Source organism: Planotetraspora silvatica (genome assembly GCF_016863315.1).
GTDB lineage: Bacteria > Actinomycetota > Actinomycetes > Streptosporangiales > Streptosporangiaceae > Planotetraspora > Planotetraspora silvatica.
Genome location: NZ_BOOQ01000031.1, coordinates 1 through 56,368 on the forward strand (window position 1 = coordinate 1; position 56,368 = coordinate 56,368).

Genomic DNA, 56,368 nt, shown 5'->3' on the forward strand with positions numbered 1-56,368 from the left:
CCCCTGGACCTGATTGGTTGTCGGAGGGATGCTCATGACGGCCAGCATGAAGGGTTGACGCAGCGTCAAGGTCAAGTCCGCGGGGCAGATTCGATTCGTCCACTCACTTGGCGAGGAGCTCGCGCAGCTTGGCCACAGAGTCGTCGAACGGGTCGTCCATCAGGGACTGGCAGACCAGGATGATCTGTCCGGGTGCGCTGCTGATCGGCAGGGTCTCGTAGGTGAGCTTCAGGTCGCCCACTTCGGAGTGGCGGAGGAAGGCCAGCCCGCGACTGTTGGTCCGGACATCGTGGCGCGCCCACATGCGGCGGAATTCATCAATGCCGGAAAGCTCCTCGATCAACTCGAGGAGGAAGGGGTCGTCGCAGTGCGGTCCCGCGGTGGCGCGGAGGTGGGCGACCCACTCGCCGACCGCGCTGTCCCAGTTCTGGTAGAAATCAGGCTCGTAGAAGGCGTGCCGCAGCAGGTTGTCGGCGTATTCGGGATTGCCGTAGGCGCAGATGGTGGCGCCCAGCCGGTTCTTGAAGATCACGTCCAGCCGGCGGTTCAGCACCAACGCCGGGTAGCTCCAGCTCTGTACGAGCTCCACCACGGCCGGGTTGATCTGGTCGGCGCGGTCGGCGGGTACGACCCTGCGCCTCCGCGGACGTACGAGATCGTGAAGGTGTTCGGTGGCCTCGGGGCCGAGCTGGAAGACCCGCGCCAGCGCCTCCAGCACCTGCTCCGACGGATGGCGCTCTCTGCCCTGCTCGAGCCGCATGTAGTAGTCGATGCTGATGCCGGCCAGCTCCGCCACCTCACTGCGGCGCAGTCCCGGCGTCCGGCGGCCTCCGATATGGGGCAACCCGACCTGGTCCGGGGTGGTGGCTTGGCGCCGAGCGCGCAGAAATTCCCCCAGAGCGCTCATCAAGACAGATTAAGTAGTAATAGGTCAAACCAACACAAAGCATTCCACAATTCGCCGCCTGGGCCCGGGACGAGACCGGCTGCGCTTTTCCGACCAGGACTGGCAGCGGTTCCTCTGGCAGATCTCGCCGATGAACGCCGGGCTCACCATCCAGGCCACCACCCGTCTGTCCACCCTGCCCCTCGGCCCGTGGGCGGGCCTCGGCGTGCTCGGCGGGTGGGCGGCGGCGGCACTCCTGGGCGGCGGGCTGCTCCTGCGACGGCGCGACGCCTGAACGTCAGGAGCAGAAGTCCGAGATGGTGCGGGTGAGGACGTCGGTGACCTGGTGCAGCGAGGCGATGTAAGCCCATTCGGTCGCGGAGTGCGCTCCCCCGCCGTCGACGCCGAAGAGCAGGCAGGGGATTCCGGCGCGGTCCAGGAGGGCGCAGTCGGTCCAGAAGGGTTCGGCGCGGATCACGGGCGGACGCCCGAGGACCGCCTCGGCATGACGGGTCAGCGTGCGCACGATCGGCGCCTGGGGATCGGCTTCGAACGGCTCCCGGTGCAGATCACGGTGGAGCCGGTAGTGGAAGCCGGGGACGCCGGCGGTCAGGCCGCCGAGGATCGCGGTGAGCTCCGCCTCCACGGTGTCGGCGCTCTCCCCCGGCACCGTGCGGCGCTCGATGGTGATCCGGCACGACGCGGGATACGTGGAGGCCTCCTCGCCTCCGCGGATGACGGAGGCGTGCACGGTGCCCGCTCCGAGGAGCGGATGCGGTGTCTGTGCGAGACGACTGCCCCATTCCTCGAGCGCGACGAGGAAGTGACCCGCCTTGGCGATGGCGTCGACGCCGAGGTCGGGCCGGGAGCCGTGGGCGGCGCGGCCCTGGATCTCCACGTCGAACCAGGCGAAGCCCTTGTGCGCGAGAGTCACTTCGAGGTGGCTCGGCTCGGTGACGACGGCCGCGTCGGCGGTGAACGCCTCCAGCACCTCCTCGGTGCCGGAACTGGCGTGCTCCTCGTCGGCGACGCACGCGAGGATGACGTCTCCGCGCAGCCGGACCCGGTCGACGGCACGGGCGGCCGCGGTCATCATGGCCGCGATCCCGCCTTTCATGTCGAAGGCGCCCCGGCCGAACATCCTGCCGTCGCGGATCTCCGGCTCGAGCGGGTCGCCGTCGTAGGTGCTGAGGCCGACGGTGTCGAGATGACCGTTGAGCATCAGCGAACGGCCTCCTCCCGTGCCCCGGGCGACCGCGACCAGGGAAGGGCGTCCCGGCCGCTTCTCCAGCCGGTGCACCTCGAACCCGCGTGGTGCGAGCCATCCGGCGCAGAAGTCGGCGATGCGGGCCTCGCCCGCGCCTCCGGGCACCAGATCGGGGTTGACCGAATCGATGCCGATGAGGCGCGCGAGGAGCGGCACCGGGTCCGGGCTGTTCAGGGACATCACCTTGGCTCCTTCAGATCAGACGGTGTGCGGGTTGGCGGCTGCGCCTTCGGTGCTGAGCAGGACCACGACCGTGTGCGGTCCCATGGCCAGAGCGGCACGGCGGTCGGCGCCCCCGGCACCGGTGAGCGCGGCTCGCACGCCGGCCAGCGACGCGGCGCCGCACGGGCCACAGGACAGGCCGAGGGCACTGAGGTCGCGGGCCGCGGCCGCACTGCCGGCGTCGGTGACCGCCACCGCGGCGTCCAGACCGTCACGGAGGTACGGCCAGGCGAGGCTGGAGACCGTGCCGCAGTTCAGGCCCGCCATGGTCGTCGTCCCCGTCTCCACGCTGACCGGCTCGCGCATGGTCAGGCTCGCCAGGACGCAGGCGGCGGTGCCGGGTTCCACCGTCAGCACGGCGGGAGCGGGGAGGGATGCCGGGCGGCTGCGGTAGTGGGTGACGGCGGCCTGGGCCAGCGACCCCACTCCGGCGGGGACGGCCACCAGGCCCGGCGATCCCGTGCCGCTCAGCTGCGCGTCGATCTCGGCGAAGAGGGTGGAATAGCCCTCGACGATCCATCCGGGGATCTCCTCGTAGCCGGGCCAGGCCATGTCCTGGACGAGCACGGCGTCCGGCTCGTCCGCGGATCGGGCCGCCTGCCGTACGGCCTCGTCGTAGCTCCCCCGGATCCGCTCTATCACCGCGCCTTCGGCGCCGATTGCGGCCACCGCCGACTCGTGCACACCGTCGGGGACGAAGACATGCGCGCGGTGCCCCCGCATCCGGGCCGTCCGGGCCACCGCCCTGCCGTGATTGCCGTCGGTGGCGGTGACCAGCCAGACCCGGGCGCCGGGCGGCCGTTCCGACAACACCCGGTGGACCGCCCAGGAGGCGCCCAGCGCCTTGAACGCGGGCAGGCCCAGCCGCAGCGACTCGTCCTTGACGAACACCTTCCCGACACCGAACTCGGCGGCCAGGGACGGAAGCTCGGTGAGCGGGGTGGGCGCATACCCCGGCAGGGACGCGTGGAAGTCACGCACATCGGCCGGAGCCGGGGCGCAGGTCCACAGACGGGCCGCGGGCCGGGCGAACCACTGAAGGCCGTGCCGTACACCGGTGGAAGGGATCACAGGTTCACGGTGCCCGCGCACCCTATCGTGGGTCCAGCGCACGTTTTCGACCGATATTCAGAAGAAAATCCGATCGATCGAGGGGGGCTCGTGTTCGACCTGCACCGGCTGCGCCTCCTGCGCGAGCTCAAGCATCGCGGCACGCTCGCCGCGGTGGCCGCCGCGCTGTCCTACAGTCCCTCCTCGGTCTCCCAGCAACTCTCGCTGCTGGAATCGGAGGCCGGCGTCCCGCTCCTGGAGCCCGTGGGCCGGCGCGTGCGGCTCACCCCGCAGGCCGAGATCCTCGTCGCCCACACCGAAGCCGTCCTGGAACGGCTGGAGCGGGCCCAGGCCGACATCGCCACCTCACTGACCGAGTTGACCGGCACGCTGCGCGTCGCCTCGTTCCAGACCGCGGCCCTGGCACTGTTGCCCGCCCAGGTGGAGCAGGAAGACCTTTGCGACGACCCGCTGCGCCTGGCCCGGCCCGACCACGCCGCGCGGCGGGACGGCGGGGCCCCGGCCGACCCACGCGAGGTGTTGCGCGCGCTGGCCGACCACCCGTGGGTCATGGAGCCGGAAGGCACTGCCGCCCGTCATTGGGCGATGACCCTGTGCCGCGACGCGGGCTTCGAGCCCGATGTGCGGTTCGAGTCCACCGACCTGCTCTTCCACGTGCGGCTCGTGGAGCAGGGCCACGCCGCCGCGCTGCTCCCCCACCTCGTGTGGTCCGGTCGCCGGCCGACCGTCGCGCTGAGCCCGCTCCCTCGCGACCCGCAGGCGCGTCGAATCCTCACCGCCGTGCGCCGCGGGCGCAGCGGGCACCCCGCCGTCCAGGCCTGCCGGGGCGCGCTCCGGCGGGCCTCCGGCGGGGACACGCCGATCACGCCATGAGGGTCAGCGCGGTCTCCCACAACCGCTCGGCGTTGGCGGGGTCCAGGGCGAAGGGGGCGACACCACCACCGAACGACGGCGGACGCTCATGGACGACGCGCGACTCGGCGCAGTCCTCGAAATAGCGGCCCCCCACACCGGCCAGCAGGGGCGAGGCGGCCACGAGCACCGATGTCGCCGCACCCTGCTCCACGCTCTTGCGGCGCTCGGGCGGCGTCTGCAGGCCGCCGGTGTGCCTCTGCAGGTTCGTGGCGATGGCTCCGGGGTGTACGGCATTGGCCACGATCCCCTCGCCCGACCATCGCCGGGTGGCCTCGACCGCCAGCAGCACGACCGCCGTCTTCGACTCCGCGTACGCCCCGATGGGGTGGTAGAGCCGGAAGCGGTAGTCGAGATCGTCGAAGACCACCGGGGCGTACAGGTGGGCGTTGGAGCTGACCGAGACGACCCGGGCGCCCTCGGCTCGGGCGAGTGCGTCGTGCAGCCCGAGGGTGAGGGCGAAGTGCCCGAGGAAGTTGACCGCGAACTGCGTCTCCCGGCCCTGCGGCGTACGGGTGAGTTCCGGCAGTGCCATGATTCCGGCGTTGTTGACGAGCATGTGCAGCGGCCCGTCCCAGGCGCCGGCGAACGCGCGGACCGAGCCGAGGTCGGCGAGGTCGAGGTGGCCGACGCCGACGGCCGGGTTGCCCGTCGACTCCGAGATCCCTGCGGCGGTCCGCCTGCCCGCGTCGACGTTCCGTACGCCGAGGACGACGTCGGCTCCGGCGGCGGCCAGGGCGCGAGCGGTCTCGACGCCGACGCCCGAAGAGGCGCCGGTCACCAGGGCGCGGGTGCCGGACAGGTCCACGCCGGCCAGGACCTCGTCCGCGGTCGAGGAGAATCCGAATGGTGTCTGCGAGCTTTCAGTCATGGTGGCGACGATGCCGCGGACCGTCACCGTGAGTAAGTCCCCGCCTGCACCGGTACCCGCAGGGACAGGATGCGCCGCCGGCAGGCTCGCCTGATGGGCGACCATCAGGCGAGCCCGCCGGAGCGCGGGCGCCGATCAGCCGTTCGGCGGGCGCCACATCGGGAACATCGGCGGGCCGTCGGGCAGGATCATCGGCGTCGTCTCGAGGTCGCGGTAACCGTGGCGCAGGTAGAGCTCACGGCTGCGGGCGTTGCTCGCCTCCAGGTACGCCGCGACGCCCGCCGCGTCGAGCTTGGCGTGGTGCTCGGCCAGCAGGCGGCTGCCCAGCCCCTGCCCCTGCCGCTCCGGCAGCACGGCGAGGAACGACAGATAGTGATGCGGGTCGTGCGGATGGTGCTTGGCCATCTCCTCGTCCAGTTGCGCGAGGCGCGACGCGTGCCGGCCGGCGAAGGCCGCCACCCGCTCGGCCTCGTCCGGGATGTCGGGCGGCGCCGCGGCGTCGTTGTGGAACCACACGGCGACCGCCGCCATGTCGGCCGTCGCGTAGACCTCGCCGTAGGTGAGGGCGTGCTCGGTGAGCATCGTGAAGAAGGGCGGCAGGACGCGCCGGCGGTCGTCGTCCGGCGGGACGAGCCAGGCCGAGACCTCCAGGTCGTGGAACGAGGTGCCGATGACGGCGCCCACCGCCTCGGCGTCCGTCATCCGGATGACGTCGGTCATCGCGCCTCCTCGGGGGTCGCCTCGGCGCCCATGCCGATGTTGGCGTAGACGCCGGGACGCCTGCCGCGCAGAGCCAGCCCCCACACGACGCCGAAGACGATGGCGACGAAGTACACGCCGGGCAGCACCCACCGGAGAAGGGAGTCCGGAGACACGCCCAGCACGGTGTCGAAGTTGACCAGGGCGAGAGCGAGCACGACGACCAGCAGGACCGCCGAGATGGCCGGCGCGATCCTGCTCCGCCAGGCCGTCTCGGTGCCGGGGTTCCTGGAGAAGTAGACGAACACGGCGACCGAGGTGGCGGCGAGCAGCAACAGGATCCCCAGGCCGCCGAAGGCGCCGACGGTGAAGAAGAGCTGGACGAGCGGGTCCGACCCGGTCGCGGCGTACAGGACGATGACGATCAGCCCGATGAGGCTCTGAGTGATCGAGCCGATGGCCGGCGCGCCGGTCGGCAGGGAGGTGCGGGCGAAGGCGGCCGGCAGCACCCTCTCCCGGCCGAGGGCGAAGATGTAGCGGGAGGTCGTGTTGTGGAAGGCGATCAGCGCCGCGATGATGCTGGTGGCGAACAGGACCGAGCCGATCGTCGCGACGGTCGACCCCAGGTGCTCTCCGGCCAGGCCGAAGAGCAGGCCCGGGCCCTGCGCCGAGGCCGCAGCGATCTTGTCCGAGCCGACCGGGACGGTCAGCGCCCAGGAGGACACCGCGTAGAGCCCGGCGATGACGGCGAGCCCGACGAAGGTCGCGATCGGCACCGTACGCTTCGGGTCCTTGGTCTCCTCGGAGAACACGACTGACGACTCGAAGCCGGAGAAGGCAGCCACGCAGATCGCGATCACCGCCCCGACGCCGGGGCCGAAGAGGCTGGACGGGCTGAAGACGTCGAGGCTGTAGCCGGAGGCGGCCGGGTGGAACAGGTCGGCGATGTCGAAGACCACGATGACGGCGATCTCGGTCACCAACAGGACCGACAGCACCTTTCCGTTCACGTCTACCCGCATGAGGCCGAGGATCCCGGTCAGGGCCCAAGCGACCAGGGCGATCATCCACCAGTCCGGGGAGATCCCGAACCAGTCGGACAACAGGGGCTGGACCGCCGACCCGATCACGCCGTAGAGCCCGACCTGAAGGGCGTTGTAGGCGAGGAGCGCGACCCAGGCGGTGGCCACGCCGACCGGCCGCCCGAGCCCCTTCGTGGTGTAGGCGTAGAACGCCCCGGCGTTGACGACATGGCGGGCCATCGTCACGTAGCCGATGGCGAACACCGCGAGGATCGCGCCGAGCACGATGAAGGCGAGCGGCACGCCGGTGACGCCGGTGACGGTGTACGCGGTGGTCACCAGGCCTGCGACGACGGTCAGCGGGGCCGCCGCGGAGATGACGAAGAACACGACGGACGGTATGCCGAGGCGGCCTCCGGCCAGTGCCGCCGAGACGGCGACCGGCCTTTGCTCTGTTTGGGACATCAGGGAACTCCCGGAGGGGTGGGGGGTGGGTTCACCGGCGGATTCTGAGTGATCAATTCCTGGAGCGGAGCCGGAAGAACGGCGATGGAGATCGACATATCGATCCACAGCCGATAGGCCGTGGATTTCGTCGTGATTGCCCCGTCATTTCGCCATGGATGAGGAAGAACGGATCATCGACCAACCGACGCCCCGCAAGATCGGCCTCAGTCACGGATGGTGATCGTAAGGCGAATTCGTGCGCATGTCATCAGCGAATGCGGTTCCGCCCTAAAATCCCCACCCGCACAATCGAATGCCCTCTTCCCGACCGACCGCCACAAGTCGTCCCAGCACTGTGCGCGGTTCACGAGCCGCGGTCATGCGGGGCAAGCTCCCAGGGCGGACGTCCGGAAGAACCCGGCGACCGTGCCGTAGCCTCGCGAGAGGAGGCGCATGACACCGGAACGACCGTCTGCGCCGGTCAGCACGGGGAATCGAGGAGCGGATGGACGCGGTGGTCCGGACCTCTGCGGGGAGGGTGCGCGGCGTCGCCCGGGACGGCGTCGTCTCCTTCCGGGGAATCCCCTTCGCGGCAGCGCCGGAAGGGCCACTGCGCTTCGCGGCGCCCGCGCCCGCACCGGCCTGGGACGGTGTCAGGGACGCCGTCACGTTCGGCGCCGCGCCGCCCCAGCCGCCGGCCATGCCGGGGATGCCGGCGATCTGGCGGCCCGGCGACGGGCTCGACTGCCTCACGGTGAACGTCTGGACGCCCGCCCTCGGCGCCGCGGGCCTGCCGGTCATGGTCTGGATCTACGGCGGCGCGTGGTTCTCCGGCTCCGCGAGCCAGCCCGGATACGACGGCGCCCTGCTCGCCGGTGCCGGGGTCGTGATGGTCAGCTTCAACTACCGCGTCGGCTTCGATGGCTTCGGGCTGCTGCCGGGGACCCCGGCCAACCGCGGGCTGCTCGACCAGGCCGCCGCCCTGGAGTGGGTACGGACGGAGATCGCGGCCTTCGGCGGAGACCCCGGCAACGTCACCGTCTTCGGCGAGTCCGCGGGCGCGGGCTCGGTGACCGTGCTCGTCTCCTCGCCCGCCACGCGAGGCCTGCTCCGGCGGGCGATCGCGCAGAGCGTCCCCGTCGGGACGATCACGGCAGAGGAGGCCGAGCAGGTCACCGGGCTCATGGCGGCGGCGGCCGGGGCCGAGCCCACGAGGGAGGGCTTCGCCGGGCTCTCACCCGAGAGGATCCTGCGGGTCCAGGGCGTGCGGCTGCCCGGACGCGACGAGGGCATCACCCCCTTCGGTCCGGTCATCGACGGAGAACTGGTCACCGGCCAGCCGTGGGAGACGATCGGCGAGGGCCGCGACGTGGACCTGATCTGCGGGTTCACCCACGAGGAGTTCCAGCTGTTCGCCCCGGCCACCGACCCGGCCGTCATCGATCTCGCGGCTGCGGCCGCCTCCTTGAGGCTCGGGCCGGACGCCGCCGGGGCCTACCGCGCCGCCTACCCCGGCCTCGGCGAAACCGCCCTGTTCTCGGTGATGATGTCCGACGCGCTGTTCCGGATGCCGTCGACCTGGGTGGCCGAGGCGCACGCCCGGGCGGGCGGCCGCACCTGGCTGTACGACTTCGCCTGGCGGAGCCCCGCGTTCGGCGCCTGCCACGCTCTCGACGTGCCGTTCACCTTCGGCGACGGCGAGACCCCGATGGCCGCCTGGCTCCTCGGCTCGCCGCCGCCCGCCGACTTCGCCGTCCTGTCGGAGCACATCAGGAGGGCCTGGACGGCCTTCGCCGCCACCGGCGACCCTGGGTGGCCGCGCTTCGACCTCGAACACCGTAGTACCAGGATCTGGGACGTCCCTCCCTCCGACCTCCCCTATCCCCTGGCCGCCTCGGCCGAGATCTGGGGTCGCGACGGAAGATAGCGCCCGCCCCGATCGCCCCCGTCAGTCATCGACGATCGCCGGGCCGGGCCGTACCTGAGACGCCTGACCGTCCGGGCCGTACCTGAGGCTCCTGACCGTCCGAGCCGTCGCGGAGCGCGGGCCTGGTGCCGATGACGGCGGTGGCGTCCAACTCGCTGGAAGCGGCCACCCGCGGCACCAGCCCGCTGCTCGCGACCGCCTCCGCGGCACGCCGGGCCTGGCGCTCACTCGTCTCCACGAGCAGGTGCCCGCCCGGCGCCAGCCAGACCCGCGCCGCGGCGATCACCCGCCGTACGACGTCGAGCCCGTCCGCACCGCCGTCGAGAGCCATGTGCGGCTCGTGGACGCGGGCCTCGGGTGGCAGCGACCCGATCGCCCCGGTGGGCACGTAGGGCGGGCTGGCGACCAGGACGTCGACGCGACCGCGCAGAGTGGCGGGCAGCGGCTCGTAGAGGTCGCCCTCGTATACCTGGCCGCCGTAGGGGGCGAGGTTGCGGCGGGCGCACAGCACCGCGGCGGGGTCGATGTCGGCGGCGTGCACCTCGGGCCGGTCCAGGGTCGCCGCCAGTGCGGCGGCCATCGCGCCGGAGCCGCAGCACAGGTCGACGACGACGGCGCCCGCGGGGGCGAGGGCCGCGGCCTGGCGGATGAGGAACTCGGTGCGCGGACGGGGCACGAAGACCCCGGGGTCCACGGCCACGCGCAGGCCGCAGAACTCCGCCCAGCCGAGGACGTGCTCGAGGGGCAGGCCCGCGACTCGCCGGTCCACCATGGCGACGACGTCGTCCGGTGTCCGGGCCGTGGAGACGATCAGCTCCGCCTCGTCCTCGGCGAAGACGCAGCCGGCGGCTCGAAGCCTGGTGACGATGACGGAAAGCGGAAGGGAGGAAACCGACATTGGGGAGCCTTTCGGGATGCCGACGGGGCTCCCTCGGTCACCTGTCCCAGGATGACCGTGTGTCCGTGTGAGGGAGCACCCGACCTGATACAGCGGTAATGGGTCTCACCTCCTCGGAACGATCAACGGTGATCAGTGCGATCACGGCCACGCTACCAGAGCCCTCCGAAGTGCCGGATTCCGCCCGGCCTCCGGACCGTCGCCATCGCGCATGCCTGGTCCGCCGGGGCGGATTGCGGGTCCGAATCCCGCCGCAACTGCTGGTCCGATGCCCGCCAGGGCCTGACCGCGACTTCGTCCTAGGTTTGGCGTCATGAAGATCCCATTCCGACCGGATGGGGTCTGACAAGGGAGAGGACCTCCATGGATCTGCAGCTTTCCGGCCGCGTCGCGGTCGTCACCGGCGCCTCCAAGGGCATCGGCCTGGCCGTCACCCGCACCCTGCTCGATGAGGGGGTCAGGGTCGTGGCCGCCTCGCGCAAGAGCACTCCGGAACTGGAGGCGCTCGGCGGCGACGCGCTGATCCACGTACCGGTGGACCTGATGAACCCCGAGGCGCCCGGCCAGGTCGTGTCACGCGCCGTCGAGGAGTGGGGCGGGCTCGACATCCTGGTCAACAACGCCGGTGGCCCGCCCCCGGGGGTGGCCCTGCCGCGCATGTCGTTCCTCGGCCCCGCCGACGACGACTGGCGGGTGATGTTCGAGTTCAACCTGTTCTCGGTCGTCCGTGCCGTCCGCGCCGCCATCCCGCCGATGCTCCGGCGTAGCGGGGGTTCGATCGTCAACGTCTCGTCGGGGAGCGCCAGGCTGCCCGCCCCGATGAACGTCGACTACAACGCGGCCAAGGCGGCCCTGAACAACCTGACCAAGGCGTTGTCGGAGGAGTTCGCCCCGCAGGGCGTCCGGGTGAACGCCGTCTCCCCCGGGCCCGTCCGGACGGCCTGGTGGACCGAGGAGGGGGGCGCGGCCGACATCATCGCCGCCCAGGCGGGCACCGACCGCGACAACGTGATGGACAGCGTCGCACCGGAGATGATGAAACTGTCCACCGGGCGCCTCGTCGAGCCGCAGGAGGTCGCCGATGTGATCGCCCTGCTCGTCTCGCCGCGTTCGGCGAGCACGACCGGCGCGGACTTCGCCGTCGACGCCGGATTCCTCAAGGAGATCTGACCTGGCGGCGTCACCTCCCGTGCGCCGTGACTACCAGTGGGCGGGACGGGCCAGGGTCTGGGGCAGCTTCGTCGCGGCGTCGCCCCTGGCCGCGTTGAGCTGGGACTGGGTGAGGAAGATGCTGCCCGTCAGGTCGGCCCCGCCGAGGTCCGCGTCGCGGAAGTCGGCCCCGATCAGGTCGGCCGCCCTCAGGTCCGCGTTCGTGAGATCGGCCGCGATGAGATAGGCGCCGCGGAGGTTCGCACCGCGCAGATCGGCGCCCGCGAGGTTCGCCCCGATGAGGTCCGCTCCCCTGCGGTTCTTCTTCCGTCCGGGGACGCCGGCCCGTACGAGTTCGCTCGTGCGCAGCAGCAGGGCGTTGACGCCGTCCCGGTGCGCGGCCACGTCCAGCTCCGTGAGCTCCTCCGGGGGACCGAGGGTGAGGCGCTCCGTCTCTTCGAACGCCTTCCGCAGGTCGTCGCGGACGGGCCGGGCGGGAGGGAGGGTCAGCGCCTCGGCCAGGTACCAGAGGAGCTCGTGAAGCTGCCGCATGACGGGGAAGACCGCGAACATCCGGCGGGCCGTGCCGGGCGCCCCACGCCAGTCCCGCCCCTCGAAGGTGATCTGGGAGACCTTCTGCCCGGCACCGAAGCAGTCGAAGACTGTGCAGCCGGAAAAACCCCTCTGCCGCAGCTCGGAGTGGACGCCGCAGCGGAAGTCGGCCTTCAGGTTGGGGCAGGGGTCTCCCGCCCTCTTGCCGATCGCGAAGTCCGCCGACGCCGCGAACGGCAGCGCGACGCAGCACAGCGCGAAACAGCTTCCGCAGTCGGCCTGCAGATCAGGGCGGACCGGAGCTCCGGGCTTGTCTGACAACGTGCGTGCTCCCCGTTCCGGACACGGTGCTCGAGATGGGACACCATTCTCCCAGCTCCGTGTTCTCCCATGAACGGGGGACGGGCAGGGCCGCCGTGTCCACAACGGCGTCCCTGCCCGGCTGGGGCGCCGTCGCCGGCTTTGGCCGGCGCCCCGGGAGAAGGCGGATATCCGCCGGTCAGAAGCCTCGGGCGAGGCGGTAGTAGGCCTGGTTCCAGCGCAGCTCCTTGGCGAGCGAGCGCGAGGTGGTGTCGGCGTCGATGAGGACCAGCTCCACGCCGAGCATGTCGGACAGATCGGTGAGCTCCTCGGCGCCGACCGCCGCGGACAGCACGGTGTGGTGCGGGCCGCCCGCGGTCAGCCAGGACTCGGTCGAGGTGCGCAGGTCGGGCTGGGGACGCCAGACCGCACGGGCGACGGGCAGCCGAGGCAGCGGCTCCAGCGGCGCGACGACGTCGATCTCGTTGGCCACCAGGCGGAACCGCTCACCCATGTCGGCCAGGCCCACGACCACGGCGGGGCCGGGCGCGGCGTCGAAGACGAGCCGGACCGGGTCCTCCCTGCCGCCGATGCCCAGCGGATGGATCTCGCAGGACGCCGTGCCGCCGGCGATGGACGGGCAGACCTCCAGCATGTGCGCCCCGAGGATGAGCTCCTCCCCCGGCGTCAGGTGGTAGGTGTAGTCCTCCATGAAGGACGTGCCGCCGGGCAGCCCCTCCGCCATCTTCTTCAGCGTGCGCAGCAGCACCGAGGTCTTCCAGTCGCCCTCGCCGCCAAAGCCGTAGCCGTCGGCCATCAGGCGCTGTACGGCCAGGCCCGGAAGCTGCCGCAACCCGCCCAGGTCCTCGAAGTTGGTGGTGAACGCCTTGAACCCGCCGGCGTCCAGGAAGCCGCGCAGTCCCAGCTCGATGCGGGCGGCGTAGCGCAGGGAGTCGTGCCTGTCTCCGCCGGCGCGCAGCTCCGGCGCGACCTTGTAGAGCTCCTCGTACTCCTTGACCAGCGCCGCCACGTCCGCGTCCGCCGTGGCGTCGACGGCCTCGACGAGCTCGTTGACGCCGTAGGTGTTGACCGAGACGCCGAACGTGATCTGGGCTTCGACCTTGTCGCCTTCGGTCACGGCGACGTCGCGCATGTTGTCGCCGAACCTGGCCAGCTTCAGGGAGGCCACCTCGGCCCGGCCCGCCGCCGCCCGCGCCCAGGTGCCGATCCGCGCCGCCACCGACGGGTCGCTGACGTGCCCGGCGATGGTCTTGCGTGCCACGCCCAGCCTGGTCTGCATGTAACCGAACTCCCGGTCGCCGTGGGCGGCCTGGTTCAGGTTCATGAAGTCCATGTCGATGGAGCTCCACGGCAGCTCGCGGTTGGCCTGGGTGTGCAGGTGCACCAGGGGTTTGCGCAGCGCGTCGAGCCCGGCGATCCACATCTTGGCGGGCGAGAAGGTGTGCATCCAGGCGACCAGGCCGATGACCTCGTCGTCGGAGTTGGCCTCGAGGCAGAGCCTGCGGATCGCGCCCGCGCTGGTGAGCACGGGCATCCAGACCACCTCGACGGGCAGCGCGTCGTTCAGCTCCTCGGCGATCCGCCGGGACTGCTCGGCGACCTGGCGAAGCGTGTCCTCACCGTACAAGCCCTGGCTGCCGGTCAGAAACCAGATCTTCAACGCGAGCTCCTCTGCCCGTAAACGTTCTGATAGCGGTCGTACAGACGATCGACGTCGTCCTGCCTGATCGGCAGAGGCTCACCGAGCTGCCGGGACACGTGCACGGTCCTGGCCACGTCCTCGCACATCACGGCGGCCTTGACCGCCGCCTTGGCCGAGGCGCCGATGGTGAAGACCCCGTGGTTCTGCATGAGCACGGCGGGCGAGCGGTGGCCGGAGAGCACCTTCACGATCCCCTTTCCGATGTCGTCCCCGCCGATGAGCGCGAACGGCCCGATGGGGATCTCGCCGCCGAACTCGTCGGCCATGGCGGTGAGCACGCAGGGGATCGACTCTCCCCGTGCGGCCCAGGCCGAGGCGTAGGTCGAGTGGGTGTGCACCACTCCGCCGACCTCCGGCATGTGGCGGTACACGTACGCGTGCGCGGCGGTGTCGCTTGACGGGGCGTGCGCGCCGTCCACGACGTTGCCCTCCAGGTCACAGACGACCATCGACGCCGGGGTGAGGTCGTCGTAGGAGACGCCGCTCGGCTTGATGACGAACAGGTCCTCACCCGGCACGCGGCCGGAGACGTTGCCCGCCGTCCAGGCGACGAGGTTGTAGCGCACCAGCTCGGCGTGCAGACCGCAGACGGCCTCCCGGAGCTGCTCGATCATGCCGTGGCCTCGTTTCTGATCGCGCGGAGGCGGTGCAGCAGCCCGCCGTCCGCGAAGTGGTCGTGCAGCCGGCGGTACTCGGCGTACAGCCGGTCGTAGGCGTCGGCCCGGGTGGAGTCGGGGACGTAGGCGTTCTGCGTGCGCTTGCCCATCGCCGCGGCGGCCTCGGTGATGTCGGCGTACGCGCCCGCCGCGACCGCCGCGTGGATGGCCGAGCCCAGGGCGGGCCCCTGATCCGACCCGATGGCCGACAGCGGACGGCGGAGCACGTCGCTGTAGACCTGCATGAGGAAGGCGTTCTTCAGCAGCCCTCCCGCGACGACGAACTCCCCGACCGGCACTCCCGCCGCCTCGAAGGTCTCCACGATCACCCGGGCGCCGAACGCGGTCGCCTCGATCAGCGCGCGGTAGACGTCCTCCGGCCTGGTGGCGAGGGTCTGGCCGACGATGACGCCGGACAGGTTGTGGTCGACCAGCACCGAACGGTTCCCGCCCTGCCAGTCGAGCGCGACGAGCCCGTGCGCGCCGACCGCCTGCCGCTCGGCGAGCGAGGTCAGGTATTCGTGGACGGTCAGCCCCGCCTCGGCGGCGCGCTCGGCGTAGGAGCCGGGCACCGACGTCTCGACGAACCAGGCGAAGATGTCGCCGACGGCCGACTGGCCGGCCTCGTAGCCCCACAGGCCGGGCACGATCCCGTCGCGCACCACGCCGCACATGCCCGGCACCTCGGCGAGTTCGTCCGAGGGCATGATGTGACAGGTCGAGGTGCCCATGATGGCGACCATCTGGCCCGGCCGTACGGCGTCCGCGGCCGCGGCGGTGACGTGCGCGTCGACGTTGCCGACGGAGACCGCGATGCCCTCGGGCAGCTTGGTCCACCGGGCCGCCTCCACGCTCAGCCGGCCGGCGAGTCCGCCGAGCGGGGCGAGGTCCTGCCCGAGCGTGGCGGGGAAGCCGGCGAAGCCGGGGTTCAGCGCGCTCAGGAAGTCGTCATCGGGGTAGCGGCCGTCCTGGTGGATGCCCTTGTATCCGGCGGTGCAGACGTTGCGGGACTCCACGCCGGTGAGCTGCCAGACGATCCAGTCGGCGGCCTCGATCCAGCGGGCCGCGGCGCGGTAGGTCTCCGGGTCCTCCTCGAGCACCTGCAGCGCCTTGGCGAACTCCCATTCCGACGAGATCTTCCCGCCGTAGCGCGGCAACCACGTCTCGCCCCGCTCGGCGGCGACGGCGTTGATGCGGTCGGCCTGCGGCTGGGCGGCGTGGTGCTTCCAGAGCTTCGGCCACGCGTGGGGGCGGTCGGGGTGCAGCTCACTGAGAGGGACGCCGTCGGCGGTGGTCGGCAACATCGTGCAGGCGGTGAAGTCGGTGCCGATGCCGATCACGTCGGAGGCGGGGACCCCCGCGACGGCCAGCGCCTTCGGCACCGCCACACGAAGGACGTCGCGCCAGTCCTCCGGCGACTGGAGCGCCCAGTCGGGTCCGAGCCGGATCGCGGTCCCCGGCAGCCTGTCCTCGATCACTCCATGCGTGTATTCGTGGACGGCGCTGCCCAGTTCGGCGCCGTCGCTCACCCGAACGACGACGGCACGTCCGGACAAGGTGCCGAAGTCGACACCGATCACGTATCGGTCGTTGTTATCGCTCACTTCAACTCCAACGGGGGACGGGGGTACGGCCGGCGCTGCTTCCGATGCTCCGGGAGCGGCGCCAGGTAGCCGGACGAGGGGTCTATGCGCCCGGCGGAGCGCTGCTCCCCCGGACGACGAGGTCGGGCGGCACGACGAAACGTTCCAGCACCTCCGCCGCGCCCTCCTCGATCTGCCCGAGGAGCACGTCGATGCTGTGCCGGCCCACGGCCCCGAAGTCCTGCCTGACGGTGGTGAGCGGCGGTGAGAAGAACTCCGACTCCGGGATGTCGTCGAAGCCCACGATGCTGATCTGGTCGGGCACCCGCACGCCTTCCTCGGTGAAGGCGCGAAGGACGCCGAGCGCCATCTGGTCGTTGGCGACGAACACGGCGCTGATCTGATCGGCCATCCCGGCCAGGTGCCTGCCCGCCGTGTAACCCGAGCGCGGGCTCCAGTCGCCCGGAAGGACGTCGGGGATCTTCCTGCCGGCGGCGGTCAGGACGTCGCGCCAGCCCTCGATCCGTCCCTCGGCCTCCAGCCAGTCCTGCGGGCCTCCGATGTGCCAGACGGTCTCGTGCCCGAGTTCGAGCAGGTGAGCCGTGGCGAGCCTGGCGCCTTCCGCCTGGTCGACGCAGACGACCGGCACCTGGCCGGTATGCCCGCCCTCCACCGCGACGATCGGGATGCCCGGCGACAGGTCCTCGAGCGCGCTGGCCGCGGACCGCTGCGGCGCGACCACGACGATGCCGTCGACGCCCTGCTCGATCAGATAGTTGACGGCGTCGCGCATCCCGGCCCGGTCGATCGTGCGCAGGCTGACGATGCTGACGAAGTATCCCGCGTCTCTCGCGGCCTGCTCGATGCCGTAGACGGTGCTGGCCGGGCCGTACAGAATGGTGTCGAAACTCACGACCCCCAGGGTTCGGGAGTGCCGGGTCACCAGGGCGCGGGCGACCATGTTGCGGCGGTAGCCGAGCCGGTCGATCGCCTCCAGGACACGGGAACGGGTCTCCGCCCGAACGTTCGGGTGGTCGTTGAGCACCCGAGAGACGGTCTGGTGCGACACGCCCGCCGCCTTGGCCACATCGGCCATCACCGGTGGGCGGCCCCCCGTGCTCGATCCCACGCGCACTCCTCTCCTTCTTCTCAGAGAACGACTGTGAGCGTTAACAACCACCAGCGTCAAGAAGAGTTTTTATAACGTTCCGGTAACGACGCCCCATAGACGGGCGATTACCCCCTTGTTACGGCGACGTTATCGGCGTCTATTGACAGTGAGAATGTTAGCGATAACACTACCGAACTCAGGGTCAGACGACTGACCGGGGCGGAGCTCTGCCTTCGCGGCCTCCTTCCGGGCCCGGCCGTCTCCTCGTGCCGCATCAGGCCACCCCCATGCGCAAGGAGAAAAAATGAGATTTCGACGATTGGCGGCGGTGGTCCCCGCCGTGGCCCTTGCTGTGCTCGCCACGGCGTGTGGCTCGAGCGAGAAGACGGTGGACACCGAGGCCACGTCCGGAAGCACCGCCGGCGCCCTCGTGGGCGTCACGATGCCGACCAAGTCCTCGGAGCGGTGGATCCACGACGGCGACAACGTCAAGGCGGGGCTGGAGAAGCTCGGCTACAAGGTCGACCTGCAGTACGCGGAGAACGACATCCCGACTCAGGTCAACCAGATCGAGAACCAGATCACCAAGGGCGCCAAGCTTCTGATCATCGCCTCGATCGACGGCACCGCGATCACCACGCAGCTGCAGGAGGCCGCGGACAAGAAGATCCCGGTCATCGCCTATGACCGGTTGATCCGCAACAGCCCGAACGTCGACTACTACGCGACGTTCGACAACTTCAAGGTCGGCGTCCAGCAGGCCACCTCGCTGCTGGTCGGCCTGAAGCTGAAGAACGAGGACGGCACGGACGGCTCCGCGAAGGGGCCCTTCAACATCGAGCTGTTCGGCGGCTCCCCCGACGACAACAACGCGACGTTCTTCTTCAACGGCGCCATGTCGGTGCTCCAGCCGCTGATCGACAACAAGACGCTCGTCGTGAAGAGCGGCCAGACGGACTTCAAGACCGTCGCCATCCTCCGGTGGGACCCCGCCACGGCGCAAAAGCGCATGGAGGACCTGCTCACCAAGACCTACAGTGGCGGCGACGCCAAGGTCGACGGTGTCCTGTCCCCCTACGACGGCCTGTCGATCGGCATCCTGTCGGCGCTGAAGAGCAACGGCTACGGAACGGCCGACCAGCCGTACCCGATCGTCACCGGCCAGGACGCGGAACTCGCCTCGGTCAAGTCGATCATCGCAGGTGAGCAGTACTCCACCATTTACAAGGACACCCGCCAGCTGGCGGACGTTACGGTCAAGATGGCGGATAGCGTACTCAAGGGTGCCAAGCCCGAAGTCAACAACACCAAGGACTACGACAACGGCAACAAGGTCGTCCCGTCGTACCTGCTGGAGCCGGTGATCGTTAACAAGACGAACTACCAGAAGGAAGTCGTCGACACCGGTTACTACACCCAGGCCCAGCTCGGCGGCTGACCCCCGTATGAGGTGCGGCCCTGAAGAACGGGGCCGCGCCTCCTCCACAGCTCACCGAGAGGCCATGAGCGAGAATGACCGATGACATCCTGCGGATGCGCGGGATCACCAAGACGTTCCCCGGAGTCAAGGCGCTCCAGGACGTGAACCTGTCCGTGCGGCGGGGCGAGATCCACGCCATCTGCGGGGAGAACGGCGCCGGCAAGTCGACCCTCATGAAGGTCCTGTCCGGGGTCTACCCCCACGGGTCCTACGAGGGCGAGATCTCCTTCGACGGAGAGCCCTGCCGGTTCGCCGACATCCGGGACAGCGAGCACCGCGGGATCGTCATCATCCACCAGGAGCTGGCGCTGTGCCCGCAACTGTCGATCGCGGAGAACATCTTCCTGGGTAACGAGCAGGCCACGCGTGGTCTGATCGACTGGAACCGCACCAACGCCGAGGCCTCCGAGCTGCTGAGCCGGGTCGGCCTGCACGAGAACCCGGTGACCACGATCTCCGACATCGGAGTCGGCAAGCAGCAGCTCGTGGAGATCGCCAAGGCGCTGGCCAAGAAGGTGCGGCTGCTCATCCTGGACGAGCCCACGGCCGCGCTGAACGACGAGGACTCCGAGCACCTGCTCGACCTGCTGCGCGGGCTGCGTGACGAGGGGATCACCTGCGTGATCATCTCGCACAAGCTCAACGAGGTCATGGCGATCGCCGACTCGATCACGATCCTGCGCGACGGACGGTCGATCGAGTCGCTCGACATGGCGACCGACGAGGTCACCGAGGACCGCATCATCTCCGGGATGGTCGGCCGCGCCCTCGAGAACCGCTTCCCTCCGCACGAGCCGCAGATCGGCGAGGAGGCGCTGCGGATCGAGAACTGGACGGTCCACAGCCCGACCCAGCGGGGCCGGGAGGTCGTCAGCGACGTCAACCTCACGCTGCGCAAGGGCGAGATCGTCGGCCTCGCCGGCCTCATGGGCGCCGGCCGCACCGAACTCGCGATGAGCGTCTTCGGCCGCACCTACGGCACCAACATCTCCGGCCGCCTCTTCAAGGAAGGGCGGCCGATCGAGGCGCGCACGGTGCGCGAGGCGATCAGCAACGGCATCGCGTACGCCACCGAGGACCGCAAGCGGTACGGCCTCAACCTGATCGAGGACATCAAGCGCAACGTCTCCGCGGCGGCGTTGTCGAAGCTCGCCCGGCGGGGCTGGGTCAACGACAACGAGGAATACCGCGTCGCCGACGAGTACCGCGCCAGCATGAACATCAAGGCGCCCAGCGTCTCGAGCGTCACCGGCAAGCTGAGCGGCGGCAACCAGCAGAAGGTCGTCCTGGCCAAGTGGATCTTCACTGACGCGGACGTCCTCATCCTGGACGAGCCGACCCGGGGCATCGACGTCGGCGCCAAGTACGAGATCTATACGATCATCAACCGCCTCGCCGACTCCGGCAAGGCCATCCTCGTCATTTCGTCTGAACTGCCGGAGCTGCTGGGTCTGTGCGACCGGATCTACGCGCTGTCGGCCGGCCGGATCACCGGTGAAGTCCAGCGCAGCGACGCGACGCAGGAACGGATCATGCAGTACATGACGAAGGGACTGGACTAGATCCGATGAGCAGCACCTCCCCCTCTGACGCGGCCCTCGCGCCCGGCGCGAAGGACACGCCCGCACCGGGCACGCCCGGCAGGTCCTCCGGCTTGTCGATCAACGTACGGCAGAGCGGCATCTACATCGCCTTCGCGCTGATCGTGGTGCTGTTCACGATTCTCACCGACGGGGCGCTGCTCCAGCCGCAGAACATCTCGAACATCATCGTTCAGAACTCCTACATCCTGATCCTGTCGATCGGGATGATCCTGATCATCATCGCCGGCCACATCGACCTGTCGGTCGGCTCGGTCGTCGCGGTCACCGGCGCCATCGCCGCCGTCCTGATGGTCAACTACGGAGTGCCCTGGCCGCTCGCCCTGCTGATCACGCTGATCGCGGGTGCGCTGATCGGCGCCTGGCAGGGCTACTGGATCGCCTACTTCGGCATCCCGGCCTTCATCGTCACGCTCGCCGGCATGCTGCTGTTCCGCGCGCTCACCCTGACCGTGCTGGGCAACCAGGGCATCGGCCCGTTCCCCGACGCCGTCCGCACCCTGTCGAACGGCTTCACCGACGGTTACTTCGGCAACATCGGCCTCGGCCCCCTGGGCGGCGCCGACCTGTTCAGCATCCTGCTCGGCATCGTGGCGGTCGCGGGCATGGCGATCGCCCAGTGGCGCACCCGCGCGGCTCGGATGGGCTACCGCCAGGCCGTCGACTCGCTCCCGATGTTCCTGCTCAAGATCGTCCTGGCCGCCGCGGTCATCCTCTTCGTGATCGTGCAGCTCGCCCGGTTCAAGAACCTGCCCTGGGTGCTCGTGCTGCTGGCGGCGCTCGTCCTGGGCTACTCGCTGGTGACCAACCGGGCCGTGTTCGGCCGGCGGATCTACGCCATCGGCGGCAACCTGCAGGCCGCGCTCCTGTCCGGCATCAAGGTCAAGTCGGTCATCTTCTGGATCTTCGTCAACATGGGGGTCCTGTCCGCGATCGCCGGCATCATCTTCGCCGGCCGTCTCAACCAGGCGGGCCCGACCGCGGGCAACTCCTTCGAGCTCGACGCGATCGCGGCGGCGTTCATCGGCGGCGCGGCCGTCCAGGGCGGCGTCGGCAAGGTGGTCGGAGCGGTCACCGGCGGCCTGATCATGGGCGTCATCAACAACGGCATGTCCCTCATCGGCTCGCCGAGTGAGCGGGTCATGCTCGTGAAGGGCGCCGTCCTGCTGGCCGCGGTCGCCTTCGACGTGTGGACCAAGCGCCGGGCGGCGTCGGCCTCGCGCTGACCCCCGGATACGTCAGCGGCCGGGCCGCATCTGGAGGTGATCACGCCTCGACATGCGGCCCGGCCGCTTTCGCGCTACAGCCGGGTCCGTCAGGCGGTCCTCTGGCCGTGTCCCCGTCCGCCGTCCCGCCGTTCGCGCGGCACCAGCGTCGGGTTGACGTTGTCGAGCACGGTGTCGCGGTCGATCACGACCCGGGCCACGTCGTCCCGGCTCGGCACCTCGTACATCACGTTGAGCAGGATCTCCTCGAGGATCGCGCGGGTCGCCCGCGCACCCGTACGGCGGAGCAGCGCCTGTTCGGCGATGGCGGAGACCGCGTCGCCGGTGAACTCGAGTTCGACGCCGTCGATTTCGAAGAGCCTCTGATACTGCTTGATCAGCGCGTTGCGCGGCTCGGTGAGGATGCGCGCCAGTGCCGTCCGGTCCAGCGGGCGGAACGTCGACACCACGGGAAGCCGGCCGACGAGCTCGGGGATCAGCCCGAACGCCAGCAGGTCCTGCGGCATGACCTCGGCGAGGACGTCCCGCTCCTCCGGGCCGCTGAGCACCGCGCCGAATCCCGCTCCGGCGCGGGCCGTCCGCCGTTCGATGATCGGCTCGAGGCCCGCGAACGCGCCGCCGAGGATGAACAGCACGTTGGTGGTGTCGATCTGGAGGAACTCCTGATGCGGGTGCTTGCGGCCGCCCAGCGGAGCGACGCTCGCCGTCGTGCCCTCCAGGATCTTCAACAGCGCCTGCTGGACGCCCTCGCCGGACACGTCACGGGTGATCGACGGGTTCTCGCCCTTCCTGGCGATCTTGTCGATCTCGTCGATGTAGACGATGCCGGTCTCGGCCTTCCCGATGTCATGGTCGGCGGCCTGGATCAGCTTGAGCAGGATGTTCTCGACGTCCTCCCCCACGTAGCCGGCCTCGGTCAGCGCGGTGGCGTCGGCGATCGCGAACGGCACGTCGAGCATCCGGGCGAGCGTCTGGGCGAGGTGGGTCTTGCCGCAGCCGGTCGGCCCGATCAGCAGGATGTTGGACTTGCCCAGCTCGACGGGCTCGCCCCGCGCGCTCTCCCCCACTCCGGGCCGGATGCGTTTGCAGTGGTTGTACACCGCGACGGACAGGGCCTTCTTGGCGTCCTCCTGGCCGATGACGTACTGGTCGAGGAACGTGTGGATCTCCCGTGGCCTCGGCAGCGCGCGCGGCTCTCCGACGGGGGGTTCGCCGAGTTCCTCCTCGATGAGCTCGTTGCAGAGTCCGACGCATTCGTCGCAGATGCAGATCCTGCCGGGGCCCGCGATGAGCTTCCTGACCTGCGTATGGCCCTTTCCGCAGAAGGTGCACTTCAGCGGATCGGCGTGGTCGGTGCGTGCCACTCGGGGAACGCCTCCTCAGCGATCGTGCGGGGTCAGAGGGTGGCGGGGAGCGACGTCAGCCGCCACGTCCCCGGGTCGAGGGCGCGCACGTCGTCGGCGGCGCCGACCGGTGCCAGAGCGGGGAAACGGCGCAGCAGCGACGTGAGCGCGACCTCGGTCTGCACCCGGGCCAGGGACGCCCCGAGGCAGAAGTGCGGGCCGTGCGAGAAGCCCAGATGGCCCGCCGATCCCGCCGTCCGGCCGACATCGAGCCGGTCGGGGTCGGTGAACGCGCGCGGATCGCGGTTGGCGGACGCGACCGCGGCGGTCACGGCGTCACCCTTCTGGATCCGGGTGCCGTGCAACTCGACGTCCTCCCGCGCGAAGCGCGGTATCGCCAGCAACGCGGGACCGCACCAGCGCATGAGCTCCTCGACGGCGCGCGGCATGAGCGCGGGATCCTCGCGCAGCGCGGCGAGCTGCCCGGGGTGGTGCAGCAGGGCGTGCACGGCGTTGGCGATGAGGTTGGCCGGGGTCTGACCGGCCAGGACCAGATTCCAGACGAGCGTCACCAACTCGGTCTCGCTGAGGCGGTCCCCGTCCTCGGCCTGAGCACGGAGAAGGTCCGACAGCAGGTCGTCGGCGGGTTCTTCACGCCGGCGTGCGATCGCCGCCTTGGCGCCCTCGATGATGCCAGGGACGGCCGAGGCGAAGCCCTGACCCGAGGCCGCCACGATCGTGGCGCCGTACTCGCGCCAGCGGGGACGGTCGGGCCCGGGTATGCCGACCAGTTCGCAGATGACGTCCATCGGCAACGACCGCGCGAAGTGCAGCAGCAGGTCCACCGCACCGTCCTCGGCGTGGCCGGGGAGGTCGTCGAGCAGGGCGTCGACGATCGGCTCGATCCGCGGCCGGAACTCCGTGGCGCGGCGTGCCGTGAACGCGGGGACGACCAGCCTGCGCAGCCGCAGATGCTCCTCCGCGTTCATCTCGGCCATCGACCGCATGTACGGCAGGCAGTCGCCGGGCACGTCGGGACGGATGAAACTACTCGAGTTCAGCTCGAACCGGGGGTCGGCCAGCAGCGCACGGGCGTCCTCGTGCCGCGTCACGGCCCACATCCCGCCGAATCCGGGGGCCGACAGACGCGCGATCGGCGACCGCTCCCTGGCGTTCCCGTACGCGGTGAAGGGATCTCGCATCACCTCGATGTCCGACAGGTCGATCTCGGGGACACCGCTCACCGTCTGGCTGACACCGGCCATGGACGCTCCATCATTCGAATGGTGTGATCAGATGATCTCATCATGTGAATGGTCACGGTATCTTGCTCCGGGACGAACGGCAACGCCGCGACAAGGGGGATCATGAGCCGGCTCACCAGGGCGGAGACACAGGAGCGCAACCGCGCCAGGGTGCTGGACGCCGCGAGGGCCGAGTTCACCGAGCGGGGCTTCCGCGACGCCAAGATCGACCGCATCGCCGAACGGGCCGAGCTCACCCGCGGCGCGGTGTACTCCAACTTCCCCGGCAAGCGGGCCCTCTACTTCGCCGTGCTGGCCGACCTGGCCGAACGGACACCCGAACCGTCACATCCCGAGCCCGGCCGTACGGCCAGGGAGGCGCTCGGCGCGTTCGCCCGCGCCTGGGTGACCCGGCTCCCCCTCGCCACGGACGCCGAGCACGGCATGGCCGGGCTCGGCAGGGACCTGATGCCCGAGGTGCTCGCCGACGAACGCATCCGGCGTCCGTTCGCGCAGCTCATGATGCTCGACGCGATCCTGCTCGGCCTCGCCCTCGAACGGCTGGGCCCGAGGACGCCCGGCGGCCGCCTGGTGCGCACCGCGGAGGTCGCGCTCACGACCCTGCACGGCGCGAGCCAGATGGCCGCCGCCGCGCCCGGTTTCGTGGAGCCCTTCAACGTCGTGAGCGCCTGCGAGCAACTCGCGGACCTCGACCTGGGCGACCGGTGGCCGCCCCCGGCCATGGTCCCGCCCATCCGCGCGACGGACGAGGCGTGGTCGCCGCCGCCGGCGTCCGACCTGGTCAGGGACGAACCCGCCCGCCTCACCGGAGACGGCGTGGTGACGGTCCTCGGCCTGCACCGGCTCTCCGCCGTCGAGGACGCGGTCCGCGCCGCGCCGGCGGGGGCGGACGTCACCGCCGTCCTCGTGACGAGCTCGCCCGGCGAGCTGGGGCAGCTGGCCCGGCTCGCCATCGCCGACTTCCGCGTGTGCCTGCACCAGGCCTTCCCGATGGCGGCGTGGCCACGCGTGCAGGTCGTGTGCGACGAGACGGGCGCCCTCGCCGAGGCGGCCGGCGTCCCCGCGATCAGCGACGGGACCGAGACCGCCGTCCGCGTCGAGGCGGGCCGGATCGTCGCCCGCGCCGAGGGCTTCGGCGCGGGTCACGCGGCGGCCTCGATCACACGCGGCTAGAACACCGGTTAGCCGGCCAGCTTCTTCATCGACGAGACCGACCAGGTCAGCGTCAGAGCGCCGAGGGCCAGCGTGAGGCCGAAGGCGAGCGGGATCGAGCCGTCGGTGAAGTCGCCGGCGAACAGTGAGCGGCCCGCCTCGACCGCGTGGTAGAGCGGGTTGAAGTGGGCGACCGTCTGCATCCAGTGCGGGGCCAGCGACATCGGCAACATGATGCCGGTGAGCAGGATCAGCGGCAGCGCGAAGAACTGCATGATCTGGCTCATCCCGTTCTCGTCCCGCAGCGCGAGCGCCAGGCCGTACGAGAGCCCGGAGGCGAGCAGGCCGGTGGCCGCCATGAGCACGAGCATGACGAGCACCCCGGGAGCGCTGGCCCGCATGCCCATCAGGAAGGCCAGGCCGATCACGAGAAGCGCCTGGACGACCAGCACGAGCATGTCGCGCATGGTGCGGCCCAGCACGATCGCCGGTCGCCAGGCGGGGCTGACCGCCAGCCGTTCGAGATAGCCGTTGCGAATCTCATTGATCATGCCGAAGCCCACGAACAACGATCCGAACAGGGCGATCATCATCAGCACGCCCGGCGTGAAGAGCCGGAGCGTGTCGCCCATCGTGCCGCCGACGGTGGTGTTGGCCACGAGCGGCGCGAACAGCAACAGGTAGAGGATCGGCTGGAGGATGCCGAACAGCGGCCACACCGGATTGCGCAGGGTGAGCTTGAGCTCGTAGCCGAGGAACAACATCGTGTGTCGGAACATGGGGGTCCTATCGGTTCTTGGCCGGGTCCTGAGGTCTCAGTCGGCGTCGCGGAGGGATCGGCCGGTGTGACGGAGGAAGACGTCGTCGAGCGTCGCCCGGTCGAGGGAGATGGACTGGATGCCGAGCCCGCCGGCCTCCAGGGCGCGCAGCAGGTGCGGAAGGTTGTGCTCACCGTCGTCGACGTAGACGCGCAACGTCTCGTCCTCGGTGCGCACCTCCTTCACGTACGGCTCGGCGGACAGGAGCGCCTGGGCCGGCTCGTTCGCGGCGTCTCCCAGCCTGAGCGTGACGACGTCGCCCGCGATCTCCTTCTTCAGGTCGTCGGGCCTGCCCTCGGCGACGACCAGGCCGTGGTCGATGATGACCAGCCGGTCGCAGAGCGCGTCGGCCTCCTCCAGGTAGTGGGTGGTCAACAACACGCTGGTCCCCTGCTTGCGCAGCGCGCGGACCTCGTCCCAGAGGTTGGCGCGGTTCTGCGGGTCGAGGCCGGTGGTCGGCTCGTCGAGGAAGAACAGCGGCGGCCGGTTCACGAGCCCGATGGCGAGGGCGAAACGGCGCTTCTGGCCACCGGAGAGCGTCTTGATCGGCCGGTCGGCGAACTCGGTCAGGCTGAAGGAGGTGAGCAGTTCCTCGCTGCGGGACTCCGCCTGCTTGCGGGACATGCCGCCGAGCCGCGCGGCGAGGACCAGTCCGTCCCGTCCCGGGGCGTTCTCGTCCACGCCGCCGGCCTGACCGACGTAGCCGATGTTCTCCCGCACCTTGCCGGGCTCCTTGGCCACGTCGTGGCCCGCGACGGTGGCGGTCCCCGCGGTGGGCGGGATGAGAGTGGCGAGCATCCTGATCGTGGTGGTCTTGCCCGCGCCGTTCGGGCCGAGCACGGCGAAGATCTGCCCCGCCTCGACCTCCAGGTCGACGCCCCTGACCGCCTCGACCTGCTCGGTCTTGCCGCGTCCTCGTTTGGCGGTGAACGTCTTGCGCAACCCGTGCGCTTCGATGATCACTGGTTCCTCTCCGTTCTGAGAGCCCTCATGCCGTCGGCCGTGCCGACGGGCGGAGGGGCGAAATGGGCGGTGGCCGGCACCTGAATGTGGGCCCGGGCCGGCCGGCCGAGCCAAGTCTGGAGCCTCCGGCAGAGGAAGAGTCAACCGAATTAAGGATGATCCGTCATGGAATCGCGGGGCCCCGGCAGTGCCTCCGAGCATACGACGTACCCTAAACTTCCTTAAACTTCCCTCATGTGCAATCCTTTGAGGGAAGTTAAGGGATAAGGGGATGTGACGGTGCCCGATCAGCTCTATTCGGTGGACCAGGTGGCCGATCTTCTGGGCCTCCACGTGAAGACCGTTCGCGGCTACGTCCGCGACGGGCGGTTGACGGCGGTCCGCATCGGCAGGCAGTACCGGATCGCCCGCGAGGACCTGGAGGCGTTCACCGGACATCCGGTGCCCAAGCCCGCCCGGGAGGACGCGCCTCGTCACCGGCGCACCGAGGTCACCAGCATCGTGCAGGTCGACGCCGTGGACAGGGCCACGATGGACCGTCTGAGCACCTTGATCACGGCTTCCGTCTCCCATCCCCACGACGGCGGACGCCTGCACGCCGAGATCGTCTACGACGAGGAGAGGGCCGGCATGAAGATCATCCTGTTGGGAGACCCCGGCACCACCGCGGATCTGCTCAAAATCATCGATGTCATCGTGGGAGAGCGGCCATGAACTCCCTGTACACCTCGGCCGAGGGCGCGCGGGCAGTCGAGCGGCGCTACCGCGAGTACCTGGAGGACTGGCCGGTGCCCAGCGAGCATCTGCACGTCCCGACCCGCGAGGGCGAGACGTTCGTGGTGTCCTGCGGACCCCGGGACGCCCCGCCTCTGGTGCTGCTGCACGGGTCGAAGGCGAACACCGCGATGTGGGCGGCCGATGCCGCCGCCTGGTCCGCGCGATTCCGCGTCCATGCGGTCGACATGATCGGCGAGCCGGGTCTCAGCGCGCCGTCGCGGCCCGCCCTCGCCTCCGACGTCTACGCGTCGTGGCTCGACGACGTGCTGGACGCACTCCATGTCGAGCACGCGTCGGTCGCGGGAGTCTCGCTCGGCGGATGGCTGGCCGTCGACTACGCGACCCGGCGTCCGGGGCGCATCGACCGTTTGGTCCTGCTCTGCCCCGGCGGCATCGGCAGGCAGAAATACGGCGTGCTTCTCGCGGCACTGCTCCTGGCGCCGTTCGGGCGGCGCGGACGGCGGGCGCTGATGCGGTTCGCCCTGGGCACCCGGCCGCCCGCGGAGGCCCGCCAGGAGCCCGAGGGCGCACGGGCCTTCGCCGACTACGTCATGCTCATCGACAGGCACTTCCGGCCGAGGATGGACCGGCTCCCCGTGTTCGGTGACGACCTGCTGCGGCGGCTGACCATGCCCGTCCTGGTGATCGTCGGCGGCAGGGACACCATGCTCGACTCGTACGGCACCCGCCGCCGTATGGCGCTGAACGTGCCGCAGGCGACGGTCGACCTGCTACCGGAGGCCGGGCATCTCCTGCGGGGACAGACCGCGCGGATCCTCGAGTTCCTGCGGGCGACCGAGGGGACCCGGCACCATGTCTGACTCGCTCCGGCACATCAGCGGAGTCCCCGTCCTCGTCTGCGAACCTGACGGGCCGGTTCTGCGCGGCGAGCGTGACGCGCTGGACCTCATCGGCGAAGCCTTCGGCGCCGGCGCCGAGTGGGTCGCCGTGCCCGCGAGCCGTTTCTCCGAGGAGTTCTTCCGGCTTCGCACGCGCGTCGCCGGCGAGATCATCCAGAAGTTCGTCAACTACCGGCTGGGCCTGGCCGTACTCGGTGACGTGTCACGGCACACGACCGCGAGTCCAGCCCTCCGCGACTTCGTGTACGAGAGCAACAGGGGCGCGCAGACGTGGTTCGTCCCCGATGCCGAGTCCCTCGCCGACCGGCTGGCGGGCACCGGCTCCGCCGGCGGGTGAGGCCCGCGGCGGCCGGGAAGGAACCGGCCCCCTGTGGCCCGGGCCGGGGCCGAACGGTGAAGCCGTTCCCGCGACGTGTTTGACCACGGGGAACGGCTTCACCAGGCGTCGCCGCGGTACGGCGCGCCCGACGGCGTCACCGCGTTACGGCGCGCCGTTGTCCGGGAATCTCAGACGGCCGGCGCGCGGAGCGGCTCCAGGGCGCGGCTCCAGGCGACCAGCTGGTCGAACAGGGTGGTGAGGTTGTCCTCGTGGTAGGCCGCCGGGGTGAAGATGTGGTAGTTCTCGAAGTCCGTGGCCAGCGACAGCGCCACCTGCGCGCGCACGTCCGCGATCTGCAGCTCGGCCATGATCAGGCGAAGGTGCTCCACTGCCCGGGTGCCGCCGACGGAGCCGTAGCTGACGAAGCCGGCCGCCTTGTTGTTCCACTCGCCGTACAGGAAGTCGATGGCGTTCTTCAGGGCGCCGGACGTGGAGTGGTTGTACTCCGGCGTCACGAAGATGTAACCGTCGTAGGACGCGATCTTCGCAGCCCACTCCTGGGTGTGGGCGTTGGCGTACTGGCCCATCGACGGGGGGATCGCCTCATCCAGGTGGGGCAGGTTGTAGTCCTTCAGGTCGACCAGCTCGAACTGGGCGTCGGTGCGCTTGCCGGCGTGCTCGTGGACCCACTTCGCCACGGCCTCGCCGTTGCGGCCGGGGCGGGTGCTGCCGATGATGATCGCGATCTTGGTCACGGAAGATGCACTCTCTTTCAGGTCAGGGCGCTCGCCCGTTCGGGGGGACGAATGGGCAGGTCAAGGCGGCGCGCCCCAACTAGTTGCTGAACTAACTAAAAGGTAGCACGGTCGTTGCTTAGTCAAAGAAGTAGACTGGGGCCATGACAGCCACACACCCCCAGCCCCTGTCAGCACAGGAAGAGGCAGCCTGGCGGGCGCTGGCTCAAGCGATGGTCGTCCTTCCGCGCGCCCTGGACGCCGACCTCATGGCCAGCCATGGCATGAGCGTGAGCGAGTACGGCGTACTGGTGCAATTGTCCGAGGCGCCCGACCGGCAGCTCCGGATGAGCGAGCTGGCGTCGGTACGCAGTTTCACCCCCGCCGGCATGACGCGCATCGTCGACCGGCTCGTCGCCCACGGCTTCGTCGAACGCCGCAAGTGCCCCGAGGACGGCAGAGGGTCGTTCGCGGTGCTCACCGAGGCCGGGTTCCGCCGTCTCGAGGACGCCTACCCGAGCCATCTCGCGAGCGTTCGCCGGCACGTCATGGACCACGTCGACCCGGCCGACCTCGACGCGTTCATCCGGGCCCTGAGTCACATCCGGGAGTCGACGGAGGGCTGACCCGGTCCCCCGTCACAGTTCGTCGTCGACGGCCTGATCGGCCGCGCCCGCGCCCGGGTTCACCAGGGCGCACCGGTCGAACGCCAGACAGCCGCAGCTCGCACAACCGCCGAACATCTCGCGGGCGCGCTCCAACCGCGAGATGCGGTCGTCGAGATGCGCGCTCCAGCACTGGGCGGCCCTGATCCAGAACCCCTTGGTCGGAGCGGCGCCCTCGGGCAGGAACGCGAGGACCTCCCCGATCATCGCCAGCGGCACGCCGGCGGTCTGCGAGGCGCGGATGAACGCGATCTTCCCCAGTGCCGCCCGGCCGTACCTGCGCTGATTCCCGGGGGTGCGGCGGCTGTGGAGCAGTCCCTGCCGCTCATAGAACCGCAGCGTCGTCGCCGGCACACCGCTGCGTCCAGCCAGCTCGCCGATCGTCAGCTCGCCGGCCTCCCTCGGTAACGACGTCACGCGATCACCCTAGCTTGACTTACACCATTGTTTAAGTCCGAGCCTTCTCCTGAGGTTCCCACGCGGGCTCCTCCCGCCGGCCGATCCGGCCGGCGGTCTCGATCCATGAGGGGATTCCCATGCCTGATTTCCTGGTGATCGGCGCCACCGGCAACGTGGGACGGCACGTCGTCTCCCATCTGCGGGACGCCGGAGCCGGCGTCCGGGCCCTCGCCCGCAGGGCGACGGCCGACGGTCTCCCCGCCGGGGTGCGCGCCGTCCAAGGCGACCTCACCGATCCGGGCACGCTCGACGCCGCCCTGGACGGGGTGACGTCGGTCTTCCTGCTCTGGCCGTTCCTGACCGCCGAGGCGGCGCCCGCCGTGGTGGACGCGCTCGCCGGGCACGCCCGCCACGTCGTCTACTTCTCCGCGATGTCGGTCCGCGACGACCTGGAACCCAAGGAGAACGGGATCTGGGGCGAGGTCGAGCACCTCATCGAGCGGTCGGCGCTCGACTGGACCTTCCTCCGCGTGGGCGGCCTCGCGGCCAACGCCCTCGGGTGGGCGGACCAGATCCGCGCCGAGGGCGTCGTGCGATGGCCGTACGGCGCGGCGGCCCGGTCGCTGATCCACGAGCGGGACATCGCGGCCGTGGCGGCGCGTGCCCTCCTCGAGGACGGCCACGCGGGCGCGAAATACGTCCTCACGGGACCGGAGGCGGTCAGTCAGGCCGATCAGGTGCGCATCATCGGCGAGGAGATCGGCCGGTCCGTGCGCTGGGAGGAGTTGTCTCCGGCGCGGGCGCGGGAGCAACTCCTGACATCGTGGGGCGACCCCGCCTTCGTCGACGGCGCGCTGCGGTACTGGGCCTCGCTCGTCGCAGAGCCGGAGCGGGTGACGCACACGGTGGAGGAGGTCACGGGCACCCCGGCGCGGACGTTCCGCGAATGGGCGCGCGAGCACGCCGGCGACTTCACCTCCGCGGTTTAGGCGTCGGCGTCGGCCGGCCTCACCGAGGCCGACCAGCGCTGCTCGATCCGCCCGAAGCGCCAAACGGCCAGCGCGACGACCCAGGTGAGCACGAACAGCGCGACGATCCCGTAGCCCACGTAGTTCAGGTCGAGGCCGGCGATCGCCGCCAGCGGGCCGGTCTCGATCCCGAGCTTGTCCGCCAGCAGCCCCAGCAGTTCGACGGCTCCGATGATGACCGCGACCGCGACCGACAGCGCCGTGATCGTGATGTTGTAGTAGACCTTGCGGACCGGCTTGGAGAAGGCCCAGCCGTACGCGAAGTTCATGAAGCAGCCGTCGATGGAGTCGAGCAGGCTCATCCCGGCGGCGAACAACACGGGCAGGGTGAGCACGGCGTACCAGGGCAGGTTGAACACGGCCGCGCCGCCGGCGAGGACCAGCAGGGACACTTCGGTGGCCGTGTCGAATCCCAGCCCGAACAGCAGGCCGATCGGATACATGTGCCAGGGCTTGCGTACCGCCTTGGTGGCGCCCGACAGGATCCTGTTCATGAACCCGCGCTTGTTGAGCTGCTCCTCCAGGGCGGCCTCGTCGAAGGCGCCCCTGCGCATCTGGCGGAACACCTTGAGGATCCCCCACAGGACCACCATGTTGATCGCCGCGATGATCACGAGGAAGACGCCCGACACGAGCGTGCCGATGAGCCCGGTGACGTTCTGCAGGGTGGAGGACTCGCTCTCGACCTGGCCGGCCAGGGTTCGCACGCCGAGGCTCAGGAGCAGGCACAGGCCGAACACGATCGAGGAGTGCCCGAGGGAGAACCAGAACCCCACGGAGAGGGGGCGCTGCCCGTCGGCCATCAGCTTCCTGGTCGTGTTGTCGATGGCGGCGATGTGGTCGGCGTCGAAGGCGTGCCGCATGCCCAGCGTGTACGCGGTGAGGCCCAGGCCGACGGTGAAGGCGCCGGACGCCCCGAGCTGGTAATGCCGCGGGACGACCAGCGCGAGGAGGGAGAACCAGCCGGCGATGTGCAGGGCGATGACGAAGGCCGCCATTCCCGCTATGCGAATCCACTCCTCGCGCGACATCCCCGACATTCGGCGCCTTATTGTGGCCGCCGTACTTCCCATGTGGGCCCCCCTCCGGACATTCCGGATATTAGGGCTATTGCAAGTTCTTTGCAATTGGGAACCGGCGGCGCGGCCAAGGCTCAGCCAGGAAGGACGCGCGAGAACCTCAGGCGCTGCCGGGCGCATCATGCTGCGCCGCACTGTGACCGCGTGAGCGCCCGTCATCGCGCGCCGAAGAAGTCGCGCAGCGCCCGGGCCACGACGAGGGGGTCGTCGTCCGGCGCCGAGTGCCCGACGCCCGGCAGGGTGATGCTCCGCGCGTCCGGCAGCACTGTGGCGAGCCCCTTCAGCGCGACGCCGAAGTAGGCGGGACTCTTGGTCCCCCCGAGGAGCAGCACGCGCGCCCTGAGCGTCGCGTACTCCTCGATGGTCTCGGCCACTTCCCTGATGATGTGCATGTCGTAGTGCTCCGTGGGGACCAGTTCGGCGATGGGGACGTCGTCTTCCGGAAGGTCGCGTTGCAGGCGCGAGCCGATCGCGAGGAGCGGCACGAGCACGAATCGCGGGACGCGCCCGAACACCGGTTCTGCGCCCAGGCCCTTCATCGCGGTGACCAGGGCGGATCCGATCTTGCCCGCGGCGACCTCGCGGTCGTAGCGCGGCACCCAGTCCATCGGCACCGAGCCCGCCAAGGACAGCGGGGGCTCATACAGGGCGAGCCGGTCGATCTCGGGCGTGACGAGGGCTGTCCGCAGCGCGACGAGCGCACCTGAGCTCAGGCCGAAGACCCGCGTGGCCCCGGTCTCCGCGACCAGTGCCTGGAGGTCTTCGACCTCCCGCGTGACGCCGAAGTCGTCGCCGTGGGGTCCGCTGAGCCCACGTCCACGCCGGTCGGGCACATGGACGGTGAAATCGTCCGACAGGGCGCCGGCGAGCTTCATGAAGTGCTGCGCGGCCAGCATCCCGCCGTGCATGAGGATCAGTCCGGAGCCGCGGCCGACCCGCCGATAGCCGATCGCCGTGCCGTCGGCGGAACGAATCCGACCTTTGGTGTATCCGTGCACCGCAAATCCCTCCGTCGATGCGCGGCGGCTGCAGGGGGCCGCCGCCAGCGCACGTGAACAACGTTCACGTGTACATTGTTCACGTACGCGGAGCCGAACTGTCAACCCGGCCAGGAGGATCCCAGTGGGAGAGCGGCGCGCCCAGGTGCTTCAGGCGGCGATCGAACTACTCGACGAGGTCGGCCTGGACGGGCTGACCATGCGGCTTCTGGCGAGCCGGCTGGGGGTGCGGGCAGGCGCCCTGTACCGGCACTACGCCAGCAAACAGGCCCTGCTGGACGCCATGGTCGCGCACCTGGCCACCCCGCCGGCCGGCGCCGTCCCGTCCCCCGACCACCCCTGGGACGAGCGGCTGCGCGGGGTCGCGACCGGCCTGCGCGAGGTCATGCTGACCCACCGCGACGGCGCGCGTCTCATGTCCACCTTTCACCATCCGGGCGGCGAGGCCGTCGCCACCTTCCACGGGCTCGTCGCCACCTTGGCCGCCGCGGGCGCCCCCGCGGACACGGCCGTCGTCGCCATGGACACCGTCCTGGCCTACGTCAACGGCTACACGATCGAGGAACAGGCCCGCGAAGCCGTCACCGGCGCCCGGACCAGAGAACGTCGCGACCAGGCCTTCGCCGACGGCCTCGAATTGATCATCACCGGCATCAGGGAATCCCTCTCCTGAGTTCTCAAGAGGCAGCGCGGCTGAGTTCTCTCAAGGGGCAGCGCGGCTCCTTCACCCGCGACGGCAACGGCGCGGTCGTGGGAGTCGCCCTCACCGGCCGGCTGTTCCACCGGGTTCCGGCGACCTCCGCGTGAGGCCCGGGCGCCCTGTCAGAGGCCGTGCCGGCGATCGCCGAGCACGGCCTCGCTGACTTCGCGTTCCATCGCCGCGGAGAACGGAGCCCGGCGGTCGGCGACCGCGCGGCGCGTCTCCTCGGCGATCAGGTCGGCGTTGATCGCCGCACCGGCGCGCACACCCGCGGCGGCGGCGCCGATGACCTGATCCATCAGGTTGGCCACGTTGCCGGCCACCCACACACCGGGCACGCTTGTGGCTCCCGTCGGGTCGGCGGCGATGTAGCTGCCGATCACATGGCCGCCCATCTCCTGGACTGTCGTCTCGAGGCCGAGACCGGTGAGCAACTCCGCCCGTGCGGTGAACCGCGGAGTCGTCGCGAGAGCCCTGCGGGCGACCACCCGGCCGCCTGCCAGCCGTACGCCGGTGAGCCTGTCGTCCTCGGCCTCCAGTCCGGTCACCTGTCCTTCCACCACGGCGATGTCGCGGGCGGCCAGTCGTTCCCGCTCGTCATCGGTGAGTGCGGGCGCCGTGTGCAGGAAGAGAGTCACGTCCTTGCTCCACTGCCGCCACAGCAGCGCCTGGTGGACCGCCAGCGGGCCGGTGGCCAGGATGCCGATCGGCTCGTCGCGCACCTCCCAGCCGTGGCAGTACGGGCAGTGCAGCACGTCGCGTCCCCACCGCTCCGCCAGCCCGGGAATCTGAGGCAGCTCGTCGACCAGACCGGTGGTCACCAGTAACCGGTCCGCAGCCACCGTCGGCCCGCCGTCGAGCACGACCAGGAAGCCTCCGGCGTCCAGGCGCTCGGCCGCCGCGACGTGGCCCGTCATGATCTCCCCGCCGTAGTCGGCCACCTCGGCGCGGCCCGCGGCCAGCAACTCGGAGGGCTGCATCCCTTCGCTGGTCAGGTAGGTGTGCACGTGGGCGGCGGGGGCGTTGCGCGGCCGTCCGCCGTCGATCACCAGCACAGAACGACGTGCCCGTGCCAGGGTCAGCGCCCCGCTGAGGCCGGCCGCTCCCCCGCCGACGACAACCACGTCATAACGCTGTACTTCTTCTGCGGTCATGGGTTGTACCTCCGTTCGGGGAAATGGTCGGCCCTCACGGCAGCGATTGGCAAAGTTAGTTGCCGGATCGGCAATTCGACGGGACGGCGGCGCGGTTCGGAACATTGACAGGTGACCATTTGGTCACCTAACTTCGTCGCGTGACCGACGACGACCGAGTGTTCAAGGCGCTGGCCGACCCGACTCGAAGGCGCCTGCTCGACCGGCTGTTCGCGCGGGACGGGCGAACGCTGTCCGACCTCGAGTCCGACGTGGACATGACGAGGTTCGGCGTGATGAAGCACCTCCGGCTGCTCGAGGACGCCGGTCTCGTCATCTCACGCAAGTCCGGCCGGGAGAAGCTGCACTTCCTGAACGCGGTGCCCATCCGGCTCATCCACGACCGCTGGATCGACAAGTACACCGAGCCCCAGGTGTCGGCGCTCGTCCATCTGAAGACCGAGTTGGAGAAGACCATGACCACCACCGAGACCGGCACGACCGTGCAGGTGCATCGCGTGTACATCAAGGCGACCCCGGAGGCGATCTGGACCGCGATCGTCGACCCGGAATGGACGCGGCGCTACGGCTACCGGGGCGTGGTCGAGTTCGACCTGCGCCCGGGCGGCGGCTTCCGATCGCTCGCCGGCGACGAGATGCCCGGCATCGACCCGGCCGACTGCCTGGTGGAGGGCGAGGTCATCGAGGTCGACCCGCCGCGCCGGCTCGTGCAGACCTGGCGTCCGACCTGGCTCGACGAGCCCGTCACGCAGCTCACGTACGAGATCGAGGAGGGCCAGGACGGCGTGTGCTCGGTCACCATCACCCACGACGTGCGGGACGCGCCGCAGACGGCGGCACAGGTCGCGGGCCAGGTCCAGAACGCGGGAGGCGGCTGGACCGAGGTGCTGAGCGACCTGAAGTCGCTGCTGGAGACCGGGTCGAGCCTCTACCGCTGACCGGCCGGGCACCGGGGCCGGCCCGACACCCATCGATCCTCAAGGGAGACCGACGTGACCGCAGTGAACCCCGGCGCGACCTCGGCGAGTGCCGAGGACCCCGAGGCGCATCCCCGGCGGTGGTGGGTGCTCGCCCTGCTCTCCGGCCTGGCGTTCATGATCCTGCTGGACATGACCGTCGTGAACGTGGCGCTGCCACTGATCCAGGACGGCCTCGGCTTCTCCGAATCCGGCCTGACCTGGGTCGTCAGCGGCTACGTGCTCGCGGCCGGCGGACTGCTGCTGCTCGGCGGAAGGTTGGCCGACGTCTTCGGCCGGCGGCGCCTGCTGTTGACCGGCGTGGTCGTCTTCGCGGTGTCCTCGGCCGTCTGCGGGGCCGCCGTCTCTCCGGGGATGATGATCGCCGGCCGGTTCGCCCAGGGGATCGCCGAGGCGATCGCCGCCCCCGCCTCACTCGGCCTGATCGCGCTGCTGTTCACCGATCCGAAGGAGCGGGCGAAGGCGCTGGGGATCTGGGGCGGGCTCGTGGCGCTCGGCGGGACCCTCGGCTACGTCATCTCCGGCGTCCTGACCAATCTGACGACCTGGCGCTGGATCTTCTTCATCAATCTCCCGGTCGCCGTGGTGGTCCTCCTGATCCTGCCGCGACTGGTCGCCGAGAGCCGGATGGTGCGCGAGAAGGACCACCGGCTCGACGTCGCCGGGGCGATCACCTCGACCGCGGGTCTCGTCGCCGTCGTCTACGGCCTGCTGCAGGCGGCCGAGCACCCCTGGGGGTCCGCGGCGGTGGTGCTTCCGCTCGCCGCCGGCGGCTGCCTGCTCGCCGCGACCGTCGTCGTCGAGCGCCGCGCGAAGAATCCGCTCGTCCCGCTGGACTTCTTCGCCAACCGCACCAGGTCGGTCATCAACGTCGTCTCCCTGTTCTTCATGGCGGCGTTCATCTCCTACACCTTCATGCTGACCTTGTTCGAGCAGCGGGTGCTGGGCTACTCCTCGCTGGTGAGCGGGCTGGCCTGGCTGCCCCTCGGGATCGCCATCGGAACCGGCATCGGCCTGGGCAGCACGCTGACTCCGCGCATCGGCGTCAGAGCGGTGACCTCCGCCGGCTTCGTCGGCGCCGGGGTCGGGCTCCTCCTGACGAGCATGATCGACATCGACGCGTCGTACCCCGGCGGGATCCTGCCGGGGATGATCGTGTTCGGGGTGTTCGCCGGCGCCACCATGCCGGCCGCGACCACCGCCGCGTTGCACGGGGTCACCGTCCAGGACTCCGGCCTGGCCTCGGGGGTGCAGAACACCATGCAGCAGGTCGGCGGTGCCCTCGGTCTCGCCGTCCTGGTGACCCTCGCGCTCCGTCACGCCGGGGACGCGATGCGGCACGGCGTGCCCCCGGAGATCGCGATGACGGCGGGCTACGTCATGGCCTTCCGCGTCGGAGCAGCCCTGCTGGTGCTCGGCGGAGTGCTCATCCTGGCGCTCTTCGAGCGCGTGAACCCAGAACTCCGAGACCCCACATCCGAGATCACCCAAACCACCCCCCGGGCGTGATCATGCACAAGTTCGCGATCACGGCCACCGACCTGCCCACCCTTGGTTGGTGATCATGCACAGGCTCGGCGAAACCCCCACCGACCCGCACCTTCCTCCCGCGTGATCATGCACGGGTTCGCGGAAAGCCTCATTGAGCTGGGCGTTCTCAGTTCGTGATCATGCACAGATTCGCATTCACCCCTGCCGACCTGCGCTTAAGGGCTACGCGATCATGCATTCACCCATCATCACCCGCCCACTGAACGCCCCTTCCAAGGCCGGTACTCCGTTCAAGGAACGCGCCCCTCAACGACCACTCGCATGATCACGCAGGGTGTTTTCCCTGATCCGCCCACCTCTCCGCGAATCTGCGCATGATCACGAATCGGGTACGCCCAGGCCGGCAGGCCTTTCACCGAATCCCTGCATGATCACTCCGGGGGAAGGCGCAGGTGGGAGCACTTGATCACGAACCTGTGCATGATCACGGCAGGTGGGTGGCGGCGATGGTGTGGGCGATGCGTTCGAGCAGTGGTCCCGCCTCGGCGATGCAACGCCGGACGTCGGGCTCGATGTCGGTCAGGGCGTAGACCGCCTCGATCCCCGCCGCCTGTAGCTCGGCGTCGCCGATGGACCGCCGCCCGCACACGGCCACGACCGGCACCCCATGCTTGGCGGCCGCCGCCGCGACGCCCACGGGGGCCTTGCCTCGCAGCGACTGTTCGTCGATCGATCCCTCGCCCGTGACGACCAGGCGTGCGCCTTCGACCTGGCGGTCGAAGTCCAGCAACTCGAGCAGGTACCCGATCCCGGGCCGGACCTCCGCCCGCAGGAAGGCCAGCGCGGCGAAACCCACGCCCCCGGCCGCGCCCGCGCCCGGGCGGCCCGCGACCCCCATGCTCCGCACCACGCCGTCGTGCTCGATCGACCCCGTCAGGCCGTGCGTGTGAACCGCGACGGCGGCGAGCCTGGCCAGGCCCTTCTCCAGCACGGCCACGTCCTCCGGTGACGCGCCCTTCTGCGGCCCGTAGACCGCGGCGGCGCCGTACGGCCCGAGCAGGGGATTGTCCACATCGCTCGCGACGACGAACTCCACTCCGCCGACCCCGGTTCCGCCCGCTGCCGGGTCACCCGGAGCCGGCTGTACGAGCGCCGACGCGTCGATCCGGTCGAGCCGCCGCAACGCGGCGCCGCCGAAGGGCAACTCCTCGCCGTCCTCGTCCAGCAGCCGCGCGCCCAGCGCCTGCACCATGCCCGCTCCCCCGTCGGTGCAGGCGCTGCCGCCCAGCCCGAGGACGATCCTCGTCGCGCCGTGCCGTACGGCATGGGCGATGAGCTCCCCGGTCCCGTAGCTGGTCGCGGTGAGCGGGGCGGGCGCACCGGGCAGCCTCCGCAGCCCTGACGCCTCGGCGAGCTCGATCACCGCCACCCTGCCACCGACCCGGGGGGACGCCGCACCTTCTCCGGGCACGTCATGGGCCTCGTCGCGCACGGCGTACGACGCGAGGATCGGCTCCCCCGTGGGGCCGGTCACCTCGACCTCGACCCGGGTGTAGCCGGAGGCCACCACGGCGTCCACCGTTCCTTCGCCGCCGTCGGCGACCGGCAGCCCGACCACCGGCACGGGCCCCAGCCCCGCCGCCACATGGGCGACCACCTGGGGCGAGGTCAGCGACCCCCTGAACTTGTCCGGCGCGATGACGACGTGGCCCTTCATGGTCCCCTTCTTGCGGCTCGGTGATGACGACGCCGTCCATCATCCCGCCGGGGTCCCGGTTCGTGCGCACCAGGACCCCGGCCCCGGAACATCCCTCGACGCGAGGCGTGCGCTCCCTAGTGGGGCAGACCGGTGTAACCGGGGAAGTTGCCGGGCAGGCGTTCGCCCTCCGGCCCGAGTGTGACGGCCCTGACCAGCAACTCCCCTCCGACGAACGCTCCGCGCCACGAGGCGCCGAGCCCGCCGAACAACTCCTCCCGGTCTCCTCGCGAGCGAGGCGCGTTGACCCCCACCTTGAAGGCCCGCACCTCGGAGGCCAGCCGCATGGCGGTCTCCTCCTCGTCGCAGGAGATGGTCGCCACCAGCGCGCCGTTGCTGGCGTTCATCGCGGCCAGCAACTCCGCCTCGGTGTCGACCACCACGATGGTGTCGACCGGCCCGAACGGCTCCGCGTGACGCAGGGGCGACGAGCCGGGCGGGGCCAGGATCGCCACAGGCGCCAGGTACGCGGAGGTGTCCTGGCCGGGAAGGAACCGGCCGTCGGCCAGCGAACCCCGGTAGAGCGGCACCCCACCCATCGTGATCGCCTCATCGACCTGATCGGCCAGATCCTTCACCTTGGTGTTGTTGATGAGCGGGCCGAAGTCGAGCTCCGGCAGCGGGTCGTCCGCCGACTCCACCGCGAGCGGATGCCCGAACCGGACCGATCGGACGGCCGGGAGGTAGGCCGCCAGGAAGTCGTGGAACAACGCGCGCTGGACGATGAACCGCGGGTAGGCGGTGCACCGCTGCTTGCCGTAGTCGAAGGTCTTGCGGATCTGGCCCGCCAGCCGGTCCCAGTCGCTGTACTCCCAGACCCCCCAGCAGTTGAGGCCCTCCTGTTCCAGGATGTGCCTCCTGCCGAGGTCGGCGAGAGACGTCGCGACCTTGGCCCCCGCGTCGCGCCCCCCGACGAACGAGACGCACCCGAGTTCCCGGCTGCGGACCAGCGCCGGGGACAGCTCGGCGCCTCCGCCGCTCACCAGGGTGATCGGCAACCCTTCGCCCACGGCCAGTGCGCACGCGAGGGTGAGGCACGCGAGCCCGCCGTCCGTGGGCGTCTTCGCGATCGCGGCGTTGCCGGCGAGGGTCTGCACCAGCATCGCGTGCATCAGCACGCTCAGCGGATAGTTCCAGCTCGCGATGTTGCTGACCGGCCCCTGCAGCGGGGCGCGCCCCTCCACCATGGAGTCGGCCTCTGCGACGTACCAGCGCACCCCTTCGATGCACCGGTCGACGTCGGCGAGGGCGAGCTTCCAGGGCTTGCCGATCTCCCACACCAGCAGCAGGGCCAGAAGCTCCCGATGCGCGGTCATCGCGTCCAGCGTGGCCGCCACACGAGCTTTGCGCTCGGCGAGCGGCACGTGCCGCCACTGCTGGTGTTCGTCGAGGCTCGCCCGCACCGCCCTCGACGCGGTGGACCGGTCGAGGCGCGGGGGGCCGGCGATGGTGGTCCCGTCGACGGGCGACGCCGCCGGCGCCGGGCGGCCGTCACGCTGCCACATCCCGGCCCAGTGGTTGAGCACCCTGTCGTCATGGAAGGCTTCCGGCGCCGCCGAACGGCATCGGCTGTAGGCGTCGGTCCAGGTGGTGCCGGGCTTGAGCAGGAGTGGCATGCGCGTTCTCCTCAGTCGGACCAGTCGATGGCGAGGGCGAGTTCCGGAAGCGGTTCGAACTCCTTGATCGCGTCGAGGGACGGCCCCATCGCGGCGTTGGCCTCGCGTTCGACCATCACCTCGACCAGCACGGGCAGTTGTGCGCGCTCCGCCTCGGCGGTGGCCCAGGCGAGGGCGTCGCGGATGTCGCCGGGCACCTCGACCCTGCGCGCGGGACAGCCGAAGGCCTCCATGACCTTCACATGGTCGATCCCGCCTTCGCCGTAGTGGAGGTCCACGGCGTAGTTCATGTCGTACGGCAGTTCGGCCTGCCGGATCAGCCCGAGGTACTCGTTGTTGATCATCACGATGACAAACGGGATGCGGTACTGCGCGGCGACCGCGACCTCCTCCATCAGGAACTGGAAGGAGTAGTCGCCGACGACGGCCACGACCTGCCGGTTCGGATGGGCGCACTTGACGCCAATCGCGGCCGGCACCTCCCAGCCCAGCGGGCCCGCCTGCCCGCACACGAGGTAGCGCCGGGGAAGGTAGGTCTTCTGGAACTGCCCCGACCAGATCTGGTAGAGGCCGATCGCGGTGACGAAGGTCGTGTCCTGGCCGAAGAACTCGTTGATCTCCTTGAAGACGCGGGGCGGCTTGATCGGCACGTCGTCGAAGTCGTCCCGCCGTGGCAGCGCGGTGCGCAGCTTCTCGACCTGCTTCACCCAGCGTCCCGGCTTCTTCGGCGAGGTGTGGCGCCGGGCCTCCTCGCCGAGGGCGGCCAGCGTCGGCCGCGCGTGGCCGACCAGCCCCAGGTGGGGCTCGAAGACCTTCCCGATCTGGGTGGGCTCGATGTCGGCGTGGATGAAGGTACGGCCCTTCCGGTAGACGTCCAGGTCTCCGGTGTGCCGGTCGCCGAAGCGCGCGCCGACCGCCAGGACCAGGTCGCTCTCCAGGAACGCCGCGTTCCCCCACCGCGTCTGGGTCTGGATTCCGGCCATGCCCGCGAAGAGGGGATGGTCCTCGGGGAAGGCTCCCTTGCCCATGAGCGTGACCTGAACCGGCACCTGCAGGTGTTCGGCGAGGGCGCGCAACTCGGCCGACGCGTCCCCGATGACGACGCCGCCGCCGGCGAGGATCAGCGGCCGCTGCGCCTCCATCAGCAGGTCGACGGCCGCTCGGACGGCCTCCGCCCGCGGCTCCGGCACGTCGACGGGGAACGGGCCGTCGAGCTCGGGGTCGTAAAGGCAGGTGCCGCGCTGCACGTCGATCGGCAGGTCGATGAGGACGGGCCCCGGACGCCCGGAGCGGGCGATGCGGAAGGCCTCGCGGAACACCCACGGCGCCTGCGCGGGCTCCTTGAGCTGCACCGCCCACTTGGTCACCGGTTTGGCGATCTCCACGATGTCGACGGCCTGGAAGGACTCCTGGTGCAGCTTGCCGCGCATCGCCTGACCGGTGATGCAGATCATGGGGATGGAGTCCGCCAGCGCGGTGTACAGGCCGGTGATCATGTTCGTGCCGGCCGGTCCCGACGTGCCGATGCAGACGCCCACGTTGCCGGTCACGCGGGACCAGCCGTCGGCCGCGTGGGTGCCGCCCTCCTCGTGCCGGACCGTGATGTGCCGGATGGAGCTGTGCTGCAGCGCGGCGTAGAGCGGTAGGATGGCCGCACCGGGGATGCCGAAGACGGTGTCGACGCCCTCGGACTCCATGACGGCGACCGCCGCCTCCATGCAGGGGATCCGCTTCACCTGGCCTCCTCGGGGAGCGTGCGCGAAGTCGTGCGGCGCGTGTCGGTTGTCGCGCTTCGCTCGTTCACGAGTTGATCCTTTCGATCACCTTGAGCAGTGCGGAATGGTCGAGCGACCCGTGGCCCTGGGCCTTCGCCGCGGCGACGAGCTGGGCGACCAGGCCGGTGAGCGGCAGGGACACCCCCGCCTCGCGGGCGGCCGCGACCGCGATGCCCATGTCCTTGTGGTGGAGGTCGATGCGGAAGCCGGGCGCGAACTCGCGCTTGATCATGGATTGGCGCTTGAGATCGAGGATGCGGGAGCCGGCCAGGCCTCCGGCGAGCACGTCCATGCCGGGGCCGGGATCGACTCCCGAGGCCTCCAGCAGCACGATCGCCTCCGCCACCAGGCCGTAGATCCCGCCGACCACGAGCTGGTTGGCGGCCTTGACCGTCTGCCCGGCGCCGTGCGGCCCGACGTGCACGATGGTCGTGCCGAGGTGACCGAGGATCTCGCGGGCCGCCTGGAAGTCCTCGGCCCGGCCGCCCACCATGATCGACAATGTGCCGTCCACGGCTCCGCGCTCCCCGCCGCTCACGGGCGCGTCGAGCACGCCGACGTCCCTGGCCGCGGCCTCCTGCGCGACCTTGCGGGAGGTCTCCGGCTTGATGGTGCTCGCGTCGATGTACAACAACCCGGGCTTGGCATGCGCGAGCAGGCCGTCCTCGCCGAAGGCGACCTCCTCCACCTGGGGGGAGTCGGGCAGCATGGTGATCGCCACATCGGCGCCCGCCACCGCCTCGGCGACGCCGGAGGCGGTCTTGCCGCCGATCGCGGCCAGGGCGGCGAGCCGTTCTGCGCTGACGTCGTAGCCGACGACCGTAAAGCCGGCCCGCACCAGATGGGCCGCCATCGGGCTGCCCATGATCCCGAGCCCGACGAATGCGATGTTCATCCGTTCCTCCATGCGAAGCTCTCGGCGCTCGCGCCGACGGGCCGGTACTCGAGACCGACGTGGCCGCGGTATCCCACGGCCTCCAGGCGCTCGAAGATCTGCTTGTACGGCATGGCCCCGGTCCCCGGCTGGCCCCGCCCGGGGTCGTCGGCGATCTGGACGTGACCGAACCTGGCGGAGTGCGTGTCGATGAGGGCGATCACGTCCTCGCCCATCCGGTGCAGGTGGTAGAGGTCGGCCAGGAAGGCGAGGTTGGGGGCGCCCGCCTCGTCGATCACCTCGAAGGCTGCGGCGGACGACCAGATCGGATAGTGCGGGTTCTCGTGGGAGTTGATCGCTTCGACGACCACCGTGGCGCCGATCCCCGCCGCGGCCCGCGCCGCGAGGGAGAGGTTGGACAGGGCCAGCTCGCGTTGCGCCTGCGCGGGTTCGCCGGGTACGCGGTTCCCGTAGAGCGCGTTGAGCACCCGGCAGCCCAGTGCGCCGGCCAGGCCGACCGCGACGTCGATGTTCGCGCGGAACCGCGCCGACCCGTCCGGCCGGGACAGCAGGCCCCGGTCCCCCGCGGCCATGTCGCCGGCGTCGAAGTTCAGCCCGGCGAGGCGGACCCCGGCGTCCTCGATCGCCCGCTGGAGCCGGTCGAGTTCACGCTGCTCGGGAACCGGGCCGTCGAAGGGCCACCACAGCTCCACCGCGTCGAACCCCGCCTTGGCCGCCGCGGCCGGACGTTCCAGGAGCGGCAGCTCGGTGAAGAGGATGGAGAGGTTGACGTCGAACTTCACGATGCCTCCAGGAACGTCACGATGCCTCCGACGGTGGTCGCCGTCGGGTGGTCGCCGTCGGGTGGTCGCCGTCGGGTGGTCGGGAGCCCGGCGCGTCACGGCGGGCGGATCCGGGCTTTCAGCGGGTCTGGACGGTGTCTCGCATCAGGCGGGCGGTCTCGCTGGGGGTCTTGCCGACGCGGACGCCGACCTTCTCCAGCGCTTCCTTCTTGGCCTGGGCCGTACCGGCCGAACCGGACACGATCGCGCCCGCGTGACCCATGGTCTTGCCCTCGGGCGCGGTGAACCCCGCCACGTAGGCCACGACCGGCTTGGTCACGTGCTGCTCGATGTAGGCCGCCGCCCGCTCCTCGGCGTCGCCGCCGATCTCACCGATCATCACGATCGCGTCGGTGCCCGGGTCGTCCTGGAACGCCTGCAGCGCATCGATGTGCGTCGTCCCGATGACCGGGTCGCCGCCGATGCCCACCGCCGTCGAGAAACCGATGTCCCGCAGCTCGTACATGAGCTGGTAGGTCAGCGTGCCCGACTTCGACACCAGGCCGATACGGCCGGCGGAGGTGATGTCGGCCGGGATGATGCCGGCGCTGGACTGCCCGGGGCTGATCAGGCCGGGGCAGTTGGGCCCGATGATCCTGGTCTTCCCCGTCGCCCGGGCACGTGCCCAAAAGCGCAGCGTGTCGTGGACGGGGACGCCCTCGGTGATCACCACGCAAAGCGGGATCTCCGCGTCGACGGCCTCCTCGACCGCGCCTCTGGCGAACCTCGGGGGCACGAAGACCACCGACACGTCGGCGCCGGTCTCGGCCATCGCCTCGGCCACCGAGCCGAAGACGGGCACCCGGCGCTCTGCGAAGTCCACCGCCTGCCCGCCCTTGCCGGGAGTCACCCCGGCCACGATGTCGGTCCCCGCCGCGAGCATCCGGGCGGTGTGGCGGGTGCCCTCCGCGCCGGTCATGCCCTGGATGAGCACCTTGCTGTCCTTGGTCAAGAAGATCGCCATCGTCGCTGCTCCTCTCCGCGGCGCACGTCGGTCGTACGGGCGTCGCTGCCGGCGTTCACTTCGGCGCTCCTGGCGGTGCTCACGCGGCGGCCAGCTCCGCGACGAGCTCGGCGGCGCCGTCCATGGTGGTGACCACGCGGACCATCGGGTGTCCCGCGTCACCGAGGATCTCGCGGCCGAGCTCGGCGTTGTTGCCGTCCAGCCGGACCACGATCGGGCACCGCGCGCCCTCTCCGAGGACCTCGAGAGCGGTGACGATGCCGTTGGCGACCGCGTCGCAGGCCGTGATCCCGCCGAAGACGTTGACCAGCACCGCCCGGACGTCGGGGTCGGACAGGATGATCTCCAGCCCGTCGGCCATCACCTGGGCCGAGGCCCCGCCTCCGATGTCGAGGAAGTTGGCCGGCCGTACGCCGTCGAACCGCTCGCCCGCGTAGGCCACGACGTCGAGCGTGCTCATGACCAGCCCGGCCCCGTTGCCGATGACGCCGACCTGGCCGTCGAGCTTCACGTAGTTGAGGTGCTTGGCCCGCGCCCTCGCCTCGAGGCCGCCGTCGTCGGAGCCGTCGGCGAAGGCCGCGTGGTCGTGCCGGAACGCGGCGTTGGCGTCGAGGGTGATCTTCCCGTCGAGCGCGAGGACTCTGCGGTCCGAGGTGCAGGCGAGCGGGTTCACCTCGACCAGCAGCGCGTCCTCCTCGACCAGGACCTCCCACAGGCGGACGAGCGTGGCGGCCACCGCGTCCTGGACGTCCTCGGGCAGGCCGGCGCGGGAGGCCAGCAGGCGGGCGGTCTCGAGGTCGAGGCCGGACGCGGCGTCGATCGGCATCCGGGCCAGCGCCTCGGGCTTGGTCGCCGCCACCTCTTCGATGTCCATCCCGCCCTCGCTGGACACCATGGCCAGCAGCGTGCGGTCGGCCCGGTCGACGAGATAAGCCGCGTAGTACTCCTCGAAGCCGCCCGTGGCCTTCTCGACGAGCACGGTGTGGGCGGTGTGTCCCTTGATGTCCATCCCGAGGATCCGCCGCGCCTCATCTTCGGCGGCCGAGGGACCGGGCGCGAGCCGCACTCCTCCCGCCTTCCCCCGGCCGCCCGTCTTCACCTGGGCCTTGATGACCACCGGGGCCCTCAGCTCCGCCGCGATCGAGCGCGCCTCCTGGGGGGTGGCCGCGACCTGGCCCGGCGGAACCGATATCCCGTGCCGGGCGAACAGCTCCTTGGCCTGGTACTCGTACAGGTCCATGGGGGTCTCCTTTAAGGGGGCTCGTAGACTGTATACCGTATGGAATCGACTTGGTCCAGGGTCTCGACAGCCGCCCCGGTCTCGGGATATTCCATACAGTATGGAGAAACCAAACGTCGTCCGGGACTGGCAGGGCCGCGCCTATCTCGTCGGCGAGTCGCCCCGCGACCTGATCAATCGACCGAGGTCATGGATGCTCTGGTTGCCGTGGGCCGCCATGATCGCGATCGCCCCCCTGCAGTACGGCTACGCGGCGGCCGTGCCGGGACTGCTCGGTCCCGGAGACCGGTCCGTCGCCGGAGTCCTCGCGCCGCTGGCCGTGTGGATCGTCTGCCAGGCCGTCGTCGCCTTCCCCACGGCGTACCTGGTGCGCGGCGGCAGGCTCGGTGTGCGCGCCGCCCTCGGCGCGGGCGCCGTACTGACCGGCACGGCCCTGCTCACCCTGGCCCTCGCCGACGGCGCCGCGATGATCCTGGCCGGGTACGCCCTGCTCGGCGGGGCGGGCGCCGGGCTGGTCTACGGCGTGTGCACGGAGGTCGTCTCCCGGTGGTTCCCGGAGCGCCCGGGCACTCAGGTGGCCTTCGCGACCGGCGCGTTCGCCTACGGCGCCGCGCCCCTCGCCGTGGTCGCCGGCGCCGGTCCCGATCATCTGGGTGCCGCGTTCGGCGTCTCGGCCGTCGTGGCGGTCGCCGCCATCGGGCTCGCCGCCCGGTTCGTACGGCTCCCGCCTCCGCGCTGGTGGCCCTCCCACGTCGATCCGCGCGATCACGCACTCGACAGCCTGGTGCTGCGCAGGACTCCCCCGGCGCTGCGGGAGTTCTCCACGGGCCAGGCGCTGCGGACGGGGGCCCTGTCCGGTCTGGTGGCGATCCTCGTCCTGGCCGGCGCGGTCTCCATCTTCGACGTCGTCGTCCTGGCCACGCTGGAGGCGCCGGCCTCGTGGCTCGCCCTCACCCTTCTCATCGCCCTGAACGGGGCCGGCCGGGCCTGCGCGATGGTCGCCTCGGAGCGGTTCGGCCGCAGGCGCGTGCTCAGCGCGGTGCTGGCCCTGCTGGCCGTGGGACAACCGCTGTTCGCCGCGGGGGCGACGCCGGGCTCCACCGGCCTGATCTTCGTGGCGGCGGTCTTCGCGGGGCTCGGCGGCGGCGCCTTCTACCCGCTCATCGCGAGCCTCGTCCGGGAGTTCTTCGGTCAGGAGCGAACGGCCGAGATCCATGGGGTGGTCTACAGCACCAAGGCCGTGGCGGGGGTCCTCGGCGTCGGCCTCGCCTATGCGGCGCTCACGTCCGGGAGCCAGGCGACGGTCTTCGTGGGAATGGCGATGGCCGCCGTGCTTTCGCTGGTGGTGAGTCATCGGCTGCGCCGTCCTGGATGTCCGGCGACACTGCCGGCGGGCATGTGATTGGCTTCACAGACGGCGGGCAAGCGTTCAACTGTATGCTGTAGGCGGTCTACGAGAAACAGTGACGGGATATATGCGGCATTCGGCCGCTCCTGTCGCGTCATTCTGGAGTGATGGACATGTTGCGGACGGAATTGGCGAACCAGGGAGCCGCTCCCAAGATCGCGCGGCCCGTACCGCTGCGGGAGAGCGTATTCGAGGCGCTCCTCGAACTCATCCTCACCGGGCATCTCAAGCCCGGGCAACACCTCGCGGAAAGCGAACTCGCGGGCCTTCTCGGTGTTTCCCGGCAGCCGATCAGAGAGGCTCTGCAGCTGCTGAGCGGAGAGGGCTGGGTCGATCTCCACCCCGGTCACGGCGCGTTCGTCCACGCGCCGACCGTGGAGGAGGCGGATCAGCTCCTCGCCGTGCGCACGCTGCTGGAGACCGAGTCGGCCAAGCTGGCCGCCCGCCATTCGACCCCCGACGGCGTCCAGCGGCTTCGCGCGCTGTGCGCCCGCGGCCTCGCCGCGGTGGACGCCGACGACGTCGACATGTCGGTCGCGATCAACTCCGAGTTGCACGCCGCGATCACCGAGCTCTCCGGCAACAAGGTGCTAGCCGAGCTGGCCTCCCTGGTGTCCCGGCGGGTCCGGTGGTACCACACGCCGGTGGCGCGCAAGCGGGGCCGGGACTCCTGGAGCGAGCACACCGAGCTGGTCGACGCCATCGCCGCGGCCGACGAGGACCGCGCTGCCGACATCATGCGCAAGCACACCGAGCACACCCGCGACTCCTACCTGGAGCAGCGCCAGGCCGAGCCGGTCGAGTCGGCGCCGGAGCCCACGCGACGCCGCAGGCCGCGTTCTCCCAAGTGAAGGACCAGAGAAAGGCATACTGAAAGACATTCACGCCTGGCGCGTTTCCTGGAAACGCGCCAGGCGAGCCATTGATGCGCACGGCGGGCGATCAGCCGAATAAGTCCCCCGCTTTCGTGCCGAGATCCGCCCGGCGGACGACGCGGGCGCACCTGCGGAATTGGCGTGCCAGATTCGCCGGCCTCCTGAGACGGCGTCCCGGATTCTCGGAATTGACATGGAATTCACGAAGGCTCCGTTTGGTTGAAACACCTCGGGTAGAGAATTTCAATGGCACCGAAATAGTGGCCCGCCGAAGCCCGGGGGGCGCCGGCCGTTCGGCGTTCGCGCAGGCCGGAGGCGCAGGGACCGAGGGCGGGAGCACGTCTCGGACATCAGACCGGGCACGGAGAGATCGAGGAAGGAAGAATTCGATGAAAACGCTCATGGACAGATTCCGGGCACTCCTCCAGGAGCCGGCGGGACATCCGGCGGACGGCCGGATGATCGGCGTCGGACTGGCGGCCGCGATGCGCAAGCACGGCTCGGCCGACGGCGTGGAGCGCTACCTCGCGGACTGGGCCGGCGACCACAGGATCGACGTCTCCCCATGACCAATGGGCAGGAGGCTCCGGAGTGGAGGCCTCCCGCCCATGGCCGCGATGCCGTCGATCAGGTGTCCACGGACACCTGATCCCGTTCCACTTCGACGTCCTTCCTGCGATCGCGGCGCGACTTCAGCAGGCTGGCGACCGTGGTGAGGGCCAGCGTGCCGATGATGACGCCGAGGGACGCCACGATGGGCACCTCGGGCGCCCAGGAGACGCCGTCATGGTGGAGGGCCTCCATCACGAGCTTCACTCCGATGAAGGCGAGGACCACCGCCAGGCCCTTGTTGAGGTAGACCAGCCGCTCCAGCAGCCCTCCCACGAGGAAGAAGAGCTGGCGCAGGCCCATCAGGGCGAAGACGTTGGCCGTGAACACGATGTAGGGCTCCTTCGTCAGGCCGAAGATGGCCGGGATGGAGTCCAGGGCGAACAGGAGATCGGAGGTCCCGATCGCCACCATCACGATCAGCATCGGGGTGACGAGCCTGCGCCCGTCGATCCGCGTCGTCATCGCGGCACCGTGGTAGGCGTCGGTGGACGGCACGAGCCGCTTGACCGTGCGGAGGGCGAGGTTCTCCGAAAAGTCGGCCTCCTCTTCCTTCTCGGTGATCAGCTTGTACGCGGTGTACGCGAGGAAGGCTCCGAAGATGTAGAAGAGCCAGTCGAACCGTGTGATCGCCTCCGCGCCCACCGCGATGAAGGCGCCCCTCATGCCGAGTGCCAGCACGATTCCCGTCATGAGCACCTTCTGCCGATACCTGTGGGGCACGGAGAAGCGGCTCATGATGATCAGGAAGACGAACAGGTTGTCGACGCTGAGGGAGTACTCCGTGATCCAGCCGGCGAAGAACTCGCCGCCGTGTGTCGGGCCGGCGACGAACACCATGCCCAGGCCGAAGATCACCGCGAGCAGGACGTAGAAGGACACCCACCAGACACATTCACGGAAGGACGGCTGCCGCGGATTGCGGGAGATGAGGTAGAAGTCGATGGCGAACATGGACAGGAAGCCGCCGACCGTGACCAGCCATACCCACACGGGCAGGTTCATCGTGCTCCTTTCTCACGGCGCCTGAATGCCCGCCTCTGCTCTCGCGCCCGCCAGAGGGTCTCAGCGTGCGCGACATAGCGGCCGAGCAGCTCGTGTGCCATCGGATTGCGATCCGCGACGCGCATGAGCCAGTACGGCGCCAGGCGCTCGTGCAGCCAGACGAAGCCGATCGCGAAGCCGAGGCTGACGACGGCCTGGAAGGCGAGGAAGGCCGGCAGGTCGTCCGACAGCGCGACCCGGCCGAAGACGACCTGGCTCGTGAACGTCTCCTGGACGAGCCGGCCGAGTGGGAAGCCGACCAGCCAGTAGACGCCGGCCGGAGCGAACACGCCGGGCTGGAACAGGTTCCGGCCGAGCAGCATGCCGTACCCCGCCCCGAGCAGGCCGAGAGGAACGGCCAGTGACAGCGCGGAGACCAGCGCCCAGGTCGCGGAGTGTCCCGCGACGAGAGTCAGTCCGCCGGCCATGGCGCCCGCGACGAGCCCGATCAGCAGTCCGGGCAGGGCGACCTCAACCCGGGAGCGGACATCGGTCATCACAGCACCACGCCGTACTTGAAGACGCTGTAGAACAACATCCCGAGGTAGAACACCGCACCGAACCCGATGATCAGGTTCGTGTACAGCTTGGGCCGGATCGGTTTGGGCAACATCCGGTTGTTCACCAGCAGGAGGGTGACGCAGTAGGCGCCCATGGCGAACGTCGACAGGAACGCGAGCGTGTCGAGGATCGCTCCGGGGCCGTCCGCGGGCCCGAACAGCAGGATGAGGATGCCGAAGACGATCACGCCCCACAGGAAGCCGGCGTAGAGCTTGGAGATGCCGAACTTCTTGGCGCCGGGCACGAAGTGGTAGCTCATGTCCGCCTGCCCCCGGGAGAAGGAGTCGAACAGGCCCAGCGTGGCGTTGAGGCCGATCAGCGCGATGAAGCCGAGGAAGACCGCACCGAGCACCGAGCTGCCGGCGGAGGCGAAGGAGTCGGACATCGCGTTGAGCGACGCCTCCCTGTCACCGGCGAGGATCAGTTCCTTGACGTTCGAGTTCTGCCGTGACGCCGCCTGGGCGAGCACCGTGAACGAGACGGTCACCAGCATGGTGATGCCCCAGAAGAGCAGGAAGGCGTCGAAGGTGACCCAGCGCCGCCAGCCCTTCCACTTGCGCATCTCCTCGGGGTTGTCGGTGTCGAACATGAAGCCACGCGCGGGCATGGCCTCCTCTTCACCGGCGTGCCGCAACCCGCGGATCTTCGGGATGTGCGAGCCCATGCCGGCCCCGGAGTCGCGCAGATGCAGGGTGTACCACATCTGCTGCATCCCCGAGGGACCGGCGAAGGCGATCGAGCCGACGATGACGGGGAACCACGTGGGAGACAGTGCCCCGTCCGGGATGTAGCCGAAGGCGAACATGCCGGTGATCGTGCTGGACAGGTCCGACCAGCTGCCCACCATCGCCGCGATGATCGCGGTTCCGATGACCAGCACGCCGATGAGGATCGACAACACGTTCTCGAGCAGGTTGTAGATCACCTTGGCCAGGCTGAACACGATGCCGACCAGGATGAGCCCGACGCAGGCCGTGACCACCCAGGGTATTCCGGTGATCTTCTCGAAGGCCGCGGCGCCCGCTGACAGGTGCCCCGGCCAGATGTAGACCAGGATCGCGACCGTGAAGAAGAACCACATGAGCGGCTTGAAGACGCGGGCCGCGCCGAAGAAGATGCTCTCCCCCGTGGCCATCGCGTATCGGGCCATCTCCAGCATGACCACGGCCTGGAGGGTGACGCCGATGAGGAAGAGCCAGCGGATCTCGGGCCCGAAGAGCAGAACCAGCCGGGGCCACATGTAGGACTCGCCCATGCCCACGCCCAGCGCGACCAGGAACACGGTCGGGCCGAGGATGTGCACCGAGGGAGGCGCGTCGGGTAATGACCGGATGGGCATCGGCTCGAGCCGGCCCGCTTTCCATACTCGTTCGTCCTGCACCGGCGAGACGCCGGTCTGGCCGGCTCCCGACGTCGCCGGTGTTTTGGATGTCTCCACCTAAATCCTCCTGGGGAGTTGATCACTTCTAAGGCAGCCTTGAACGCCCCCTCACTCGCCCCGAAAGCGGCCGGCTCAGCCGCTCAGCAGTCCCGCGGCCCTGGCCCAGCGATATTTCGCGCCGAGCACGGCCACGGGCTTCTCGGTCGTGTATGGATAAGCCACCACGCCGTGGTCGAACAGGTACTCGCATGCCTCCTCTACTTCCGTGTCGCCCGCGAGCGACGCGACCACCGGCTTCGTGTTGCCCTTCGCGCGCTCGTCCGCCACCACGCGGGCGATGAGCTCGGCGAAGACCATTGGGGGGGTCACGATGGTGTGCCAGTAGCCGAGGACCAGTGCGTGGATCCGCGGATCGGACAGGCCGAGTCTCACGGTGTTCTCGTAGGTGCTTGGTGGCTCACCTCCGGTGATGTCGATCGGGTTGCCCGCCGCCCCGAAGGGGGGGATGTAGGCGCGGAAGGCCTCGTCGAGATCCGGGGGGATCTCCATGAGCGTGAGGCCGTTGTCCACGCAGGCGTCGGAGAGCAGCACGCCCGAGCCGCCGGCTCCGGTGATGATGACGACGTTCTCGCCCTGCGGAGTGGGCATCAGCGGCAACGAGCGGGCGTACTCGAGCATGTCGTTGAGCCCGGCCGCCCGGACGACGCCGGCCTGGCGGAGGATGTCGTCGTAGACCTTGTCGTCGCCGGCCAGCGCGCCGGTGTGCGACCCGGCTGCCCTGGCGCCCATGGCGGTGCGGCCGGCCTTCAGGACGATCACCGGCTTGGTCTTCACCACTCGCCGGACGGCGTCGACGAAGCCGCGCCCGTCCTTGAGGTCCTCCAGGTGCATGGCGACGCAGCGGGTGTTGTCGTCCTGCTCGAAGAAGGTGAGCAGGTCGTCCTCGTCGACGTCCGCCTTGTTGCCGACGCCGACGATCGCGGAGACACCCATCTTGGTGGTACGGCTGAAGCCGAGGATGGCCATGCCGATGCCGCCGCTCTGCGAGGTCAGGGCGACGCTGCCCTTCACGTCGTACGGCGTGCAGAACGTCGCGCAGAGGTTCTCCGGCGTGTAGTAGTAGCCGTAGATGTTGGGCCCGAGCATGCGGACCCCGTGCCTGCGGGCGATCTCGACGATCTCCTGCTGGCCCTCGACGTTGCCGGTCTCGGCGAAGCCCGACGGGATCATGATCGCCCCGGCGACGCCCTTGCGGCCGGCCTCCTCCAGGGCGGCGGCCACGAACTTCGCCGGGATGGCGAACACCGCGACGTCGACGTCGCCGGGGACGTCGGCGATGCCGGGATAGGCGGGCAGGCCGAGGATCTCCGGCGCCTTCGGGTTGATCGGGTAGATGTGGCCCCGGTAGCCGCCGTTGATGAGGTTCCGCATGACCGAGTTGCCGATCTTCCCGGTCTCCCCCGACGCGCCGATCACTGCCACCGACCGGGGCTTGAAGATCCGGTTCATGGAGGCGAGGATCTGGTCGCGCGGAAGCCGTACGGGCTCGACGACCGGCCCGGCGGCCAGCAGGATGCGCACGTCGGCGGCGATGGCGCCCTCGGCGGTCGCGAAGACGGGGTTGAGGTCCACCTCGGTGATCTCGGGGAAGTCGCTGACGAGGGCGCCGACCCGCTCGATCATCGCCGCGAGCGCGGCCCGGTCGGCGGGAGCGGCTCCGCGGGCGCCCTTCAGGACCTCGGCCGCCTTGATGTCGTCGAGCATCCCGGTGGCCTCGTCCCCGGAGAGCGGGGCGAGACGGAAGGTCACGTCCTTGATGACCTCGACGAGCACGCCGCCGAGGCCGAAGGCGACGACCTTGCCGAAGGTGGGGTCGGTGACCGCACCGATGATCACCTCGTGGCCGCCGCCGATCATCTGCTGCACCTGGACGCCGTCGATCGCCGCGTCGGCGTTGTAGGCCCCGGCGGCGGCCATGATCTGCGCGTAGCCCTCGCGTACCGCCTCGGGCGTGGCGAGCCCGACGAGCACGCCGCCGGCCTCGGTCTTGTGCAGGATGTCCGGGGAGACGATCTTGAGCACGACGGGGAGGCCGATCTCGGCGGCGAGCGCCGCCGCCTCCTCCGCGGAGGTCGCGAGGCCCTCGCCGGGGGTGGCGATGCCGTACGCGTCGCAGATCCTCTTGCCCTCCGGGGCGGTCAGGCCGGTACGGCCCTCGGCCCTCGCCTTGTCCAGAACCTCGCGCACCGCCTGGGGGTCGGGGGTGACGTTCGGCATCAGATGACTCCGTTCGACTTCAGCTCGGCGAGCTCCTCGGCGGTGACGCCGAGGTTCGCGTAGATCTCCTGGTTGTGCTCGCCGAGAAGCGGCGGGGTGGTCACGTTGACCGGGGAGTCCGACAGGTGCAGGGGGCTGCCCACCGTCGCGAATACGCCGCGCTCGGGGTGGTCGACGTCGACGATGATGCCCTCGGCCCTCAGCGAGTCGTCCTCGATGAGCTCCTTGGTCGACAGGATCGGGCCGCAGGGGATGTTCTCCGCGTTCAGCGCGTCGAGGACCGCCCACTTGCCGTGCAGGCTCGTCCACTCCTCGATCAGCTGGAACATCTTGTCCAGCTTGGGCAGCCGGGCCGCGGGCGTGGACCACTCGGGGTCGTCGGCGAGTTCGGGGCGGCCGATGATCCGGGCCAGGGGGGCCCAGCCGGGAGGCTGCACGATCACGTAGATGTAGTCGTTGGGCCCGCCGGGGGCGCACTTGACCGCCCATCCCGGCTGACCGCCTCCCGAGGCGTTGCCCGAGCGGGGGACGTCGTCGCCGAAGGTCCGGTTGGGGTACTCGGCGAGCCCCCCGTGGGCGAGGCGCTGCTGGTCGCGCAGCTTGACCCGGCACAGGTTCAGCACGGCGTGCTGCATCGCGACCTGGACCCGCTGGCCGCGGCCCGTCTGGGTCCGCTGGTAGAGGGCGGCGAGGATGCCGGCCACCGTGTGGATCCCGGTGCCCGAGTCGCCGATCTGCGCGCCCGTCGCGAGCGGCGGGCCGTCCTCGAAGCCGGTGGTGCTCATCGAGCCGCCCATCGCCTGGGCGACCACCTCGTAGGC

52 protein-coding genes (1 of these 52 cut by a window edge) are annotated in these 56,368 nt (G+C 70.1%); 19 read left to right on the forward strand and 33 right to left on the reverse strand.

All coding sequences use genetic code 11. From position 1 onward, the window contains the following. Positions 1-103: 103 nt before the first annotated feature. On the reverse strand, positions 104-907 hold the full coding sequence (locus tag Psi02_RS23425; RefSeq protein ID WP_203977620.1) for a helix-turn-helix transcriptional regulator: 804 nt from the start codon (positions 905-907) through the stop codon (positions 104-106). A 130-nt stretch (positions 908-1,037) separates the two neighbouring features. Here Psi02_RS23425 and Psi02_RS23430 point away from each other — a divergent pair, with 130 nt between their 5' ends. Next, the gene (locus tag Psi02_RS23430) at positions 1,038-1,181 is read left to right on the forward strand and encodes a hypothetical protein (RefSeq protein WP_203977622.1); all 144 of its coding nucleotides are present in this window, start codon (positions 1,038-1,040) and stop codon (positions 1,179-1,181) included. 3 nt (positions 1,182-1,184) lie between these two features. On the opposite strand, the gene Psi02_RS23435 is transcribed toward Psi02_RS23430, so the two are convergent. Next, positions 1,185-2,333, reverse strand: coding sequence for an ArgE/DapE family deacylase (locus Psi02_RS23435; protein WP_203977624.1), 1,149 nt, complete (start codon positions 2,331-2,333; stop codon positions 1,185-1,187). Positions 2,334-2,351: 18 nt separating this feature from the next. After that, positions 2,352-3,446 (reverse strand): pyridoxal-phosphate dependent enzyme, encoded by a 1,095-nt coding sequence (locus Psi02_RS23440; protein ID WP_239095097.1) that lies wholly within the window; start codon positions 3,444-3,446, stop codon positions 2,352-2,354. 90 nt (positions 3,447-3,536) lie between these two features. Between Psi02_RS23440 and Psi02_RS23445 the strand changes: the two genes are divergently transcribed. Then, positions 3,537-4,319, forward strand: a complete 783-nt coding sequence (locus Psi02_RS23445; RefSeq protein ID WP_203977626.1) for a LysR family transcriptional regulator — start codon at positions 3,537-3,539, stop codon at positions 4,317-4,319. Here the strand turns inward: Psi02_RS23445 and Psi02_RS23450 are convergent. The 3 genes from Psi02_RS23450 to Psi02_RS23460 form a co-directional block, all read right to left on the reverse strand. Next, positions 4,309-5,229 (reverse strand): SDR family NAD(P)-dependent oxidoreductase, encoded by a 921-nt coding sequence (locus Psi02_RS23450; protein WP_203977628.1) that lies wholly within the window; start codon positions 5,227-5,229, stop codon positions 4,309-4,311. The genes Psi02_RS23445 and Psi02_RS23450 overlap by 11 nt on opposite strands. 135 nt (positions 5,230-5,364) lie before the next feature. Then, a complete protein-coding gene (locus tag Psi02_RS23455; protein WP_203977630.1) occupies positions 5,365-5,949 on the reverse strand; it encodes a GNAT family N-acetyltransferase in 585 nt (194 codons plus the stop codon). Beyond that, positions 5,946-7,415, reverse strand: a complete 1,470-nt coding sequence (locus Psi02_RS23460) for an APC family permease (protein WP_203977632.1) — start codon at positions 7,413-7,415, stop codon at positions 5,946-5,948. Before Psi02_RS23460 ends, Psi02_RS23455 begins: the two co-directional genes overlap by 4 nt. Before the next feature lie 487 nt (positions 7,416-7,902). Here Psi02_RS23460 and Psi02_RS23465 point away from each other — a divergent pair, with 487 nt between their 5' ends. Beyond that, on the forward strand, positions 7,903-9,324 hold the full coding sequence (locus Psi02_RS23465) for a carboxylesterase/lipase family protein (protein ID WP_203977634.1): 1,422 nt from the start codon (positions 7,903-7,905) through the stop codon (positions 9,322-9,324). A gap of 25 nt (positions 9,325-9,349) precedes the next feature. Here Psi02_RS23465 and Psi02_RS23470 read toward each other — a convergent pair whose 3' ends face one another. Then, positions 9,350-10,222: a putative protein N(5)-glutamine methyltransferase gene (locus tag Psi02_RS23470; RefSeq protein WP_203977636.1), complete on the reverse strand. Its 873-nt coding sequence runs from the start codon at positions 10,220-10,222 to the stop codon at positions 9,350-9,352. Between the two features lie 363 nt (positions 10,223-10,585). Here Psi02_RS23470 and Psi02_RS23475 point away from each other — a divergent pair, with 363 nt between their 5' ends. Continuing rightward, positions 10,586-11,392 carry an SDR family NAD(P)-dependent oxidoreductase gene (locus tag Psi02_RS23475; protein ID WP_203977638.1) on the forward strand — a complete coding sequence of 269 codons (807 nt, stop codon included), beginning with the start codon at positions 10,586-10,588 and terminating at the stop codon, positions 11,390-11,392. Positions 11,393-11,422: 30 nt separating this feature from the next. Here Psi02_RS23475 and Psi02_RS23480 read toward each other — a convergent pair whose 3' ends face one another. The 5 genes from Psi02_RS23480 to Psi02_RS23500 all read right to left on the reverse strand — a co-directional run bounded on the left by Psi02_RS23480 (position 11,423) and on the right by Psi02_RS23500 (position 17,281). Beyond that, on the reverse strand, positions 11,423-12,244 hold the full coding sequence (locus Psi02_RS23480) for a pentapeptide repeat-containing protein (protein ID WP_203977640.1): 822 nt from the start codon (positions 12,242-12,244) through the stop codon (positions 11,423-11,425). Positions 12,245-12,422: 178 nt separating this feature from the next. After that, a complete protein-coding gene (gene araA, locus Psi02_RS23485; protein ID WP_203977643.1) occupies positions 12,423-13,904 on the reverse strand; it encodes an L-arabinose isomerase in 1,482 nt (493 codons plus the stop codon). Then, positions 13,901-14,560: an L-ribulose-5-phosphate 4-epimerase gene (locus Psi02_RS23490; protein ID WP_203977645.1), complete on the reverse strand. Its 660-nt coding sequence runs from the start codon at positions 14,558-14,560 to the stop codon at positions 13,901-13,903. The genes araA and Psi02_RS23490 overlap by 4 nt, the downstream gene beginning before the upstream one ends. Then, positions 14,557-16,206: a ribulokinase gene (gene araB, locus Psi02_RS23495; protein ID WP_239095098.1), complete on the reverse strand. Its 1,650-nt coding sequence runs from the start codon at positions 16,204-16,206 to the stop codon at positions 14,557-14,559. The genes Psi02_RS23490 and araB overlap by 4 nt, the downstream gene beginning before the upstream one ends. A gap of 82 nt (positions 16,207-16,288) precedes the next feature. Then, on the reverse strand, positions 16,289-17,281 hold the full coding sequence (locus Psi02_RS23500; RefSeq protein WP_203977966.1) for a LacI family DNA-binding transcriptional regulator: 993 nt from the start codon (positions 17,279-17,281) through the stop codon (positions 16,289-16,291). A gap of 319 nt (positions 17,282-17,600) precedes the next feature. On the opposite strand from Psi02_RS23500, the gene chvE reads away from it, so the two are divergent. From chvE to mmsB, 3 genes are all read left to right on the forward strand, one after another. Further along, complete coding sequence (gene chvE / locus Psi02_RS23505) at positions 17,601-18,734, forward strand: multiple monosaccharide ABC transporter substrate-binding protein (RefSeq protein WP_203977647.1); 1,134 nt, start codon at positions 17,601-17,603, stop codon at positions 18,732-18,734. A gap of 74 nt (positions 18,735-18,808) precedes the next feature. Further along, on the forward strand, positions 18,809-20,338 hold the full coding sequence (mmsA, locus tag Psi02_RS23510) for a multiple monosaccharide ABC transporter ATP-binding protein (RefSeq protein WP_203977658.1): 1,530 nt from the start codon (positions 18,809-18,811) through the stop codon (positions 20,336-20,338). Positions 20,339-20,343: 5 nt separating this feature from the next. Beyond that, positions 20,344-21,603 (forward strand): multiple monosaccharide ABC transporter permease, encoded by a 1,260-nt coding sequence (gene mmsB, locus Psi02_RS23515; protein ID WP_203977660.1) that lies wholly within the window; start codon positions 20,344-20,346, stop codon positions 21,601-21,603. Between the two features lie 89 nt (positions 21,604-21,692). On the opposite strand, the gene clpX is transcribed toward mmsB, so the two are convergent. Next, a complete protein-coding gene (gene clpX, locus Psi02_RS23520; RefSeq protein ID WP_203977662.1) occupies positions 21,693-22,967 on the reverse strand; it encodes an ATP-dependent Clp protease ATP-binding subunit ClpX in 1,275 nt (424 codons plus the stop codon). A gap of 32 nt (positions 22,968-22,999) precedes the next feature. Then, complete coding sequence (locus Psi02_RS23525; RefSeq protein ID WP_239095099.1) at positions 23,000-24,211, reverse strand: cytochrome P450 family protein; 1,212 nt, start codon at positions 24,209-24,211, stop codon at positions 23,000-23,002. A gap of 102 nt (positions 24,212-24,313) precedes the next feature. On the opposite strand from Psi02_RS23525, the gene Psi02_RS23530 reads away from it, so the two are divergent. Beyond that, on the forward strand, positions 24,314-25,384 hold the full coding sequence (locus Psi02_RS23530; RefSeq protein WP_203977968.1) for a TetR/AcrR family transcriptional regulator: 1,071 nt from the start codon (positions 24,314-24,316) through the stop codon (positions 25,382-25,384). 8 nt (positions 25,385-25,392) lie between these two features. Here the strand turns inward: Psi02_RS23530 and Psi02_RS23535 are convergent, their stop codons facing one another. Further along, positions 25,393-26,142 (reverse strand): ABC transporter permease, encoded by a 750-nt coding sequence (locus tag Psi02_RS23535; protein ID WP_203977664.1) that lies wholly within the window; start codon positions 26,140-26,142, stop codon positions 25,393-25,395. Between the two features lie 36 nt (positions 26,143-26,178). Then, positions 26,179-27,144 carry an ATP-binding cassette domain-containing protein gene (locus Psi02_RS23540; protein ID WP_203977674.1) on the reverse strand — a complete coding sequence of 322 codons (966 nt, stop codon included), beginning with the start codon at positions 27,142-27,144 and terminating at the stop codon, positions 26,179-26,181. A gap of 279 nt (positions 27,145-27,423) precedes the next feature. Here Psi02_RS23540 and Psi02_RS23545 point away from each other — a divergent pair, with 279 nt between their 5' ends. From Psi02_RS23545 to Psi02_RS23555, 3 genes are read left to right on the forward strand one after another with little or no spacing between them, the layout of a single operon-like run. Continuing rightward, positions 27,424-27,858: a helix-turn-helix domain-containing protein gene (locus tag Psi02_RS23545; protein ID WP_203977676.1), complete on the forward strand. Its 435-nt coding sequence runs from the start codon at positions 27,424-27,426 to the stop codon at positions 27,856-27,858. Further along, entirely contained in the window at positions 27,855-28,742 is an 888-nt protein-coding gene (locus tag Psi02_RS23550) for an alpha/beta fold hydrolase (RefSeq protein ID WP_203977678.1), read from the forward strand. Before Psi02_RS23545 ends, Psi02_RS23550 begins: the two co-directional genes overlap by 4 nt. Beyond that, positions 28,735-29,118 carry a DUF4180 domain-containing protein gene (locus Psi02_RS23555; protein WP_203977680.1) on the forward strand — a complete coding sequence of 128 codons (384 nt, stop codon included), beginning with the start codon at positions 28,735-28,737 and terminating at the stop codon, positions 29,116-29,118. The genes Psi02_RS23550 and Psi02_RS23555 overlap by 8 nt, the downstream gene beginning before the upstream one ends. A gap of 170 nt (positions 29,119-29,288) precedes the next feature. Here Psi02_RS23555 and Psi02_RS23560 read toward each other — a convergent pair whose 3' ends face one another. Continuing rightward, the gene (locus Psi02_RS23560) at positions 29,289-29,855 is read right to left on the reverse strand and encodes an NADPH-dependent FMN reductase (RefSeq protein ID WP_203977682.1); all 567 of its coding nucleotides are present in this window, start codon (positions 29,853-29,855) and stop codon (positions 29,289-29,291) included. 143 nt (positions 29,856-29,998) lie between these two features. On the opposite strand from Psi02_RS23560, the gene Psi02_RS23565 reads away from it, so the two are divergent. After that, positions 29,999-30,460: a MarR family winged helix-turn-helix transcriptional regulator gene (locus Psi02_RS23565; protein ID WP_203977684.1), complete on the forward strand. Its 462-nt coding sequence runs from the start codon at positions 29,999-30,001 to the stop codon at positions 30,458-30,460. A gap of 12 nt (positions 30,461-30,472) precedes the next feature. On the opposite strand, the gene soxR is transcribed toward Psi02_RS23565, so the two are convergent. Beyond that, a complete protein-coding gene (soxR, locus tag Psi02_RS23570; RefSeq protein WP_203977686.1) occupies positions 30,473-30,916 on the reverse strand; it encodes a redox-sensitive transcriptional activator SoxR in 444 nt (147 codons plus the stop codon). Between the two features lie 119 nt (positions 30,917-31,035). On the opposite strand from soxR, the gene Psi02_RS23575 reads away from it, so the two are divergent. Further along, positions 31,036-31,887 (forward strand): NAD(P)H-binding protein, encoded by an 852-nt coding sequence (locus Psi02_RS23575; protein WP_203977688.1) that lies wholly within the window; start codon positions 31,036-31,038, stop codon positions 31,885-31,887. Here Psi02_RS23575 and nicT read toward each other — a convergent pair. Both nicT and Psi02_RS23585 read right to left on the reverse strand, forming a co-directional pair. Further along, positions 31,884-33,164 carry a Nickel transporter NicT gene (nicT, locus tag Psi02_RS23580; RefSeq protein WP_505859500.1) on the reverse strand — a complete coding sequence of 427 codons (1,281 nt, stop codon included), beginning with the start codon at positions 33,162-33,164 and terminating at the stop codon, positions 31,884-31,886. The genes Psi02_RS23575 and nicT overlap by 4 nt on opposite strands. Then, positions 33,161-34,003 carry an alpha/beta fold hydrolase gene (locus Psi02_RS23585; protein WP_203977692.1) on the reverse strand — a complete coding sequence of 281 codons (843 nt, stop codon included), beginning with the start codon at positions 34,001-34,003 and terminating at the stop codon, positions 33,161-33,163. Before Psi02_RS23585 ends, nicT begins: the two co-directional genes overlap by 4 nt. Before the next feature lie 124 nt (positions 34,004-34,127). Here Psi02_RS23585 and Psi02_RS23590 point away from each other — a divergent pair, with 124 nt between their 5' ends. Beyond that, positions 34,128-34,676, forward strand: coding sequence for a TetR/AcrR family transcriptional regulator C-terminal domain-containing protein (locus tag Psi02_RS23590; protein ID WP_203977694.1), 549 nt, complete (start codon positions 34,128-34,130; stop codon positions 34,674-34,676). Positions 34,677-34,825: 149 nt separating this feature from the next. On the opposite strand, the gene Psi02_RS23595 is transcribed toward Psi02_RS23590, so the two are convergent. After that, positions 34,826-35,857 carry an NAD(P)/FAD-dependent oxidoreductase gene (locus Psi02_RS23595; protein WP_203977696.1) on the reverse strand — a complete coding sequence of 344 codons (1,032 nt, stop codon included), beginning with the start codon at positions 35,855-35,857 and terminating at the stop codon, positions 34,826-34,828. A 140-nt stretch (positions 35,858-35,997) separates the two neighbouring features. Between Psi02_RS23595 and Psi02_RS23600 the strand changes: the two genes are divergently transcribed. Further along, a complete protein-coding gene (locus tag Psi02_RS23600) occupies positions 35,998-36,795 on the forward strand; it encodes an ArsR/SmtB family transcription factor (protein ID WP_203977698.1) in 798 nt (265 codons plus the stop codon). A 54-nt stretch (positions 36,796-36,849) separates the two neighbouring features. Then, complete coding sequence (locus Psi02_RS23605) at positions 36,850-38,343, forward strand: MFS transporter (protein WP_239095101.1); 1,494 nt, start codon at positions 36,850-36,852, stop codon at positions 38,341-38,343. A gap of 466 nt (positions 38,344-38,809) precedes the next feature. Here the strand turns inward: Psi02_RS23605 and Psi02_RS23610 are convergent, their stop codons facing one another. The 7 genes from Psi02_RS23610 to sucC all read right to left on the reverse strand — a co-directional run bounded on the left by Psi02_RS23610 (position 38,810) and on the right by sucC (position 47,392). Beyond that, positions 38,810-40,042, reverse strand: a complete 1,233-nt coding sequence (locus Psi02_RS23610; RefSeq protein WP_203977700.1) for a glycerate kinase — start codon at positions 40,040-40,042, stop codon at positions 38,810-38,812. Between the two features lie 116 nt (positions 40,043-40,158). Beyond that, the gene (locus tag Psi02_RS23615; RefSeq protein WP_203977702.1) at positions 40,159-41,697 is read right to left on the reverse strand and encodes an aldehyde dehydrogenase family protein; all 1,539 of its coding nucleotides are present in this window, start codon (positions 41,695-41,697) and stop codon (positions 40,159-40,161) included. An 11-nt stretch (positions 41,698-41,708) separates the two neighbouring features. Then, a complete protein-coding gene (gcl, locus tag Psi02_RS23620) occupies positions 41,709-43,433 on the reverse strand; it encodes a glyoxylate carboligase (RefSeq protein ID WP_203977704.1) in 1,725 nt (574 codons plus the stop codon). A 64-nt stretch (positions 43,434-43,497) separates the two neighbouring features. After that, entirely contained in the window at positions 43,498-44,367 is an 870-nt protein-coding gene (locus Psi02_RS23625; RefSeq protein ID WP_308442260.1) for a 2-hydroxy-3-oxopropionate reductase, read from the reverse strand. Then, positions 44,364-45,149, reverse strand: coding sequence for a hydroxypyruvate isomerase family protein (locus Psi02_RS23630; protein ID WP_203977708.1), 786 nt, complete (start codon positions 45,147-45,149; stop codon positions 44,364-44,366). Before Psi02_RS23630 ends, Psi02_RS23625 begins: the two co-directional genes overlap by 4 nt. A 118-nt stretch (positions 45,150-45,267) precedes the next feature. Then, positions 45,268-46,152 carry a succinate--CoA ligase subunit alpha gene (gene sucD, locus Psi02_RS23635; RefSeq protein ID WP_203977710.1) on the reverse strand — a complete coding sequence of 295 codons (885 nt, stop codon included), beginning with the start codon at positions 46,150-46,152 and terminating at the stop codon, positions 45,268-45,270. A gap of 79 nt (positions 46,153-46,231) precedes the next feature. After that, positions 46,232-47,392 carry an ADP-forming succinate--CoA ligase subunit beta gene (sucC, locus tag Psi02_RS23640; RefSeq protein ID WP_203977712.1) on the reverse strand — a complete coding sequence of 387 codons (1,161 nt, stop codon included), beginning with the start codon at positions 47,390-47,392 and terminating at the stop codon, positions 46,232-46,234. A gap of 100 nt (positions 47,393-47,492) precedes the next feature. Here sucC and Psi02_RS23645 point away from each other — a divergent pair, with 100 nt between their 5' ends. The 3 genes from Psi02_RS23645 to Psi02_RS23655 all read left to right on the forward strand — a co-directional run bounded on the left by Psi02_RS23645 (position 47,493) and on the right by Psi02_RS23655 (position 50,244). Next, the gene (locus Psi02_RS23645; protein WP_203977714.1) at positions 47,493-48,794 is read left to right on the forward strand and encodes an MFS transporter; all 1,302 of its coding nucleotides are present in this window, start codon (positions 47,493-47,495) and stop codon (positions 48,792-48,794) included. A gap of 119 nt (positions 48,795-48,913) precedes the next feature. Then, the gene (locus Psi02_RS23650; RefSeq protein ID WP_203977970.1) at positions 48,914-49,651 is read left to right on the forward strand and encodes a GntR family transcriptional regulator; all 738 of its coding nucleotides are present in this window, start codon (positions 48,914-48,916) and stop codon (positions 49,649-49,651) included. A 413-nt stretch (positions 49,652-50,064) separates the two neighbouring features. Then, complete coding sequence (locus Psi02_RS23655; protein ID WP_203977716.1) at positions 50,065-50,244, forward strand: hypothetical protein; 180 nt, start codon at positions 50,065-50,067, stop codon at positions 50,242-50,244. A gap of 58 nt (positions 50,245-50,302) precedes the next feature. Here Psi02_RS23655 and Psi02_RS23660 read toward each other — a convergent pair whose 3' ends face one another. The 5 genes from Psi02_RS23660 to frc all read right to left on the reverse strand — a co-directional run. Continuing rightward, the gene (locus tag Psi02_RS23660; protein WP_203977718.1) at positions 50,303-51,289 is read right to left on the reverse strand and encodes a TerC family protein; all 987 of its coding nucleotides are present in this window, start codon (positions 51,287-51,289) and stop codon (positions 50,303-50,305) included. Continuing rightward, positions 51,286-51,825 carry a hypothetical protein gene (locus Psi02_RS23665; RefSeq protein ID WP_203977720.1) on the reverse strand — a complete coding sequence of 180 codons (540 nt, stop codon included), beginning with the start codon at positions 51,823-51,825 and terminating at the stop codon, positions 51,286-51,288. The genes Psi02_RS23660 and Psi02_RS23665 overlap by 4 nt, the downstream gene beginning before the upstream one ends. Then, positions 51,825-53,327: an Nramp family divalent metal transporter gene (locus Psi02_RS23670; RefSeq protein WP_203977722.1), complete on the reverse strand. Its 1,503-nt coding sequence runs from the start codon at positions 53,325-53,327 to the stop codon at positions 51,825-51,827. The genes Psi02_RS23665 and Psi02_RS23670 overlap by 1 nt, the downstream gene beginning before the upstream one ends. A 75-nt stretch (positions 53,328-53,402) precedes the next feature. Continuing rightward, positions 53,403-55,547, reverse strand: coding sequence for an acetate--CoA ligase family protein (locus Psi02_RS23675; RefSeq protein WP_203977724.1), 2,145 nt, complete (start codon positions 55,545-55,547; stop codon positions 53,403-53,405). Beyond that, on the reverse strand, positions 55,547-56,368 hold the 3' portion of the coding sequence (gene frc / locus Psi02_RS23680) for a formyl-CoA transferase (RefSeq protein WP_203977726.1). It continues 405 nt past the right edge of the window; 822 of the gene's 1,227 nt are visible here — the last part of the coding sequence; the start codon falls outside the window, past its right edge; it ends in the stop codon at positions 55,547-55,549. Before frc ends, Psi02_RS23675 begins: the two co-directional genes overlap by 1 nt.

Bases quoted from the DNA above. Each gene is read 5' to 3' on its own strand.
- Psi02_RS23425 (WP_203977620.1), bottom strand. From the start codon at position 907: ATGAGCGCTCTGGGGGAATTTCTGCGCGCTCGGCGCCAAGCCACCACC.
- Psi02_RS23430 (WP_203977622.1), top strand. From the start codon at position 1,038: ATGAACGCCGGGCTCACCATCCAGGCCACCACCCGTCTGTCCACCCTG.
- Psi02_RS23435 (WP_203977624.1), bottom strand. From the start codon at position 2,333: ATGTCCCTGAACAGCCCGGACCCGGTGCCGCTCCTCGCGCGCCTCATC.
- Psi02_RS23450 (WP_203977628.1), bottom strand. From the start codon at position 5,229: ATGACTGAAAGCTCGCAGACACCATTCGGATTCTCCTCGACCGCGGAC.
- Psi02_RS23455 (WP_203977630.1), bottom strand. From the start codon at position 5,949: ATGACCGACGTCATCCGGATGACGGACGCCGAGGCGGTGGGCGCCGTC.
- Psi02_RS23460 (WP_203977632.1), bottom strand. From the start codon at position 7,415: ATGTCCCAAACAGAGCAAAGGCCGGTCGCCGTCTCGGCGGCACTGGCC.
- Psi02_RS23465 (WP_203977634.1), top strand. From the start codon at position 7,903: ATGGACGCGGTGGTCCGGACCTCTGCGGGGAGGGTGCGCGGCGTCGCC.
- Psi02_RS23470 (WP_203977636.1), bottom strand. From the start codon at position 10,222: ATGTCGGTTTCCTCCCTTCCGCTTTCCGTCATCGTCACCAGGCTTCGA.
- Psi02_RS23475 (WP_203977638.1), top strand. From the start codon at position 10,586: ATGGATCTGCAGCTTTCCGGCCGCGTCGCGGTCGTCACCGGCGCCTCC.
- Psi02_RS23490 (WP_203977645.1), bottom strand. From the start codon at position 14,560: ATGATCGAGCAGCTCCGGGAGGCCGTCTGCGGTCTGCACGCCGAGCTG.
- Psi02_RS23500 (WP_203977966.1), bottom strand. From the start codon at position 17,281: ATGGCCGATGTGGCCAAGGCGGCGGGCGTGTCGCACCAGACCGTCTCT.
- chvE (WP_203977647.1), top strand. From the start codon at position 17,601: ATGAGATTTCGACGATTGGCGGCGGTGGTCCCCGCCGTGGCCCTTGCT.
- mmsA (WP_203977658.1), top strand. From the start codon at position 18,809: ATGACCGATGACATCCTGCGGATGCGCGGGATCACCAAGACGTTCCCC.
- mmsB (WP_203977660.1), top strand. From the start codon at position 20,344: ATGAGCAGCACCTCCCCCTCTGACGCGGCCCTCGCGCCCGGCGCGAAG.
- Psi02_RS23525 (WP_239095099.1), bottom strand. From the start codon at position 24,211: ATGGCCGGTGTCAGCCAGACGGTGAGCGGTGTCCCCGAGATCGACCTG.
- Psi02_RS23530 (WP_203977968.1), top strand. From the start codon at position 24,314: ATGAGCCGGCTCACCAGGGCGGAGACACAGGAGCGCAACCGCGCCAGG.
- Psi02_RS23535 (WP_203977664.1), bottom strand. From the start codon at position 26,142: ATGTTCCGACACACGATGTTGTTCCTCGGCTACGAGCTCAAGCTCACC.
- Psi02_RS23550 (WP_203977678.1), top strand. From the start codon at position 27,855: ATGAACTCCCTGTACACCTCGGCCGAGGGCGCGCGGGCAGTCGAGCGG.
- Psi02_RS23555 (WP_203977680.1), top strand. From the start codon at position 28,735: ATGTCTGACTCGCTCCGGCACATCAGCGGAGTCCCCGTCCTCGTCTGC.
- Psi02_RS23565 (WP_203977684.1), top strand. From the start codon at position 29,999: ATGACAGCCACACACCCCCAGCCCCTGTCAGCACAGGAAGAGGCAGCC.
- Psi02_RS23575 (WP_203977688.1), top strand. From the start codon at position 31,036: ATGCCTGATTTCCTGGTGATCGGCGCCACCGGCAACGTGGGACGGCAC.
- nicT (WP_505859500.1), bottom strand. From the start codon at position 33,164: ATGACGGGCGCTCACGCGGTCACAGTGCGGCGCAGCATGATGCGCCCG.
- Psi02_RS23595 (WP_203977696.1), bottom strand. From the start codon at position 35,857: ATGACCGCAGAAGAAGTACAGCGTTATGACGTGGTTGTCGTCGGCGGG.
- Psi02_RS23610 (WP_203977700.1), bottom strand. From the start codon at position 40,042: ATGAAGGGCCACGTCGTCATCGCGCCGGACAAGTTCAGGGGGTCGCTG.
- Psi02_RS23615 (WP_203977702.1), bottom strand. From the start codon at position 41,697: ATGCCACTCCTGCTCAAGCCCGGCACCACCTGGACCGACGCCTACAGC.
- Psi02_RS23625 (WP_308442260.1), bottom strand. From the start codon at position 44,367: ATGAACATCGCATTCGTCGGGCTCGGGATCATGGGCAGCCCGATGGCG.
- sucD (WP_203977710.1), bottom strand. From the start codon at position 46,152: ATGGCGATCTTCTTGACCAAGGACAGCAAGGTGCTCATCCAGGGCATG.
- sucC (WP_203977712.1), bottom strand. From the start codon at position 47,392: ATGGACCTGTACGAGTACCAGGCCAAGGAGCTGTTCGCCCGGCACGGG.
- Psi02_RS23645 (WP_203977714.1), top strand. From the start codon at position 47,493: ATGGAGAAACCAAACGTCGTCCGGGACTGGCAGGGCCGCGCCTATCTC.
- Psi02_RS23650 (WP_203977970.1), top strand. From the start codon at position 48,914: ATGTTGCGGACGGAATTGGCGAACCAGGGAGCCGCTCCCAAGATCGCG.
- Psi02_RS23655 (WP_203977716.1), top strand. From the start codon at position 50,065: ATGAAAACGCTCATGGACAGATTCCGGGCACTCCTCCAGGAGCCGGCG.
- Psi02_RS23660 (WP_203977718.1), bottom strand. From the start codon at position 51,289: ATGAACCTGCCCGTGTGGGTATGGCTGGTCACGGTCGGCGGCTTCCTG.
- Psi02_RS23665 (WP_203977720.1), bottom strand. From the start codon at position 51,825: ATGACCGATGTCCGCTCCCGGGTTGAGGTCGCCCTGCCCGGACTGCTG.
- Psi02_RS23675 (WP_203977724.1), bottom strand. From the start codon at position 55,547: ATGCCGAACGTCACCCCCGACCCCCAGGCGGTGCGCGAGGTTCTGGAC.